The 46,903-nt window shown below is 40.8% G+C and carries 45 protein-coding genes; 12 read left to right on the top strand and 33 right to left on the bottom strand.

Annotated features, from left to right (window positions below):
• Positions 1 to 199: 199 nt before the first annotated feature.
• Positions 200 to 907 (bottom strand): N-acetylmuramoyl-L-alanine amidase, encoded by a 708-nt coding sequence (locus tag CU635_RS14240; protein WP_101578040.1) that lies wholly within the window; start codon positions 905 to 907, stop codon positions 200 to 202.
• A gap of 301 nt (positions 908 to 1,208) precedes the next feature.
• On the opposite strand from CU635_RS14240, the gene CU635_RS14235 reads away from it, so the two are divergent.
• Positions 1,209 to 1,637: a DUF2621 domain-containing protein gene (locus CU635_RS14235; protein ID WP_101578039.1), complete on the top strand. Its 429-nt coding sequence runs from the start codon at positions 1,209 to 1,211 to the stop codon at positions 1,635 to 1,637.
• A 28-nt stretch (positions 1,638 to 1,665) separates the two neighbouring features.
• On the opposite strand, the gene CU635_RS14230 is transcribed toward CU635_RS14235, so the two are convergent.
• The 3 genes from CU635_RS14230 to CU635_RS14220 all read right to left on the bottom strand — a co-directional run bounded on the left by CU635_RS14230 (position 1,666) and on the right by CU635_RS14220 (position 3,665).
• A complete protein-coding gene (locus CU635_RS14230) occupies positions 1,666 to 2,157 on the bottom strand; it encodes a CcdC family protein (RefSeq protein WP_101578038.1) in 492 nt (163 codons plus the stop codon).
• Between the two features lie 230 nt (positions 2,158 to 2,387).
• Positions 2,388 to 2,747, bottom strand: a complete 360-nt coding sequence (locus CU635_RS14225; RefSeq protein ID WP_101578037.1) for a response regulator — start codon at positions 2,745 to 2,747, stop codon at positions 2,388 to 2,390.
• 210 nt (positions 2,748 to 2,957) lie between these two features.
• On the bottom strand, positions 2,958 to 3,665 hold the full coding sequence (locus tag CU635_RS14220; protein ID WP_101578036.1) for a cytochrome c biogenesis CcdA family protein: 708 nt from the start codon (positions 3,663 to 3,665) through the stop codon (positions 2,958 to 2,960).
• Between the two features lie 334 nt (positions 3,666 to 3,999).
• Between CU635_RS14220 and CU635_RS14215 the strand changes: the two genes are divergently transcribed.
• The gene (locus CU635_RS14215; RefSeq protein WP_373270875.1) at positions 4,000 to 4,188 is read left to right on the top strand and encodes a Spo0E family sporulation regulatory protein-aspartic acid phosphatase; all 189 of its coding nucleotides are present in this window, start codon (positions 4,000 to 4,002) and stop codon (positions 4,186 to 4,188) included.
• Between the two features lie 111 nt (positions 4,189 to 4,299).
• Here the strand turns inward: CU635_RS14215 and CU635_RS14210 are convergent, their stop codons facing one another.
• From CU635_RS14210 to CU635_RS14175, 8 genes are all read right to left on the bottom strand, one after another.
• On the bottom strand, positions 4,300 to 6,093 hold the full coding sequence (locus CU635_RS14210) for an ABC transporter ATP-binding protein (protein ID WP_101578034.1): 1,794 nt from the start codon (positions 6,091 to 6,093) through the stop codon (positions 4,300 to 4,302).
• A gap of 3 nt (positions 6,094 to 6,096) precedes the next feature.
• Positions 6,097 to 7,845 (bottom strand): ABC transporter transmembrane domain-containing protein, encoded by a 1,749-nt coding sequence (locus CU635_RS14205; protein WP_101578033.1) that lies wholly within the window; start codon positions 7,843 to 7,845, stop codon positions 6,097 to 6,099.
• Positions 7,846 to 8,034: 189 nt separating this feature from the next.
• Positions 8,035 to 8,247 (bottom strand): YneF family protein, encoded by a 213-nt coding sequence (locus tag CU635_RS14200; protein WP_101578032.1) that lies wholly within the window; start codon positions 8,245 to 8,247, stop codon positions 8,035 to 8,037.
• A gap of 87 nt (positions 8,248 to 8,334) precedes the next feature.
• Positions 8,335 to 8,775: a sporulation inhibitor of replication protein SirA gene (gene sirA / locus CU635_RS14195; protein WP_101578031.1), complete on the bottom strand. Its 441-nt coding sequence runs from the start codon at positions 8,773 to 8,775 to the stop codon at positions 8,335 to 8,337.
• A gap of 331 nt (positions 8,776 to 9,106) precedes the next feature.
• Complete coding sequence (locus tag CU635_RS14190) at positions 9,107 to 9,757, bottom strand: YkoP family protein (RefSeq protein WP_101578030.1); 651 nt, start codon at positions 9,755 to 9,757, stop codon at positions 9,107 to 9,109.
• Between the two features lie 390 nt (positions 9,758 to 10,147).
• Complete coding sequence (gene lgt, locus CU635_RS14185) at positions 10,148 to 10,966, bottom strand: prolipoprotein diacylglyceryl transferase (RefSeq protein WP_101578029.1); 819 nt, start codon at positions 10,964 to 10,966, stop codon at positions 10,148 to 10,150.
• Between the two features lie 225 nt (positions 10,967 to 11,191).
• Positions 11,192 to 12,277, bottom strand: coding sequence for a class II aldolase/adducin family protein (locus CU635_RS14180; protein WP_101578028.1), 1,086 nt, complete (start codon positions 12,275 to 12,277; stop codon positions 11,192 to 11,194).
• A 38-nt stretch (positions 12,278 to 12,315) separates the two neighbouring features.
• Positions 12,316 to 13,539, bottom strand: a complete 1,224-nt coding sequence (locus tag CU635_RS14175) for a zinc-dependent alcohol dehydrogenase (protein ID WP_101578027.1) — start codon at positions 13,537 to 13,539, stop codon at positions 12,316 to 12,318.
• Between the two features lie 168 nt (positions 13,540 to 13,707).
• Between CU635_RS14175 and CU635_RS14170 the strand changes: the two genes are divergently transcribed.
• The 7 genes from CU635_RS14170 (at position 13,708) to CU635_RS14140 (ending at position 20,232) form a co-directional block, all read left to right on the top strand.
• The gene (locus CU635_RS14170) at positions 13,708 to 14,610 is read left to right on the top strand and encodes a YegS/Rv2252/BmrU family lipid kinase (protein WP_101578026.1); all 903 of its coding nucleotides are present in this window, start codon (positions 13,708 to 13,710) and stop codon (positions 14,608 to 14,610) included.
• A gap of 69 nt (positions 14,611 to 14,679) precedes the next feature.
• The gene (locus CU635_RS14165) at positions 14,680 to 15,576 is read left to right on the top strand and encodes a diacylglycerol/lipid kinase family protein (RefSeq protein WP_308303502.1); all 897 of its coding nucleotides are present in this window, start codon (positions 14,680 to 14,682) and stop codon (positions 15,574 to 15,576) included.
• A gap of 386 nt (positions 15,577 to 15,962) precedes the next feature.
• Positions 15,963 to 16,694, top strand: coding sequence for an endonuclease/exonuclease/phosphatase family protein (locus CU635_RS14160; RefSeq protein WP_245917476.1), 732 nt, complete (start codon positions 15,963 to 15,965; stop codon positions 16,692 to 16,694).
• A gap of 126 nt (positions 16,695 to 16,820) precedes the next feature.
• Entirely contained in the window at positions 16,821 to 18,293 is a 1,473-nt protein-coding gene (locus CU635_RS14155) for an alkaline phosphatase family protein (protein WP_101578024.1), read from the top strand.
• A gap of 215 nt (positions 18,294 to 18,508) precedes the next feature.
• Positions 18,509 to 19,147, top strand: coding sequence for a DUF2238 domain-containing protein (locus tag CU635_RS14150; protein ID WP_245917475.1), 639 nt, complete (start codon positions 18,509 to 18,511; stop codon positions 19,145 to 19,147).
• Between the two features lie 147 nt (positions 19,148 to 19,294).
• Positions 19,295 to 19,633: a hypothetical protein gene (locus CU635_RS14145; protein WP_245917474.1), complete on the top strand. Its 339-nt coding sequence runs from the start codon at positions 19,295 to 19,297 to the stop codon at positions 19,631 to 19,633.
• Between the two features lie 314 nt (positions 19,634 to 19,947).
• The gene (locus CU635_RS14140; protein WP_101578023.1) at positions 19,948 to 20,232 is read left to right on the top strand and encodes a hypothetical protein; all 285 of its coding nucleotides are present in this window, start codon (positions 19,948 to 19,950) and stop codon (positions 20,230 to 20,232) included.
• Between the two features lie 94 nt (positions 20,233 to 20,326).
• Here the strand turns inward: CU635_RS14140 and tkt are convergent, their stop codons facing one another.
• The 4 genes from tkt to yneA form a co-directional block, all read right to left on the bottom strand.
• Positions 20,327 to 22,333, bottom strand: a complete 2,007-nt coding sequence (gene tkt / locus CU635_RS14135) for a transketolase (protein WP_101578022.1) — start codon at positions 22,331 to 22,333, stop codon at positions 20,327 to 20,329.
• Positions 22,334 to 22,587: 254 nt separating this feature from the next.
• A complete protein-coding gene (locus CU635_RS14130) occupies positions 22,588 to 22,821 on the bottom strand; it encodes a DUF896 domain-containing protein (protein WP_101578021.1) in 234 nt (77 codons plus the stop codon).
• Between the two features lie 125 nt (positions 22,822 to 22,946).
• Positions 22,947 to 23,594 carry a YneB family resolvase-like protein gene (locus tag CU635_RS14125; protein ID WP_125928929.1) on the bottom strand — a complete coding sequence of 216 codons (648 nt, stop codon included), beginning with the start codon at positions 23,592 to 23,594 and terminating at the stop codon, positions 22,947 to 22,949.
• Positions 23,595 to 23,608: 14 nt separating this feature from the next.
• Complete coding sequence (gene yneA / locus CU635_RS14120; RefSeq protein WP_245917473.1) at positions 23,609 to 23,926, bottom strand: cell division suppressor protein YneA; 318 nt, start codon at positions 23,924 to 23,926, stop codon at positions 23,609 to 23,611.
• A gap of 160 nt (positions 23,927 to 24,086) precedes the next feature.
• On the opposite strand from yneA, the gene lexA reads away from it, so the two are divergent.
• Together lexA and CU635_RS14110 are read left to right on the top strand one after the other, a co-directional pair.
• Complete coding sequence (gene lexA, locus CU635_RS14115) at positions 24,087 to 24,710, top strand: transcriptional repressor LexA (RefSeq protein ID WP_101578019.1); 624 nt, start codon at positions 24,087 to 24,089, stop codon at positions 24,708 to 24,710.
• 284 nt (positions 24,711 to 24,994) lie between these two features.
• Positions 24,995 to 25,321, top strand: coding sequence for a DUF4257 domain-containing protein (locus CU635_RS14110; RefSeq protein ID WP_101578018.1), 327 nt, complete (start codon positions 24,995 to 24,997; stop codon positions 25,319 to 25,321).
• Positions 25,322 to 25,498: 177 nt separating this feature from the next.
• On the opposite strand, the gene CU635_RS14105 is transcribed toward CU635_RS14110, so the two are convergent.
• From CU635_RS14105 to miaA, 10 genes are all read right to left on the bottom strand, one after another.
• Complete coding sequence (locus CU635_RS14105; protein WP_101578017.1) at positions 25,499 to 26,254, bottom strand: hypothetical protein; 756 nt, start codon at positions 26,252 to 26,254, stop codon at positions 25,499 to 25,501.
• A 266-nt stretch (positions 26,255 to 26,520) separates the two neighbouring features.
• Positions 26,521 to 27,099, bottom strand: a complete 579-nt coding sequence (locus CU635_RS14100; RefSeq protein WP_101578016.1) for a hypothetical protein — start codon at positions 27,097 to 27,099, stop codon at positions 26,521 to 26,523.
• 20 nt (positions 27,100 to 27,119) lie between these two features.
• Positions 27,120 to 28,043 carry a Kiwa anti-phage protein KwaB-like domain-containing protein gene (locus CU635_RS14095; RefSeq protein WP_101578015.1) on the bottom strand — a complete coding sequence of 308 codons (924 nt, stop codon included), beginning with the start codon at positions 28,041 to 28,043 and terminating at the stop codon, positions 27,120 to 27,122.
• A gap of 220 nt (positions 28,044 to 28,263) precedes the next feature.
• Complete coding sequence (glnA, locus tag CU635_RS14090; protein ID WP_101578014.1) at positions 28,264 to 29,598, bottom strand: type I glutamate--ammonia ligase; 1,335 nt, start codon at positions 29,596 to 29,598, stop codon at positions 28,264 to 28,266.
• Positions 29,599 to 29,644: 46 nt separating this feature from the next.
• Positions 29,645 to 30,052: a MerR family transcriptional regulator gene (locus CU635_RS14085; RefSeq protein WP_101578013.1), complete on the bottom strand. Its 408-nt coding sequence runs from the start codon at positions 30,050 to 30,052 to the stop codon at positions 29,645 to 29,647.
• Positions 30,053 to 30,207: 155 nt separating this feature from the next.
• Complete coding sequence (locus CU635_RS14080; RefSeq protein WP_101578012.1) at positions 30,208 to 31,476, bottom strand: methionine gamma-lyase family protein; 1,269 nt, start codon at positions 31,474 to 31,476, stop codon at positions 30,208 to 30,210.
• Positions 31,477 to 31,486: 10 nt separating this feature from the next.
• Positions 31,487 to 32,749 (bottom strand): GTPase HflX, encoded by a 1,263-nt coding sequence (gene hflX, locus CU635_RS14075; RefSeq protein ID WP_101578011.1) that lies wholly within the window; start codon positions 32,747 to 32,749, stop codon positions 31,487 to 31,489.
• 157 nt (positions 32,750 to 32,906) lie between these two features.
• Positions 32,907 to 33,854 carry a stage V sporulation protein K gene (spoVK, locus tag CU635_RS14070; RefSeq protein ID WP_101578010.1) on the bottom strand — a complete coding sequence of 316 codons (948 nt, stop codon included), beginning with the start codon at positions 33,852 to 33,854 and terminating at the stop codon, positions 32,907 to 32,909.
• Positions 33,855 to 34,281: 427 nt separating this feature from the next.
• A complete protein-coding gene (hfq, locus tag CU635_RS14065) occupies positions 34,282 to 34,518 on the bottom strand; it encodes an RNA chaperone Hfq (RefSeq protein WP_101578045.1) in 237 nt (78 codons plus the stop codon).
• A 27-nt stretch (positions 34,519 to 34,545) separates the two neighbouring features.
• Positions 34,546 to 35,508: a tRNA (adenosine(37)-N6)-dimethylallyltransferase MiaA gene (gene miaA, locus CU635_RS14060; RefSeq protein WP_101578044.1), complete on the bottom strand. Its 963-nt coding sequence runs from the start codon at positions 35,506 to 35,508 to the stop codon at positions 34,546 to 34,548.
• Positions 35,509 to 35,815: 307 nt separating this feature from the next.
• Between miaA and mreBH the strand changes: the two genes are divergently transcribed.
• Positions 35,816 to 36,823, top strand: coding sequence for a rod-share determining protein MreBH (mreBH, locus tag CU635_RS14055; RefSeq protein WP_101578009.1), 1,008 nt, complete (start codon positions 35,816 to 35,818; stop codon positions 36,821 to 36,823).
• A 75-nt stretch (positions 36,824 to 36,898) separates the two neighbouring features.
• Here the strand turns inward: mreBH and helD are convergent, their stop codons facing one another.
• The 7 genes from helD to CU635_RS14020 form a co-directional block, all read right to left on the bottom strand.
• Positions 36,899 to 39,235, bottom strand: coding sequence for an RNA polymerase recycling motor HelD (helD, locus tag CU635_RS14050; protein WP_180956533.1), 2,337 nt, complete (start codon positions 39,233 to 39,235; stop codon positions 36,899 to 36,901).
• Positions 39,236 to 39,467: 232 nt separating this feature from the next.
• Positions 39,468 to 39,914 (bottom strand): hypothetical protein, encoded by a 447-nt coding sequence (locus tag CU635_RS14045; RefSeq protein ID WP_101578008.1) that lies wholly within the window; start codon positions 39,912 to 39,914, stop codon positions 39,468 to 39,470.
• Between the two features lie 115 nt (positions 39,915 to 40,029).
• The gene (locus tag CU635_RS14040; protein WP_180955586.1) at positions 40,030 to 40,287 is read right to left on the bottom strand and encodes a hemolysin XhlA family protein; all 258 of its coding nucleotides are present in this window, start codon (positions 40,285 to 40,287) and stop codon (positions 40,030 to 40,032) included.
• A gap of 524 nt (positions 40,288 to 40,811) precedes the next feature.
• A complete protein-coding gene (locus CU635_RS14035) occupies positions 40,812 to 41,039 on the bottom strand; it encodes a LexA family protein (protein ID WP_101578006.1) in 228 nt (75 codons plus the stop codon).
• Between the two features lie 364 nt (positions 41,040 to 41,403).
• Positions 41,404 to 43,272 carry a DNA mismatch repair endonuclease MutL gene (mutL, locus tag CU635_RS14030; protein WP_101578005.1) on the bottom strand — a complete coding sequence of 623 codons (1,869 nt, stop codon included), beginning with the start codon at positions 43,270 to 43,272 and terminating at the stop codon, positions 41,404 to 41,406.
• Positions 43,273 to 43,440: 168 nt separating this feature from the next.
• Positions 43,441 to 46,035 carry a DNA mismatch repair protein MutS gene (gene mutS, locus CU635_RS14025; RefSeq protein ID WP_180956532.1) on the bottom strand — a complete coding sequence of 865 codons (2,595 nt, stop codon included), beginning with the start codon at positions 46,033 to 46,035 and terminating at the stop codon, positions 43,441 to 43,443.
• 125 nt (positions 46,036 to 46,160) lie between these two features.
• Entirely contained in the window at positions 46,161 to 46,709 is a 549-nt protein-coding gene (locus tag CU635_RS14020; RefSeq protein ID WP_101578041.1) for an outer spore coat protein CotE, read from the bottom strand.
• Positions 46,710 to 46,903: the final 194 nt, after the last annotated feature.

The raw sequence follows: 46,903 nt of genomic DNA, 5'->3' as shown, positions 1-46,903 counted from the left end.
GCTACGCCATTATCTGGATGAGAAGGGAAATAATTCTCCTACAAACATTTTACTCATACAGAGGCTTGACCGGAAAACGGACAATTTTAATGTCCTCAATCGAAAATGTTTGGCATAACACCATGTATTATGTATTAAAATAAATCAAGAGAACAAATCGTCTAAATGATTGTTCCCCTCCTAAATCTATTATATGTCCTCATCTAACCCGTATCCTCTCCCCCACCCGAATCAGATTAGGATTCCTAATATGATTCAACCTTACCAACTCTCCCACCGATGTCCCAAACTGCACTGCAAGTTCACTCAGTGTATCCCCTGCTCTTACCGTATACATCTCTACAACAGGTGTGGCAATTCCATCCGGTTTCTGAGCCAAGTTGAACGATCGTGCAAGTCCATTCACATGTCCCCGTGCTATTCTCTCAATAAATGAAGCTTGTTTTAGGCTGGTTGCATCTGCCTCATTGTCGATAAAACCGTTCTCTGTCAGCAGCGCCGGCATTGCCGATTCCCGCAGCATATGGAGATTGGCTTGTTTTTTGCCGCGGTCACGGAAACCTGTCGCCGATACTACTTCATTATGGATGATATTATGATAGGTCGTTGTCGGGGCACCTGTTCCGGGATAGATATAATCTTCATATCCTGTTCCACCACCAGCGTTCACATGAATCGAGAGCAAAAAATCCGCGCCCCAGTTATTTGCCAATGCTGTCCGTTCAGAAAGAGACAAATTTTGGTCACCGGTGCGACTCATTTTGATCTCTGTATTTTCGTATTCAGACAGAAGAATATCCTGGACTCTTAAGGCAATTTGCAAATTAATCTGTTTCTCTTCAATGTCGTTTGCACTAGCACCAGAATCCCTTCCTCCATGCCCCGGGTCTATAAAAAATTTAACCATATGTTTCATCTCCTTTACTTTATATATATGGATGACTTTTAAATATGGCTTGTTTATCGTGATAATTAGACGATGACAAAAATTACATAAGAGATTTTGAGAATACTGCGGGCGCAAGCCTAGATAAGCTATGAAGAGCAACATTCCCCCGCACGCTGCTCCAATCATTCTCTCCAAAATTGCGGACGTCAGCTAGACACTGTAAAATTTGCGGCTTGTCTATCTGACTTTAAAAACATTATAATAGGATTGAAAGCGTGAGCGGGCAACTGCTTAAAAATAGATTTGCAGGTGAGGATTTATGCTTGATGGTTGGTTCTTATGGTTTATTTTATTTTGGATTTTTATATTGATCGGTTCTTTTGCCATTGGCGGATTTTTTATGTTCCGCAAATTCCTGAAGAAACTGCCGAAGGAAGATGGCAAATCGGATATGGATTGGGAAGAGCATTATGTGAATAAAACGAGGAAGCTCTGGAACGACAGCGAGAAGGAGCTGCTTGAGGATTTGGTAAGTCCGGTCCCGGAATTATTCAGGGATGTGGCCAGGCACAAAATCGCAGGAAAGATCGGCGAGCTGGCACTTAAGGACAATGCCAAACAAATTAGCGAAGAGCTCGTCATCCGCGGCTATATTTTAGCGACACCGAAACGTGACCATAAATTTTTAAGAAAAAAACTGGCTGAAAAACAAATTGATATTACACCATATGACCATCTGTTCCAATAAAAAAACATCAGTCTCGCTGATGTTTTTTTTATTGAAAGCGGACCGGTCTTGGCGGCCCATGCGTTTCCGTATACAGTTTTCTATAGCTTAAATACATTGCCACACGCCATGGCACGATCATTCCAAATGCGAGAATCCAGAACATCCCGCTTAGTTCCCCATAATCGATCGACGCGCTCAGCACCGTTTTTCCGATAATACGGATAATAAGCAAGCCAATCAAAATAAACACAAATGCTTTTGAACGCTGTAAATAAATTTTATTTTTCCGTACTTCAAAACGGGAGGTTTTTATTAGAAGGATTGAAAAGAGCATCCCGACGCTTAACGCTTCTACTATTTCCAAAGGGGTGACCCGAAAAAAAGGAAATAAAAACATCAAGGCTCCGGTGCTCATAAAAATTGGCGGCAGAATAATTTTTCTCGCTGTGACCGGTTTATTTGCAGCCTTTATCCGGACGAACATGACGAGAATTGCCATACCAATCGCTCCAATCGATGAAGCAATGACCATGTTCATAAATTTTCATCCTCACCTAAATTTCATTGTTGTCTGAATCATTATAACTTAAAAGAAGCTTGTCTAAAAGGCATTTTCGCTTGAGGTTGTTTGTGGATACGCTGATTTCGCGATATATTATGATTTTCGTGGATAAATCGTTCCTCCACAGGTTGTTTAAACTTTTAAAAAAGGCTGGCGCAATGGAAGAATGATTCCGATGCTGCCAGCCTTTTATTGCATTTAAACAATCAACTTAACACTCTGTTAACAGCATCTATCACACGGGCTTCATCAAATGGTTTGACTATAAAGTCTTTGGCGCCTTCCTCGATCGCTTCGACGATGATTTTCTGCTGACCCATCGATGAACACATAATGACTTTTGCCTGGGGAAATTCATTTTTAATAACCCTTACAGCTTCAAGTCCGCTCATTTCAGGCATTGTTATATCCATTGTGACTAAATCAGGTTGGAATTCACGATATAAACTGACCGCTTCCTTACCGGTTCCGCACTCTCCGACGATTTCGTGGTCTGCCTTGGTTAAAATATGGGACAGGGTCACTCTCATGAATTTTGCATCATCTACAATTAATATTTTTGCCAACTCTGCTTCCTCCTTGATACGCACAACGGATGAAAAGTCTATTGAATTGTTCGCTAAAATCATGAAAAATATATTAATCCGTTTCAAATGAACACTGCTTCAAATATATCGAAACCTGATCTAAATTTCAATTGAAAGAATCCGACAAATTTCGTAGTTCTTATGGAGTCAACGAATTTAGAAGGGATAAATGCAGGAGGACACTGTTCATCAAAAACCAGTAAAGCCGCCAAACAAGCCAGAAAAAATCGCAATAATTTTTGTCATCCAGTTAAAATACAGAACGACACCCATAACGATCATGATGTAGCCGCCGATTTTCATGATCTTAACACTGTTTCGCTTAATCCATTGCATTCTGCCGACAAAAAATGATAATACGAAAAACGGAACAGCAAAACCAAGAATATATGCAATCATATAAATCATTGATGAGGAAGGATTCGTTGAAGACAATGAAAAAACGGCGCCTAAAATTGGGCCTGTACAGGGAGTCCATCCGGCAGCAAATGCAACACCGATTAAAGCTGAACCTAAATAACCGGGAGGCCGGTTTTTAAATTCAAATCTTCTTTCCTTCATCAGAAATTCGGGCTTGATGATACCGACAATAATCAAGCCAAACAATACGATAAGAATCGCACCAATTTGGCGGATTAAATCCTGATATTCTTTGAAAATAGTTCCGATTAGTGAGGCACTAAAGCCTAGTGCTATAAAAATACTGGAAAATCCGATGAGAAAGAACAACGTATGAAGCATGCTCCGCTTTTGTAGCTTGGCGGTGTCACTCTTCAAATCCCCAACGGACATTCCGGTTATGTATGAGAGAAAGGCCGGGTACAGTGGCAAACAGCAAGGTGAGATGAAACTTAAAAAACCTGCACCAAGCGCCAGAAAAATATTTACGTCGGTCATAACAACAACTCCGTTTTAAATCGATTCGTATTCATTCTAACAAATCTTTTCTTTAAATGATAATGACAAGATGTGAACAATTTTTGAATAGACCCTATCTTTTTTGCTATGTCTGTAACATTGATAACAAAGACGGCAGTTAACAACGAAAGATTTATGGCAGTAAAATCACTTTTTTTCCACGGTAAAAATTGTTAATTAAATTACTTGAAATATCTTGGTTTTTCTTTTGAATTAATGACCTTAATCCGCTATACTGTTAAAAGACTTAAACATTTATTGCTATTATCTTTCATCATTATACATATCTCTCTCACCAATTCTTCCATTTTTCATGAAAGGAGTATCAGCCGTGTCGAAACAAAATTTGCTTTCCCTAATTGAACAAAAGCGTGCTGAACTCATTCAAATCGCGAGCAAAACAGGATTGAATTCGACAGCAGCAATCCGCCACAGCCAGGAGCTTGACCATCTTCTCAATGAGTATAGCCGTTCCTTTATAAAGAAAATGCAAACCTATTAGGTTTTAGAACCATCTCCTTGATTCCACAGTCATTCACCAAGTTCTCAGCTATTCCCAATAAAAAAAGGGAGCCGGAATTTTTCATCCGCCTGCTCCCTTTTTTATTGGTGTCTAGCTGACCACATCCTCGAGGCGCTCCGCTGAACCATTTTGCAATAGATACATTTTGTGGTAAAGGCCGCGCTTTGCGAGGAGTTCTTGATGGGTCCCCTGTTCAACAATTTCCCCCTGGTGCATGACAAGAATCAATTCAGCATCCTGGATTGTTGAAAGTCTGTGGGCGATCGCAATCGTTGTTCGGCCTTTTCTCATTTTTGAAAGAGCAGTTTGAATCGCTTCTTCTGTTTCTGTATCGATATTGGCCGTCGCCTCGTCGAGAACGAGAATTTTTGGATTGGCAGCAATCGTTCTGGCAAAAGCAAGCAGCTGCCTTTGTCCGCTTGAGAACGTCGCTCCCCTTTCGACCACTTTATGGTCATACTTGTCTTCCAGCTTTTCAATAAATGTATGGGCTTGAACAAATCGGGCCGCTTCGACCACTTCCTCTTCTGGTAGGTCCGCGTTGTGCAAGCGAATATTATCTTTTATCGTTCCATAAAACATAAAAGGATCCTGCAAAACGAGCCCCATCTTATCACGCAGTTCCTCGATTGAAAACGACTTGATTGTTTTTCCATCAATCAGGATTTCGCCTCGTTCAAATTCATAAAACCTCATCAGTAGATTAATGATCGAGCTTTTCCCGCTTCCCGTATGGCCAACAAGTGCAACGGTTTCACCCGGGTTAGCGGTAAAGGAAATATTTTTCAGTACATCCCTCCTGCCATCATATGAAAAACTGACATTTTTAAACTCAATTTTCCCAGCTGATACTTTATGATTTTCAATACCTGCTTGTGCCGGCGCAACTTCCTGTTCATCAAGCAGCTTAAAAACCCTCGACCCGGCAACAATCGCTTGCTGGTATAATGACAGGCGCATCATCATCTGGTTAACAGGCTCAAAGAACCGGTCCAGATAACTGATAAACGCATAGAGGACACCGATTTCTATCGTATTGTTTAACGAAGTAACGCCAAAATAGCTCAATACAAGGATCAAGGCAAAGACATAGACCAAATCAATCGCAGGCCGCAGCAGTAAACCGTCGACCTTGATGTTGCGCATCCCGGACACATAATGTTTCTCATTAATGTCACCAAATTCAGCGCGCAGCCTTTTTTCCTGGCGAAACATTTGAATGATCCCCATTCCCTGCAGTGATTCACTAAGTTTGGCATTTAGCTGGCTCAGCCTTTCGCGCATATCCTGGTAAAAAAGGGAGCAGTATTTCCGGTATGACTTGATGATCATTAAAATGATCGGAAGAATCAATAAACAAAACGCTGCTAATTGGACGTTCAGAATAAACATCGCCACAAAGATTCCAGCGAGCAGAAAAAAGCCCTGAATAAATGTTACTAGTACGGTCACAAACATCTCTTTAATCGCTTCCGTATCATTGGTCACCCGCGAGACAATACTTCCGACTGGCGTTTTATCAAAGTACTTCAAGCCGAGAGCCTGCACTTTTGAAAAAACATCGATCCGGAGCTGCTGGATAATCTTTAATGCGATTTTTTGAAATGTTAACAGTTGAAAATAGGAAACAAGAACATTGGCAACCTGAATGCCAATATAAGCAGAAGCGAGACCAACAAGGGCACTTCTCATCAAATTTCCCGGTGTTAAATAATCATCAATAAAGATTTTTACTAAAATCGGGCCCAATATAGCCCCTACCGTTGTTAAAATAAGCAATCCGAAGGCAAGGCTGATTGTTTTCATATGCGGTTTTGTATAGGAAAGGAGGCGGAACAGCACGTGCCTCTGCTCTTTCCCGCTTAGGGTCGTTATTTTCTCCATTCGTTATCCTCCATGCTCGACAAGTTCTTCCAGCTGCTGGCGCAAATACATTTCCTTATACCAGCCTTCTTGGGGCATTAATTCTTCATGGGTGCCTCTCTGGATGATTTGCCCTTCGTCCAAAACAATAATCAGATTGGCATGTTGAATCGCACTGAGCCGGTGCGCAGTAATGATCGTTGTTTTACCGTGCCTGTTTTGTTTTAGAGAGGATAAAATTGCCTCCTCTGTTTTTGCATCGACGGCTGACAGGGAGTCGTCCAGAATCAACACTTCCGGATCCATGAGCAATGCCCTGGCAATTGAAATCCGCTGTTTTTGCCCGCCTGAAAGAGAAACACCCCGCTCACCGACGACTGTTTCATATCCATCAGAAAATTGGAGAATATCTTCATGGATATGAGCCATTTTCGCCGCATTATAAATCTCTTCACGCGGTACATTCGGATTCGTGAATGCAATGTTTTCTGCAACAGTTGCAGAGAATAGAAAATGGTCCTGCGGGACGTAGCCAATTGCTTCACGTAACTTTTCAATCTTAAAGTAGCTTAACAGCTCGCCGCCAAACTTGATATGTCCATCATAGCCTTCAAACTCTCTCGTTAACAACTTTAAAAGGGTGGTTTTGCCGGCGCCGGTTTTCCCAACAATGCTAAGCGTTTCCCCCCTGTTCAGATTGAATTGAATGTCTGAAAGCATTGGTTTAGATTCACCTGGATACTGGAATGAATCAATCGCATATGTGATATTCCCAGAGGGCAGACGATCAACTGCATGTTCATCATCCACAATATCGACCGTTTCACGTAACAGCGCGGCAATGCGGTCATAGGAAGCCCGGCCCCGCTCGACAATATTAAAAAGCCAACCAAAGGCAAGCATCGGCCAAATGAGCAGCCCGAGATATGTCGTAAAAGAAATCAGCTGTCCGATCGTCAGTTCTCCATTAAGGACATATCTTGCCCCAAAGGCAATCGACATGAAAAAGGAGATTCCCACGATAATGCTGATCGTCGGATCGAATAAAGAATCTATTTTCGCCACAGCAATATTTTTTTGCACCACATCTTCAGACTGTTTCCGGAAATCCTCAATATCTTCTTGTTCCTGCCCAAACGTTTTTATCACTTTAATCCCGGATATACTTTCCTGCGTTTTATCATTTAACGAAGAAAAAGCTTCCTGGGCTTTGTGAAATTCCTTGTGTAAAAGGGTTCCGTACCAGCTGGTCAGCATCGCCATTAAAGGCATTGGAATTAGCGCGATAAGCGTAAGTTTCCAGCTGATCGTCGCCGCCATCGCAATAATCACAAAGCCGCCTGTTGCGAGCGAGTCGACAAGTGTCAGCACACCGGCACCGGCTGTCTGTTGCACAGCTTGCAAGTCATTGGTCGCGTGTGCCATCAAGTCCCCTGTTCTGCGCCGCTGGTAAAAGGATTGCGACATATTTGTAAAATGGTGATAAAGCCGATTCCTTAGCAAGCGTGATAGCTTGACAGCCGAACCAAAAATCATTATTCGCCAATAATAACGCAAGATATACATCATCATCGCGGCAACAATTAAGATACCGATCCACTGGAGAAGAATGCGCCCTGATAATGTTCCGTTCTCGATATGATCAACGACGATTCCAATTACCTTGGGTGGCACCAGCTGAAGAAACGCAACGAATAGTAATAGAATAATTCCGGAAATATATGATTTTTTCTCTTCCTTAAAAAACCACATTAAATCATGAAATACTTTCATGGTGCCTCCCCAGAGCTTGAGCCAAATTATAGGAAACAAAACAAATGTAAAAATAGTTTATCAAATATTCACAAAATAAGGAAGGTAAATGTATTTGGTTGCGGCAACTGCGCAGTTGGTGCTGCTTCGTCTGATTTAATTTGGTTCGAGGCCATAAGAAAAGCACTCTCCCTGAGTGCTTGTCCTTGATTATTTTGTTTGTTTATTCATGGCAGACATCATCTGGTTGATTTTCTTTTGGGATGGCTTCATGCCCATTTGCATCATCATCATTTTTAACATTTGTTCATTGATTGGCGGATTTTTCTTTAAATAGCTCATCATATATTTACGAGCAATGAAAAATCCTAGCGCTACACCAGCCAATAGAGCCAGTATACCAACTAGAATAAGATCCCACATAGCTTAACTTCCTCCTTCGTGTTGTCTACCATACAGTGTACTAGACCACACGTTATTATACAATATTTGCGCTGTGTTTTCCTCGTTTTATACAAAATTTCTTTCTTTAATCGGTTTCAGCCATCCATACCGATTTTGCGAAGTATCAACCGCCAAAAAAGAGTGTTCACATTTACGAAGCACTTCGAAAAAAATCGTTTCCGAATCAAAGCTGCCGTATGACTCCACTGTCACCAGGCGGTCGTAGACGGCTAGCTTGGCAACACTTGCATTTCCTTTTTTCTCAATTAAATAGGAGTTTTGCTCAATACGGAATCCCCGGTTCTTGACGAGCTGCTGATGGATAAGCTGATGAAGCTTGATTGCAGGAATCTTTTTCGTAATATAATCGATTTGCATATGCAGTATCGACCGCAGTTGGCCATGTGATTGCTCATAATCCTTAAAAAGTTCATAGAACATTCGTTCTCTTCCGTAATAATGACAGGCGAATTCATCTTCAATTAAATAAAGGCTATAATTCCGCATTGCTGCCCTCCTCAAGGACAAACTTTTTCTTTCATTATAATGAATAAAAAAGGGGCTGTTTGTCTGAAGATGTTAAAAAATAGCGATTTTTTTGTCGAATTCGGAAATTGTGATTAATTTAACTATATCTTATGGGTTTGTTGTTAGGAAAGGGGGGAAATTATTTTCCATCATTGATTAAATAAGAGTTGAATGCAGCAAGCATAAGGATGTTAGTAGAGAATTTCGGATATTTCGACTAATTAAAAGCCAAATATTAATGTCTTATACCCTTAAATTGAACCCCATCAGCATTTTTTCTTTCCATATCGGGTTCCAATGTTGTCGCTTATCATGGCTTGACCATTTTCGTTTGGCATTGTTGTACACCGGTCATTACTTTTTTCGTCTCGATTAATGGAGATTCTTCCATCAAGTGATTATGGATTCTGTATTTTTTTAATAAACTGTCCTTTGAAATAAATAAATACAACGGATCAGGCCTTTTACTACCCCTGGGAATTTCCGACTTTGAAAGGAGATAAATTGGGTAGAGTGCCAGTTGTTTTATCCATTTATACGGGCGACTCGAAATTGCATGAGGCTCAAATCCTAATCGTTCGCACCCTTTGTTTATCATTGTAATGCCGATGATTCCTTTAATTTCTCGGTTATTTTTATGCTGATGAACATATAGCGCAAGATAAGGCAGCGACTCTTTTACTTTTTTATACAGGATCACCGCCTTTTTAACATCATTCTCAATATGTTGCAGCTCTTTTAATAAACGAACGTTGTATAAATGTATCTTTATTAGAACATCATTTTTCTTTATCTTTGTTCCATCCGCCAAAACGACTTCACGACCTTTATAGCGAGTTAGCCTTACCCGAAATATGGCGGCTTTTTCTTCCGTTCGGTCAAGATAATTTAAGCGAGAAAGGAAAAAGTACACCGGATCAATTATACTCCATGCCAATAGAAAGTAATGTCTCAGCCTCATTGTCATTCTCCTTGCAAATATGTTACATAGTTCTTTAATAACTGTTTTATTTTGACTAAGTCGATGAGTAAATATAGGTGGAAATTGTAGGTTGTGTTGAAATAAAAGGTAAATTAATGTTATTGTTCCAGGGAGAAGGAAGCATTTTGTCAACGATGAATTGAATCACTCTTACCTGATCTGTAGTCTAATTGTAAGAGGATCGTATTTTTAAATTCACAAGAAAAAGGCATTTCTGAGGTTAATGTTCTGTTCATTATAGGTGAAAGCAATCAGGTTTCAACAGAAATGCAAAAGAGCAGGATATCCAAATTCCTGCTTTATGCTTTCAACATATGTCTGAACCCGTATAACAACAACGGGCCACTTCTTTCGTTTGTTTCTTGTCTATTACATGCTTTTGTCTAAATAACGTATATCGGCATATCCTTTTTTACGGCGGTAGTATATTATCATTATGGCCGCAAAGATTAAAACGACAGAAATGACTTGTGCCATCCGTAAATAATCTGTAAGCATTAAACTATCTGTTCTCATTCCCTCGATAAAGAAACGGCCGAATGAATAGTAAATGATGTATGTTAAAAACAATTCACCACGCCTTAAATTTGTCCTGCGGAGGGACATCAACACAATAAATCCAGCAAAATTCCAAAGAGACTCGTATAAAAAAGTCGGATGAAAATAAGTCCCTTTAATATACATTTGGTTAATGATAAAATCGGGCAAATACATACTTTCGAGAAATTCCCGCGAGACGGGTCCTCCATGAGCTTCTTGATTGATAAAATTTCCCCAGCGTCCGATTGCTTGACCGAGAATCAGACTTGGTGCCAAAATATCGGCAAGTTTCCAGAAGGAAATATCCCGTAGCTTCGAAAACACGAATATCGTCAACACTGCACCGATTAGTACACCGTGCATGGCCAACCCACCCTCCCGGATAGCGATTATTTTGCCGGGATTTTCGACATAATAATCCCATTTAAATATCACATAGTAAACGCGGGCAACGATGATCGAAATCGGAACGGCAAAAATGACGAGGTCAGCTAAGGTTTCTTTTGGTAAATCTCGTCGTTCGCTCTCACGCATGGCGAGCCACAGGCCGAGAAGAACACCGGAAATGATAATAACACCGTACCAGTAAAGTTGGATAAAACCGAGATCGATTGCAACCCTATCAATCGATTCAATCGTTACTTCCATATTCTCACCCTTTTTTTTACAATTTTGGTCATTTCAAATCGTTTTTGTAGTTGAAATTAGGGTTAAACGGCATTCATGGCTTGTCTGACATTTAACATCCTGGTTTATACTGAAGCATACACATCTGTTTCACAAAAGACATTCATGCCTGCCCGGTCGAACACAGATGATAAAGTTTCTAATTATAATATCAGCTAGATAATTTGTTTGGCCTCCTTAAACTTTTTATCCCATCGGTACTTGGGGAATGACTTTTCCTTCAATACGTTCAAAAATGTCACTTAAGTCACGCCCTGTAATGGTTAAACCATGATTTCTAAGACCAATGATCGTCCTTGAAGCATCATCGGCATTTCGTACCAGGTCGGCTACAGTTTCTGCCAGTTGTATCGTACCACAAGGATAATTCATGTCAGTGGCTTTTACCCCATCCATCCATGCATGAATATGAACAATAGCCCCCACTTTTGGATGTTCTTTATAAATCATCCAATGTTCAATGGCATCAACTGATGCTCTTTTTGGAGAAATAGAAGGTGGAACACTGATTTCCATCGCATTTTTCTTCGGATTAAATCCTTTAATATATAAAATATCTTGTCCTATTACGCGCATATTCGCTTTATTGACACCACTTGCGCTCATCCAAAATCCCCTGTCATCGTGACGACTGCTAAGATTACCATAGCTTAGACCGCCAATCCCATATAATTTTTTTAACTGACGCATATCACGATATGATAAATATTTTTCAAGTGGAAATGGTGCAGGCAATAAATTCATTTCATCTAATTTTTTTCCTGATATGTACATGGTTTGTGTGACTTCGTTGCCATTCCATAAATTGTAATCCAGATCCTCTGCAAACTCATTGTCAATGACTAATTGAGCTGATGCCACCGGCTCCAATCTTTCATAAATCTTTTGGAAAAAGTCTTCCGCGTTATTTTGGTAACTTAATTTGTAAAATCCTTGTTCAGGAGTAATAAAATAAACATCTATTTTTTCCTTAGTGTTTATGATAAACATTAAATGATTGGCTAATGACCTGATTAGATATGGATAAGCTGCTTCAAATATATTCTCAGGTTCTTCATTTTCCTCAAGTATTGATATGACAAAAGTTGCCTGTGCTTTTCGACGAAATGGACGTGGTTTTTCTTGATCGATTACATTAAACACAATCCTAAGATCATCCACTGTTTCTTTACAATATGTATATCCTTCATTCGAAAAGTTTTCTCTTAATCCTTCCGTAAACCATGTGAGGAAAGGAGTTTTTTTGGTACCTGTTATCGCAAAGTTATTCATATTGTCTTCCTCCAAATTTCTATTAAGATCATCATCGTTTACGGTTCAAAAACTACTTTGATTGCTGCAGTATTTTTCTTATTTGATGCAGTACTAAGAGCATTTTGGTATTCTTCTAATGGAAATCTGTGAGTGACCAATGGTGATAGATCCAATTTTCCGACATTCAGTAGCTGAATGGCTATATCAAACGTTCGTTTTCTTTTCCCTTGAAATACTTCTGTGCTATAAGCGAAGCTTCCTTTGACATTTAACTCATTAAGCCACACTGTGGTCCAATCAATTCCGTCCATGATCCCGGCAAGACCTAACAGCACAATTTTCCCACCATTTTTTGCAAACCGCAGTGCATCATTGATACTCTGTTTTTTCCCAACACATTCAAATACAATATCCGCACCTCCCTGTATTACTTCAGGTCCAAAAAGCGGCTTTAATACTTGTCCTTTAATAGATTTTGTTAGGTCCCCAACGTAAGTTTGCTTTCGCAAGAAGATTATTTTGTTTGCACCGTATTTGGATGCCAACTCGCCTTGAAAATTATGCTTCACCAAAGCAACAATATTACACGGGATTTCCAGTGCTCGAATAGCAGCAATAACGCAGAGCCCAATCACCCCTCCTCCTATAACCAAGACGGTGTCGCTTTTACCAGGTCGATTCCTTAAAATACTATGTAAAGCGCAGCTAAAAGGCTCTATCATCACTCCGTTTAAATCATCTACGGTTGCAGGGAGCTTAAAAGCTTGACTCTTGTGAGCCACAATATATGAACCCCATCCCCCACCTGTGTCATGACAGGTGCCTATTAACAGTCCCGGGGATAAATTTCCTTCAGTTTTATAGACACACAAACTAAAATTTCCTTTAAGGCAAGCGGGACAAGGAGGGGCTATTCCTCGTGACACACACGACAAGATTGGATCTATTACTACTCGATCTCCCCTGTTTAAACCAGTAACTTGTGAACCCGCTGCCACAATTGTTCCTACAATTTCATGCCCAATCGTAAAAGGAAACGAAACAAATGGTGAGGTAGCAGGACTATCCCTTAAAGAAATAAGATTAAGATCACTGCCGCAAATACCGCCATATTTCACCTTTACTTTAACCCAATGTTCATTGGGAAGCCCCGGCTCCGATTGTTCAAGAAATTGTAAACAGGATAGCCGGGAATCCCAATAAACAGACGGAAATAACTTTCCCGTTATTTTACTGAAGATGTAGCGAGGGACTTTATAATCGAATTGCAAAGCTTTCAACACTAATCACCTAGTTTCTTCAAACGTTATAGACAATAATTTTTCCATATCGGTATCTGGCTATTCATGTTTTTGATAAATATGGAAAGAACTTCTGAGTATTTTTGAAGGAAAAAAAGAAAAATAAGTATTGGTCAAAGAAGTTTTCTCTTGGTCGGAGGTTGGACAATGAATACAGTACACAAACAGGCTTTAATGGTTTATAACGCTTTTTCCGGGAAAAAGGCAACTCACAAAGACTTTCCTTTACTAATACAAAGACTTACAGAAATGGGTTATCGAATCACGATTCAGCAGCCAGCAGAGTTCGAAGATGTGGTTAAAGCTATTAAAAATGCATGCCAAAGCAGATGGGATGCGATTTTTATTGCCGGAGGAGACGGCACAGTAAACCAAACAATCCAATTGTTAGCTGAAGAAGAATATAGACCAACTGTAGGAGTTTTCCCATTTGGAACGAGCAATGAGCTTGCAAAATATTTAGGGATGTCATGCCCCATGGAAGCTCTTTCAATTATTGAAAGAGGTAATACTAAACAAGTTGACATCGGAAAATTTGGAAACCGCTACTTTGCCAACATTGCAGCAGCAGGATGGTTGTCGGATATAACCTATCGAACACCTCCAACTTTCAAATCGTATTTTGGTGAATGGGCCTATTGCTATTATTTTCTTAAAACATTTTTTTTGACAAAACAGTCGGATGCAATATCCGTTGATGTTTCCTCCGACCAAGTGATTTCGGATATCTGTTTATTTTTAATTATGAATGGAAACTCCGTCGGTCCATTTGAACATCTAATTAAGAATTCAACTGAAAATGATGGTTATTTTCATCTGATTACGTGTAAAAAAACCAATCGGTTACAGCTGCTTGTTTCATTACTTGCAAAAATGCTTAACATTCCTGACAATTCATCAGTCATAAATCATACTAAAATAAAATCGGGTTGCTTTACGATACCAGAGTGCATCGCCCTCAATCTTGATGGAGAAAAAGCTTATGTGAAAAGCCTGCATTTTAAAGTATTGCCCCAGCACCTTCGTGTTTTTTGCTCAACTGATAAATAAAACTCCCTATTTAAAGAATGTATTTTCACAAGTAAAGTTGGCTATAATTTTGTTAAAAACCATAGATAGGTGAGACTTTTGTTTTGTTTTATTGTTAATAAAGCTTCGGGTAATGGAAAAGCTCTTAAAGTTTGGTATCAAATAGAAAAAATGCTCAAAGAAAAAAACGTCTTTTACTGTGTTCATTTTACTCAAAAGCCAAAACACGCCACAGCATTAGTTCGAGAACTGATTCATAATGAAAAAGTGAGTGTGATGGTGGCAGTTGGTGGGGATGGGACTATCCATGAAGTGGTCAATGGATTAGTCGGCACGAATATACCTTTAGGAATTATCCCAGCTGGTTCAGGAAATGATTTTTCTAGAGGACTGGGCATTCCGCTCAAACATGATAGAGCTTTAGAACGTATATTAAGCGGAAAACCCCAAATTATCGATATTGGAAAAGTAAATTCCACATTATTTTGTACAGTTGCAGGAATAGGATTTGACGGGGAAGTAGCACGATTAGCGAATGAATCTAAATACAAAAAATTCTTTAATGTGATCCGAATGGGTCGCATTTCCTACATTATTAGTGCATTAAATGTGCTGCTTCGCTATAAACCAATGAATATGTCCTTAATCATTGATAATAAACTCCACAACATTCCAAAGGCATGGCTAATTGCCGTAGCCAATTTACCTTTTTACGCAGGAGGACTTGTGATCTGTCCAGAGGCAGAAAGTAATGATGGGTTTTTTGATGTATGTATTGTTCAAGAGATGTCCAAGTGGGAACTCCTTTGTATATTTCCATTAGTTTTTAAAGGAAAACATACCTCTTCCCCATCGATAAAGATCATTAAAGGAAAGCAGTTAGAGATTTATTCCTCCTCGGCATTGTTGGTACACGGGGATGGCGAAGTAATTGGACAAACTCCTGCCCGAATTACAATAAAACCATGCGCATTATACGTCTTGTAGAGAATACGTATAAAGAGGCTAAACCCGTGTTTCATCAAAGGCTGAAATTAGGGCTTTCTTCGCTAAAAGTTATTTATTTTTTTTCATTTTTTCCAAGGCTTCGTCATAGTCAAATTCAACTAGCGCCACGAACATTCGGTTTATTGTTTGAATAAACCCCTTAATAATCTCAATCATGATCTGTTTGAACACCCCTTTCTTTGATTTGAAGTTTATCTGTCCATATTATTGAAAATATGGAATCATTTAAAGTTGATCAAAAAAAGTATTTGCTATACAGGCTTCTTAAAATTTCTGTTTGATTCTTAACGGGTTTTAGAACGTATTATCTTCGTCTTGAGATTTTTTGATTTTATAAAACTAATGTAAATTCGAGGTGAGATATTTTGGAGCTTAAAATCATGACATATAACATTCACCATGGAAAAGGTATGGATAAGCAAATAGATCTTCACCGAACAGCCAAAGTAATTGAAAAAAGTGATGCAGATATCATTAGCCTGAACGAAGTTGATAAACACTATTCTGAGAGAAATGATTATCTAGACCAGAGTATGTGGCTTGCACAACAATTAAATATGTATCATGCTTTCAGCCCCTCTCTCACTTTGACGTCTAAACAAACAACCACAAAGAGACAGTATGGAAATGCTCTTTTGTCCCGCTTTCCGATCGTATCAGAAAAGAGTTACTTATTTAATTTCATTCCCGGGTTAATTGAAGGAAGATCATTGCTCACCGCCACTGTTGAGCACAACAAAAAGTTATTTGATATTAATGTCACGCATTTAAGTCTTAATCCCATTCTTCACAGAAAACAAATAAATTTTATTGTCAATCAGTTACATAAAAATTCTCATCCTATGATTATCATGGGTGATTGGAATATGAAGCCCGGGTCAAGAGGTTGGAGAAAAATGACTACTGAGTTCCACGATGTATGGGATCATGCGGGTAATGGAACTGGATTTACTTATCCATCTCTTCGACCAAAATTAAGATTGGACTACCTTTTCGTTAGCCCTTCTTTTCAGGTTGTTGATGCAGAAGTGATATCAAATCTACCGCATGCATCTGACCATTTGCCATTAAAAGCAACGCTTTTATTCAGTCAATAGAATGAAGAGAATATTGCCGCAATAAACGAATTCTATGGACGACTATGAAAAAATGCTCAAATAATTTTATGTGCGACAATCCATAATAAAACAAGAAATTAATGTTTTTTAGTGAGGAGATAAATGATGACATCACCCCTTTCTCAGAAAAAAAGAGTGATCCTGCTTTTGATTGACACATTAATGGGTTCGACTGTACAAGCTGCCGTAAAGAGTGGACAAGCTCCTGCTTTACAATTTTTTATTGAAAACGGCCGTTACTTTCCCGATGTTGTCAGTCCATTTCCAACTATGTCAGTCAATGTCGACAGCACATTATTAACTGGAGTGTACTGCAATAAACATAAAGTCCCAGGCTTGGTTTGGTATGATCAAAACGAAAAAAGAATTATTAATTACGGAAGTCATGTAAGGGAGCTTTTAAAACTGGGACTGACGCAATCCATGGAAGATATCCTTTATAATTTGAATAATAAGCATTTAAGCAAGCAGCATAAAACGATCCATGAAATTTTAAAAGATAAAGGAATCAAGACGGCTTCAATCAACACGCTTATATATAGGGGAAGTCAACCTAACATATTGAAAGTACCCTTTTTATTATCTTTGTTAACAGGCATGAAAAAAGAGCAAATAACTTATTCTCCAGAGTTGTTTTCGTATGGAGCTTTACACCGGTTTAATCATTTAAAAAAGAACTCTTTCTTTTGGCAAAAATATGGCTTTAATGATAACTTTTCAGCAAACCAATTGAAATATCTTATAAACGAGCATAAACTTCCGCCCTTCACGATTGCTTATTTTCCCAATTTAGATCAAAGCATACATAAGAACGGAAGAAAAGATATAAACGGTATCCATAAGATTGACCAGAATTTGCAAGAAATTTTAAATCAATATGAAACATGGAATGATGCTCTGACCGAGAACATTTGGATTATTCTTGGAGATAATGGTCAAGCATGGATCGATAAAAATCGTCATGAAGCTTTAATTGATTTAAGAAAGCTTTTAAGTTCATACAAAATAGTAAAGTTAAAAAAAGGAATTACGCCACAAGACCAAATTGTTCTTGGTGTTAACGAGAGGATGTCCTATATTTATTCTCTTAACACTGAAAAGGTACCTTTAAGTGATATAGCAAATATCCTGCAAAAAGATAACCGAATTGATGTCATTGCATTTAAAAAAGGAAACACGATAACTGTTACATCCGGAATTCATAATGGACACCTTCATTTTGAACCTGAAGGAGACTTTGTGGATCAATATGGACAATCCTGGTCTTTTGAAGGGAATAAAGAAATATTGGATCTCACCATTTCGAACAAAAAAATTGAATTTGGGGATTACCCCGATGCTTTTGCAAGGTTATATGCATCATTATTCTCACATGAAGGTGAATACATGATTGCAAGTGCGAAACCTGGCTATGAATTCATAGGTGAAGGTTCTCCTACTCATGTGGGTGGTGCAAGTCACGGAGGCTTACACAAACAAGATTCTGTTATTTCAATGATCATTGCAGGTACCGAGTCAACACCAAAGTACTTACGCACATTAGATATAAAGGATTGGCTTTTGTCGTTAATTCAATAAAGTGAACTTCGAGCAATCGGGTAATTCTAACAATCCACTGAACCTGTTATGTATTACCTTTATGTTAGTTAAACTTCAAACACTCTCAAGGACTTTTTCGTTTTTCTTCAAGGCTATTATCAAGTATATTTATTCTCTTTCTTAATAAGTTCATCATGCTCTTGTATTGAATAGGATTAATTATCAAATACTGTTAATAGCCATTTGATAAAGGAGTGAAAGAAGTGAATAAAGGTAAGGGTACTTCGATTCATTTATTTCTATTATTGTTGGTTACGGCAATTTTTATATGGTCAATGATTAAACCAACAGGCGGTTATTTGACGTGGGCAATGGAGGTGGGACCTGCCGTTGTGGGTCTAATTATCGCGATTGCGACATATAATAAATTTCGTCTCACTACCCTCTCATATATCATTATCGCAATTTTGGCAATCATCATGTTTGTCGGCGGTCATTATACTTACTCAAGAGTTCCCCTATTTAATTGGTTAAAAGACGTTTATGATTTAAAACGAAATCACTACGACCGGTTTGGACATTTAATAAAGGGTTTGATTGTGATAGTCATAAGAGAAATATTATTACGAAAAACACCGTTAACAACAGGCGCCTGGTTATTTACCATTGTGACAAGTATTTCCCTTGCACTCGCTGCCTTATATGAAATCATTGAATGGTTAGTTTCTGTGATAACAAAGGGAGGAAAAGCATCTAAAGACTTTCTGGGTAATCAGGGCGACATCTGGGATTCACAATGGGATATGTCGTTTGCCTTGATTGGTTCCATTCTTGCATTACTCCTCTTCTCAAAATTACATAACCGCCTCATGAAAAAAGAATTAAATGATTAAAACGAAACAATCAGGTGCAAAAACGACAGAAAAAAGCTTTGTAATGTACTTTTCCGCTGTGTTTTGTTGAACCAAAGATATGTCAATTCCTCCAGTAACACTTTTAAACTAGGTGAATAAATTTAGGAATGAAAAGGAGGAATGCTTATGGATCACAACAACGGTTTTCGATTAGAATACCAACAACCAAACTTTGGGCACCTGGCAGACCAAGATTATAGAGATATCAAAAGCCTATGCAAGAAATACATGAGCTATCATGTTATTGGACATAGAAGTGACGGTTCCAGTATGGACGGAATTCTCGATAGTATGGACGATGGCGGCATAACCATGTTAGTGCCAGAAGATGTTGAAGATGATGATAGACAATTTGGAGGATATGGCAGACGAAGGTACAGAAGATATCGGCGCCGCCGATATCCGTATTCATTCTTTGTTTTCCCATTTTTTGTACCGTTCCCTTATTACTACCCATACTGGTGACAAATTGTCTGAAACCCTCCTAAAGATTATGTCTTGTAATCCTATTAACATTCAAAAGCTGACACCGAATCTTTTCGTGTCAGCTTTTGAATGTTCAAGAAGATTAATTTGCAACTGAAACCAGTTGTACCTTCAAAAGAATAGAAAATTTTGCAGCAGCTTTTGAAACTTCTATTCATTTATTTTTACATTGAGCTATAAGTTTGCTGGAAGGAAAAAGGTCAAAAAAGCAAAGCTTGGAGAAATTTTTGGTGGAAGTCTAGTATAATTAAAATGAGCAATTGCCTTTTTATAGAAAAAGGGGTGGAAATTTTATGGAGTTTATGATTATTTTCAGTCTTCATTTTTTTATCATGGGTTCTTTGGTCCTCTTGATTAGCGGGGCGATTACGTTTATATGTCAAAGGGTGCATTTTATTTTTGTAGTTTTATTGAGCATGCTGGCAGGCTTTTTTTATACTTTATATTTTGAGGTTATTAATGAATTAGCTCTGTTCGTGATTTTCTTTAACGCCGTTCTTTCGATTATCGCGATGGGATTAGTCAAATTAGGTCTTTACATGAGGAAAAAAGCTGAAGAGTTAAATTTGAGGGAATAACTTATATCAAAAAGGACATAAAAAGAGCATCGACAAAAATCGACGCTCTTTTTATATTTGGTGCATTCTCGCCGATGGAGGATGCACTTATAAATTAGTTTTGCAGCAACGCTTTTACACGTGCGACAACATTTTCAACCGTAAAACCATACTCTTCGATAATTCTTTCTCCAGGCGCGGATGCCCCAAATTGGTCAATCGCCAATACATCGCCTTCATCGCCTGTGTAACGGTGGAATCCTAAAGAAGCAGCCATTTCGATGCCAAGGCGTTTCCTGACCTCTTTCGGGAGCACGCTTTGTTTGTATTCTTTGCTTTGTGATTCAAAACGATCCCATGACGGCATGCTTACAACGGAAACGTCAATGCCTTCTGCAGCCAGTGCTTCTTGGGCTTTCACGGCCAGGGCTACTTCAGATCCTGAAGCCAACAAGAGTGCGTCGGGCACATCTTTTCCAGCAGGAGAGACGACATAGGCACCTTTTGAAACTCCCTCATATCCATGCTCAACAGAACCTTTTAACGTCGGCAGGTTTTGGCGCGTCAAGACAAGCGCGGTCGGCTTGTCTGTTGATTCGACAGCAAGCTTCCAGGCAGCAGCAGTTTCATTGGCGTCTGCCGGGCGGATCACAGATAAATTCGGCATTGCCCGAAGTGCAGGCAGCTGCTCAACTGGCTCATGCGTCGGACCGTCTTCGCCTACTGCAATGCTATCATGAGTGAATACATAGGTTACAGGCAATCCCATTAACGCTGCAAGGCGAATCGCCGGACGCAGGTAGTCAGAGAAAACAAAGAACGTTCCGCCAAAAACTTTAAGCCCGCCATGAAGCGCCATTCCGTTCAGTGCTGCTGCCATGGCAAATTCACGTACACCAAACCAAATGTTGCGGCCTTCATATGAGTCAGGCGTGTAATCGCCTGTCCCTTTAATCATCGTCTTGTTCGAACCGGCAAGGTCAGCTGAACCACCAAGGAAGAAAGGAAGATTTTTCGCAATGGCATTCAATGCTTCTCCCGAGGATGCGCGGCTTGCTATGCTTGATCCCTCTTCATAAACTGGCAGGTCTTTATCCCAGCCCTCCGGAAGCTCTCCTTTTATTGCTAGTTCAAGCTGTTTTCCAAGTTCAGGATACGCTTGTTTATATTGGGAGAACAACTCGTTCCATTCCTTCTCTTTTTTGCTGCCGTTATCAGCAATATGTTGCTTAAAGTGGGCATAAACCTCTTCCGGTACATGAAAATCCTCTTCAAACGTCCATTTATAGGCTTCCTTCGTAAGCTTTAACTCATCCGGTCCAAGCGGTGCACCATGCACGTCCGATTTCCCGGATTTGTTAGGCGATCCGAACCCGATAATCGTTTTAACTTCGATTAAAGTTGGATGCTCTGTGTCTTGCCTTGCTTCTTCAAGAGCTTTTGCAATGGCATCAAGATCATTTCCATCTTCGACACGCAAATACTGCCATCCGTAAGATTTGAATCTGTTTTCAACACTTTCAGAGAACGCGCGATTAAGGTCTCCATCAAGCGAAATATCATTTGAATCATAAAGAACTATCATACGGCCAAGTTTTAAATGCCCGGCAAGCGATGCCGCCTCTGCCGAAACACCTTCCATCAAATCCCCATCACCGCATAAGCTATATGTATAGTGATCAATTAATTCATAGTTTCCTCTATTATAAACGGCAGCCAAATGACGTTCAGCCATGGCCAAACCAACTGCCATCGCAATGCCTTGTCCAAGCGGGCCTGTTGTCGCCTCTACCCCAGCTGTATGGCCATATTCAGGATGTCCCGGCGTTTTGCTGCCCCATTGGCGAAATTGTTTCAGATCGTCAATCGATAGGTCATAACCGGCCAGGTGTAGCAAACTGTACAAGAGCATCGAACCATGTCCAGCTGACAGAACAAAACGGTCGCGATTAAACCAATCCGGATTCGCTGGATTTTGGTTCATAAACCTTGTCCATAATGTGTAAGCCATCGGTGCTGCGCCCATTGGCAAGCCCGGGTGACCGGAATTTGCTTTCTCAATAGCATCAATTGAAAGTGTGCGAATAGAGTTTATTGATAACTCATCAATTTTATCAAACATGTGATACATCCCTTCCTTGTATGTTGATTCCCAACCTTAATATTATAGTGATTGAAATTTTTAAACAACCAATTGTTCATCGGTTTCTCAAAAAAAACAACTATTTCTTATTTTTTGACACAATTAATCTGAATATGCACTATGCTTACTTTCGATTATATCATTTCCACATTGCTCAGCTTCTGCAGGGTAATACACACAACCTAAAAAAATAAAAACAAGGAATGCATTGTTTTGCATCCCTGATCTATATCTTAGTGAAGGCGATTTTTGTTCTGGAGCTCTTTTAGTTTGGCAGGTGTTACGTCGTTGCCCTTCGGATCCATAATCGTGACACCTTTTAATGTGTTGAGCATTCCGGAACGAAAGGACTGTAAATATTCTTTGCGCAAAGTTGTTTGCTCTCTTGCCTCAGCTTCTGTTAATCCTGATTGCTTCGCTTTGTTGGCCAGTGCATTGATTCGGGCAAGTTTATCTTTTGACAGCATGGAAAAACTCCTTTACAAAAGTTCTTTAAAGAGGAAATACCATTTACTCCAGCGGCTAGCAGCTTTTAATTGTAGACTAATGGTCATAATACTAAAAACAAGAACTTTTGACAAGGCAAAAGCCCCTACGACTCTGTCGATTGACTATATTCCTGGTATCGTCTGTGGGTGGTAGCCTTCGACACTTCATAACCGAATCCCCTTAGTGTAGCTGCAATCTCAGCGAAAGTCAGCCCGTTTTTCCGCAGACGAACGATTTCCTCAATAGGTACCTCAATTCGGTCTCTGCCTGAGTTCACGCCAAGGTTTTTCAAATTCTTTTCAGGACGGTACCCTTTGCTGACAGCACGGACCATCCCTCTTTTTATTTTTATATTATGGATTTTCCGTTGATACTCCTCAACCATGCCAACTATTTTTAATACCATTGAGTCCGACTCTGACAATTGCAGTTCACCGTTGTCAGCTATGCTGTAAATTTTCACGCCTTCTTTGAAGATGCAGTGCAGGAGTGCTATTTTCGCGTTGCCTCTCCCAAGCCTCGTTTCATCCTGGATAAGAACTGCGTCAATATCGCTGTGCTTGATGATGGTGAGTAGTTGAAGGATTCCTTCCCGGTCGAGTTCATAACCACTTGCTCGTTCTTTAATAGAAGCAATAATATGATATTTGTATTTTTCAGCAAGATTGATTAACTCTTCTTCTTGCCTCAACAAGGAAGTTTCCTGGGATTCTTTGGTTGTGCTGACCCGGCTGTAAAGAATAGCATTCATTTTTTTAATGCTCCTTATTCACCGGCATAAATTTTAATATCATCCGCCGGTGATTCACCTACGGGAATCACAATTTCATCTCCAGGATAAATTAGATCCCCGCTGATTCCGTTAAGCGTTTCTACTAAACTGACAAATTGTTGTGGCGACAATGAGTGTTCATTTGAGAATTCGTTCGATAGCGTCCATAAAGTGTCGCCTTCCGCCACTTTAATTTTCATATAGTTTTCGCCTTCGTCGGGTCCGTTAATTAATAAAGCTGTAGCAAAACTAAACAAAATAAGCAGGATAGCAAAATAGTAGTTGGACCATAGTTTTCTCATCGTTTCCATTTCAAAACACTCCATTTCAGAATATATGTTCGTATTTGTTAAACTGATTATAAATCGAACGTTTGTTTCATGTCAACAAAAAAACTCGAACTTATGTTTGTATACTGTCCACATACATGCTATACTTAATTCAACAATAACCATAACGAGGTGCATAGTTATGCCAAAACTATCGAAACGCCAACAAGATATACTTTCTTTTATTAAAGAAGAAGTGAAAAAAAAGGGATATCCCCCTTCCGTACGGGAAATCGGCGAGGCAGTAGGACTTGCTTCCAGCTCAACCGTCCATGGTCATCTTGCACGGCTTGAAAGCAAAGGACTCATTCGCCGCGACCCTACAAAGCCGCGTGCAATTGAGATACTTGAGTTAGATGAAGCAGCACACATTCCGCAGATTAATGTGAGAAGTGTCCCGATTGTCGGTAAAGTAACAGCCGGTCTGCCGATTACAGCCGTTGAAAATGTTGAGGAATACTTCCCACTTCCCGAACGGCTTGCTCCGGCGGATGATCACGTATTTATGCTTGAAATCATGGGTGATAGTATGATAGAAGCAGGGATTCTTGATGGCGACTATGTGATTGTGAAGCAGCAGCAAACCGCAAATAATGGGGACATTGTCGTAGCAATGACGGAAGAAGATGAAGCGACGGTAAAACGTTTTTTTAAAGAGAAGGACTTTTTTCGCCTCCAGCCTGAAAATTCCACCATGGAACCGATCATCCTCCGCCATGTCTCGATACTTGGAAGGGTAATCGGTGTATACCGCCATATCCATTAATTTATTTGTTAAAGAAAGCAAGCCGAATGGCTTGCTTTAGCTTTTTGGTGACACTATTCTTGCCAACTAAATATATCTTAGTGCAAAAGGTTACAAAAAAGGCAGAAATGAATCTTTGTATCCAGTCTCTTGCCATTTATAGTAATCATGGACCACAAAAATTAATCAGAAAATTCGATATATTTACATATATTATCAAGAAAGGAAAACAATTATAATAAATATACAGCAAGAATTAACCTAGGGTCTTTCCAAATATTCGACCGTGGGAGTGTGAAGGAAGTATGTATGAAAACATTGTCTTCGCAACGTTATTTGGTGGGCTTGCCGGGGTTATTGGACATGTTAAAAGCAAGGGCAAAATGATCATGCCACGGAAAACAAAGAAATTTATTTATTTAGGGTTTTTTGAGGACTTTCTAACGGGGGCAATGTCGGCAGCTCTTCTCGTTTTATCTTCGGGGATCAATTCAGTGTTGAACGTTCTCTTTATTTCGATTGTCGCCGGGTTAGGTGGAGAAGCGCTGATCAGAAAATTAGAATTAATACAATGGCAGGAGCAGCAAGACTCTTTGCCCGAAAAAAAACCGGACAACTGCAAAAAAGAATAATAGCCTGAACTATAATCTGTTGAGGTTTTCAACGGATTTTTTTTTGAAACCAATAATGAAAAAAAGTAGATCTTATCATCAAGATTGCAACTCAAATTTGAGCCTTTACCTAAATTAAAGATGACTCCGCATGTTCAGAATCACCTTTCTTCAATCTATCAAACTAAGAATTGATTTTTAGTAACCAGTTTGCTCTATACCCCCACCAGCATTCACTAAATAACTTCCGTGTTCTGATAAATCTTTAAATGATCCGTCCGGGAAGACGCCATATTCATGAAAAACGCCGTACTTATCTTTATAGTAACCGGAAATATAGCTTACCGAATCAGCATCGTCTGAAAAATGAAAGACGATGATGAACTTAACACGATCAGTCATAAGTGCCTCTACATCAACAGCATCGCCATCCAGTGTGTATTCATATCCTTCAACCGCGCCAATGCTGAAATTCCAGAGCTTGTTTCCATTCATGGCCCCTTCTAATTCTACATAATCAACGCCAAACAAACCAATGATCCCACCCTTGCTAAGATGATAATGTGAGGAATCGATCAACTTCCTAATTTCGGTCTCAACGTATACGGTGTCCTTAACAGTTTCTGTTGAGGTATTCACAACTGCGGGCGCTTTTTCTTCATTAACATTTATATTGTTAATCGCATCAGGCTTTGCCACGCTACTTTTATTATCATCAGTTAACTCTGAGGAATTCACTTCACCAGGTTGATTATTGACGCCATCCTGAAAAAAACGTGCAGAATAGTCTTTTTGTTGACTTTTTATTAATGAATGAGTTGAATTGGTATCTGCCATTACTCTCGTCTCGTAAGAATCTGTCCGCGTGGAACCATTTTCAGCAGAATAATGGTAAGAACCAGCTAAAAAAATCGAGGCAAAGCTAAAACTCATTACCACTAACCTTTTTTTCAAATTGATCACTCCCCTTTTCTCTCTTTACATATATAGACGAGTTTATGGTTAAAAATGCCTCATATTTTACAAAAATATTTCATTGGTAACTCAAGAATTTTTAACTATAATTTTCGGTTCATGGGTGTATGAATCGTTTTTCGCTAATATTTTATTACATTTTTATTACAGGTATTTCAACTTATCCGATTAATCAAAATTTCGTGTGGACATTTTGCAAACCCATGCGACTGCCCGTGGCACAAAAAGCACCCCAAAGGTGGCTGCTAACCTTCGACTACTGCAGAATCTTTCTTTCTTATTAGATATATTTTATAGCTGAGTACCCTCGTTCTAATTCTTTCCCCTTCCAAACTTTTAAGCTCATAAATATCTAAATTAGAAATTAATACCTCATTCTTTTCTGTCAGAAAAATATTATATCTAAAAAACAAAAAAAGTGGATTTAGGTAAACTAAGCTGTTTTTCACATAGATAAATCCCAATAAAGAAAACAGCCCAGCGTTAACTAGCAAGCTATTTGCTTTTGTTATATCTATAGACAATATTGGAACCAGGTAGGTTACGACATAACTAAGTAAGTTATCTTCTGTTTTGCTGATCCCTTCAAACTGATGCTTTTCATTGAGATTAATCTTCATAATAATAAAAAGTGAAGAAACAGATATAGCTATCAAAACTAAGATCGAATAGCTGAAAAGAGAGGGTAAAACATGTTCGAATAGGATTATACTTTTTATTCTTGTCCAAGATATATAATAATTGTAGTTATCAATAATTAGTAAAACATAAAGAGGAAAAAACGATGATACGTATAAACCAATTCTAAACAGTACTGAAACCATCGACAATCACCCTTACCTTGTTATACTCCTTCATCAACACCTTCTCTGTTGTTAATCAAACTCCGATAAAACGAGTCCCTCATAAGTCTGGTTATATCAAGTAATTGAGATTTGTCTTCATATACTAGCATTGTATTTTCTTCTACTAGTTCAATGTTTAAGTCAAATATATCAATAACATGAATTACGTTTTCGAAATTCTCGAAAACCTGATGAATTCTATCCTCCTCTGTTAGTAATTTTGTTAATGCCCTTGTAATTCTCCCATCGGATAGACAATCTTCTCTGAATTGATCAAAATTTCTAATTCGATATGCTCGTCCAACTAGATCAAGGGTTTGAGTAGCTCTTTCATGATATTGGTCTTGAATTGAAAAGATTCTCTCCAGAGATATATGATTAAGTATTAACATATCTTCCCCGAAGATAACAATATCAATATTTGGGTCAAGCCCTAACAATGTATCGTCTAACTTTTCAAAATCGCCTGCAGCAAATCTGCCTATAAACCCGTTACCCTTAGCTAATTTGTTGAACTTGGTAACTCGTCTAAAAAAAAGGACATCCCCTCTATTGTCAATATGTATTTTAAGACAGTAAAACGTTAATTTACTTACTTCTTCGGGATCAATTGTTGTTCGCGTTACTAAATCCTCATTCATACTTTCGAGTATGCCATTAAAGCTAGCTACTTGATTAGGGGAGTATGTTTCTATAAACCCTTCAATTGTTCCAACAGGGCTAAAAGGACGCTGTTCAACTTCGCTAACTTTTGCTAAAGCAGATGTAACTAAATTCTTTAATTCAATTTGTAGCCGGCTTCCTATAGTTGGAGAAAATGATAAATATCTGCCGTTAGGTCTTTTCCTTGTAAAATATAATCTTATATCCAAGTCGTCGTCATTTAGTCCGCTCAATAATTCTAAAACATCAGCTACGTTCATGTTTTTCCCCCTTTCGTCTAAATATTTCGATAAAAGGAGGAAATTCCCTGCAAAAATTATTAAAATGAGCAATTGTATATATAGTGATCCCGGTTTTTTGTGTACTCATCGCCATTCTCCTCATAATAAAGAGCATTTTATCGAGCAGCTATCGACAAGCCGAGTATCTATAATTAAAAAAACCCTCAACACCAAATTAGTGTCAAGGGTTTCGTCAATCTTAATACATCGACATATACTGTTCGCGTTCCCAAGGATGAACCTGAGTGCGAAACATATCCCACTCAATCTCTTTTGCTTCGATAAAGTGTTCGAGAATATGCTCACCCAATGCAGAGGTCATGACTTCGTTTGCTTTTAACGCATCAAGAGCCTGTGCCAATGTTGCCGGCAGGTCATCAATTCCTTCAGCCATACGCTCTTCTTTGTTCATCACATAAATATTGCGGTCAACTGGAGCTGGAGGATTCAGTTCGTTTCTGATTCCGTCGAGGCCTGCTTTTAAAAGCACTGCCATTGCCAAGTATGGATTTGCAGCCGGGTCTACGCTGCGCACCTCAACACGTGTGCTGACTCCGCGTGAAGCCGGGATACGGATCAATGGTGAACGGTTGCGTGCTGACCAAGCTACATAACATGGAGCCTCATAACCAGGCACTAAACGCTTATATGAGTTTACAGTCGGGTTTGTAACCGCCGTAAAGCTCTTTGCGTTTTTAATGATTCCGGCTATGAAATGACGCGCTGTGTCGCTTAGCTCAAGATTACCGCTTGGATCATAAAACGCGTTTTCGCCGTTTTTGAATAATGATACGTTACAGTGCATTCCTGATCCGTTAACACCAAACAAAGGTTTCGGCATGAACGTCGCATGCAGGCCGTGTTTGCGGGCAATTGTCTTTACAACGAGCTTAAACGTTTGGATATAATCACATGCTTTGATTGCATCAGCATATTTAAAATCGATTTCGTGCTGGCCTGGAGCCACTTCATGGTGGGATGCTTCAATTTCGAAGCCCATTTCTTCAAGTTCAAGTACGATGTCACGGCGGCAGTTTTCGCCTAGATCTGTAGGTGCCAAATCAAAGTATCCGCCATTATCGTTAAGCTCTAACGTCGGCTCCCCGTGCTGGTCAAGCTTGAAGAGGAAAAATTCCGGTTCTGGCCCTAGATTAAAATTAGAGAAGCCCAGGTCTTCCATTTCTTTAAGGATTCTGCGCAAGTTGTTACGCGGATCTCCCTCGAATGGGGTGCCGTCAGCATTATAAATATCACAGATTAAACGGGCAACTTTACCTTTTTCAGCAGTCCAAGGGAATATGACCCAAGTATCCAAATCAGGGAATAAATACATATCAGATTCTTCAATCCGGACAAATCCTTCGATCGAAGAACCATCAAACATCATTTTATTATCCAATGCCTTATCAAGTTGGCTGATTGGAATTTCAACGTTTTTGATCGTCCCTAAAATATCTGTAAACTGGAGACGAATAAATTTAACATTTTCTTCTTTTGACATGCGTACGATGTCTTCTTTTGAATACTTAGCCATTAAAATGGTTCCTCCCTTAGTTAATGCTCTATATTTTTATTTATTATTAATGGAAAAAGCGTGACATATCCCCCTGGCGAAGCGATGAGCGGTTAAATCTGCCCGCCTGCATCAACTCACTTCTCAACAGCTTTCTAAGCTCGTCATCAGAAAGATCACGCCGCACTTTTTCCGCTTGCTGCTCCATTTCCGCCGTTAAAGTTTGCTGTTCCTTCACGGAAAACAGCTGCTTGATTCCGGCCATGTTCACACCTTGGTCAATTAAATCTTTGATTTCCAAGAGAACATCAATATCATTTAAAGAAAAGAGGCGTCTTTTCCCATCGGTTCTTGCCGGAGAAATTAATCCATGCTCTTCATAATATCGAATTTGCCTCGCGGTTAAATCGGTAAGCTGCATGACAGTTCCTATTTGAAAAAGCGGCATCGAACGACGAATTTCTCTTCCACTCAAGACGGTTCCTCCTTTTCCGTATTCCACTATACCGTCATTATATTTCATGTAAGTTTTTCTGTCAATCAAATGTTAGATTTTCTAACATATAAAATTTTTACCCATAAATAAACAGGACAACTAGCGATCTAGCTGCCCTGTTATATATTTACCTATTATAATTGAATTAAACCTTTTCTGTTTAAATGGTCTATTGCGATACAAATGGCCATCTTCACATGGGAATAAGTTAATCCGCCCTGCACATAAGCGACATACGGCGGCCGCGTCGGGCCGTCTGCGGTAAGCTCAATGCTCGCTCCCTGGATAAAAGTGCCAGCCGCCATGATTACGTCATCCTCATATCCCGGCATATAACTGGGGTATGGAGTTACATGAGAATTGATCGGTGAAGCAAATTGAATCGCCTGGCAAAAAGCGACCATTTTTACACGATCATCAAATTGAACGGCCTGGATTAAATCAGTTCGCTCCGCGTCCCATTTCGGCGAAGAATTCATGCCGAGCGATTCCAGTAAGGCTGCTGTAAAAACAGCTCCTTTCAATGCCTGGCCTGTTACATGCGGCGCTAAAAAGAAGCCCTGGTACATTTCCTGCAAGCTATAAAGGGAAGCGCCCGCTTCCGCACCGATTCCGGGCGAAGTCATCCGGTACGAGCAGGCATCCACCCATTCTTGTTTGCCAACAATATAGCCGCCGGTTTTGGCTAAACCGCCTCCCGGGTTTTTAATCAGTGACCCGGCGATCAAATCGGCACCGACATGGCACGGCTCCAGCTCTTCAACAAACTCCCCATAGCAGTTGTCGACAAATACGACTACATCGTTTTTTATTTCTTTGACAAAGCGGATCATTTCTTCGATTGCACGGATTGTAAACGAAGGCCTTGTCGCATATCCTTTGGAACGCTGGATTCCGATCATTTTTGTATTCGGCTTGATCGCCTTGCCAACGGCTTGAAAGTCAATTTTTCCGTCTTCAGCAAGTGGAACGCTGTTATAGCTAATGCCGAATTCTTTTAAAGAACCGTTTCCGGTTCCCCTGATTCCGACAATTTCCTCAAGAGTGTCGTAAGGCTTGCCCGTTATATAGAGAAGCTCATCACCAGGGCGCAGGACTCCAAATAGCGCAATTGAGATCGCATGCGTTCCGGAAATGATTTGCGGCCGGACGAGGCCTGCTTCGCCGCCGAACACATCCGCATATACTTTTTCGAGCGTCTCCCGCCCTGCATCATCATACCCATAACCGATCGTTGGGATAAAGTGAGAATCACTGACACGATGTTTTTGAAAACTTTGCAGCACTGTAAACTGATTCGTATCGATCCGCTCATCGATTCTTTTATGAACGTCCGCAATTTTTTTCTCTATTTCCTTGACGAGCGGATAAAGCTTTTCCCCTGATTGTAAATGCTGAAACATGCTGCCTCTCCTAACTAATCTGAAATTCTTTTAATTGCCCTGCTATATGGTGGTCTTCAAGTGCGAACCCTTTGCATACGTAATGCTGTTTATCTTCACTAAAAGACAGCTCCCTGAGGATCGTTTCGTTTTTTAACTGCGAAAGCAGCTTCCCTTCGGTCGATGGAATATGAACATGATACGGCTCCATCAGGTCGAGGATGATTTCCTCTGCTTTCAGCTTTAACTGGTCGCGGTCCTCTTTTTCAAACGCACTGATAAAAATAGTTTGCGTTTTCGCAGTCGGCACAAAATCCGGGTGCTGCAGATCCCTCTTGTTATAGACGGTCAACTGTGGGATATCTTTAATTTTGAGTTCTTCCAGCAGTTGGTTGACCGTCTTTTCATGCTGAAAATAATCGGGATTTGACATATCGACAACATGAAGGAGCAAATCGGCTTCCTTTACTTCTTCAAGCGTCGATCGGAACGCTGCGACAAGTGTTGTCGGTAAATCCTGAATAAAGCCGACCGTGTCAGTAAGCAGCGTCATAAAACCGCTCGGTAAAATCAATTTTCTCGTCATCGGGTCGAGCGTCGCAAACAGCTGATCCTCTTCAAAAGAGTCAGCTTCTGCAAGGCGGTTAAACAGGGTTGACTTCCCGGCATTGGTATAGCCAACGAGGGCAATTTGAAACGTCTTATTCTTTTTCCTTCGTTCCCGGTAACGGTCGCGATGCTGAACGATGGTGTCCAGCTGTGATTTTATATCATCAATGCGGCGTCTGATGTGGCGTCGGTCCGATTCAAGCTTTGTTTCACCAGGCCCTCTCGTTCCAATCCCGGCCCCTAATCTGGACATCTCGATTCCTTTACCGGCAAGGCGCGGCAGCAAATATTGAAGCTGGGCAAGTTCGACCTGGAGCTTCCCTTCTTTCGATCGGGCCCTTTGTGCAAAAATATCCAGAATCAATTGCGTCCGGTCAATGACCCTCGCATCAAGCTGGGCAGACAGATTCCTGAGCTGGCTTGGCGACAGTTCATCATTGCAAATGATAATATCTGCTTCAAACTCTTTTTCCAAAGCCTTTAGTTCCTCGATCTTCCCTTTTCCTATATATGTAGAAGGATGGATTCTTTCCCGCTTCTGAACGACGGAAACAAGCACCCTGCCTTTCGCTGTTTCCGTTAATGCGGCTAACTCATCCATTGAATATTGAAAACGGAGATCGTCGTTGTCACCGGTTTGGCAGCCGAGAAGAATAACCTTTTCGAACTCTGTACGCTGTTCCATGTATATTCCCCCTCTCATGTTCTTTCTTTTAAATATCATACCAAAAAAAATTTTTTAATCCTAATTTCATCTTGATTACAACCAAACAAACGGCCGGAAACTCGATCTCCGGCCGTTTTCTTTATGATTCAATTCCTAAACGCTTGGTTGTTCATCGTTAATCTTCTTCAAAAACAAGATCGTTGCTGCGGATTGTCATTAAGTCATGGCGGTCATAGCTGCTTTGCATCAGCAATCTCATCGCCTGGCATCTGATCGACTTTTCGATAATATTCCGCACGTAACGGCCATTTGAAAAACTGGCCGGATTCAGAACGGATTTCACCCAGATTAAATGTTCGCGCAGCTTCCGATCCGCTTCATGGCTTAAAGTGTATTCTCTGTCCTTCAACATTCTGCTGCCGATTTCCATCAGCTGCTCAATCGTATAATCCGGAAAGTCAACAACAAGCGGAAACCGCGAGTACAGGCCGGGATTCAATGTTAAAAAGTAATCCATTTCACGGGAATAGCCTGCCAGTATTAAAATAAATTCATGCTGTTTATCTTCCATGTGCTTGACAAGCGTATCAATCGCTTCCTTGCCAAAATCCTTTTCCCCGCCCCGGCCGAGCGAATAGGCTTCATCAATAAACAAGATGCCACCGATCGATTTCTTGATTAAATCCCGGGTTTTCTGGGCGGTGTGCCCGATATACTCCCCGACGAGATCGGCACGTTCCGCTTCGATTAAATGTCCTTTCGACAAAACATTCATTTTTAAAAACAGCTTGCCAATCAGTCTTGCAACCGTTGTTTTCCCAGTGCCGGGATTGCCCTTAAACATCATATGGAGAGCCTGCCGTTCCGCTTTCATCCCAAGCGCCTCCCGCTTCTTGTTCACATAAATCCAGGCGTATATTTCCTTTATCATTCTTTTCATTTCATCCATGCCAACCAGTCCGGCAAGCTCATCTTCAATTTCTATTAAAGCAGTATGCTCGGAAGGGATCGCTTGATGAACTTGTTGGGTGTCAGGCAGTTCTTTTGCAAGAGCTTTTCGCTTTTGATTATTCAGAACTATACTTATTTGGCCATTATTTTTCAGGCGCATAGGTTGGTCCACAGCTATCACCTCACCATCTCAAAACAGTATACGCTAAAAAAAAACAGTTGTGACAAAAGCCCAGTTATCCCGATAAAACGTCGATGTCTCGCTTGATATGCTTCCTTGGTCTTTAGGCAGATACAGACCAAGTACCTAAAAACCGACATAAATATTTACGAATCTACAATGACCGCGCCTGTGCTGTCGTTTCCTGCGCTTTCCCGAGAAATAATTTCTGACTTTTCTTAAATTTCCAAAGAAACTGACTCAGGCCGTTTCGACAAGAGACTCGTGGCTTTGGCGTATCATCTTATATGTATTCAGCTTGATTACAATTCATTAATGCAATTTTATTGGATGGCGGATTACATGGGGTTTTCCTTATTAAAATAAAAATCAGCCCGCATAAACACGGGCTGCGCTGGTATAGTATTCAGATTTAAACTTACTGCTGCGGTGCTTCCATATCAATTTGAACATTGCGCTGTGGCGCGAATGTGGAAATAGCATGTTTATAAACGAGCTGCTGCTTACCTTCCGATTCAAACAGAACCGTAAAGTTATCAAAGCCTTTAATCTGCCCCCTTATTTGAAAACCATTTAATAAAAACACCGTTACGTGCACGCCATCTTTGCGAAGCTGGTTCAAGAACTGGTCCTGAATATTGATCGACTGTTTCATCATTGGGATCCTCCTCTTTTATCTCTATTAGTATGTATTCGATTTTATTTCAAGCTTTCCTTCAATAAAAGCTGAAATTTCCGCGATTTTTTTTGCGAGTTGGGAATTATCCAATACATCCGTCATATCAAACCATTCCACATTGAGTTTATTTCGAAACCAAGTTAGCTGCCTTTTCGCATATCGCCTGGAATTTTGCTTTAAATTCTCAACCGCTTCTTCGATCGTCACCTTACCATCAAAGAAGTCATAAAGCTCTTTATATCCGATTGCCTGTATTGACTGACAGTCGCGCAGTCCCCGTGAATAGAGGAGTTCGACCTCGTCTATCAACCCCGCTTTCACCATCTCATTAACACGCTGATTAATCCTGTCATATAAACGGACCCTTTCCATTGTTAAACCAATCAACGCGGTTTCATACAAAACTTCAGGAAGTTGGCTGTTTTGAAGGTCGGACATTGTTTTTCCGGTACAATGATAGATTTCGAGCGCCCTGATGACACGCCGCGTATTATTCGGATGAATCCTTTCCGCACTGTCCGGGTCTACTTGATGTAATTTATCGAAAAGTGCCTCATTCCCTTCGCGTTTAACAAATTCTTCAAGCTGTTTTCGGAATGGTTCATCAGAAGGTGCATCGGAAAATTTATAATCAAAAATGGCGGATTGAATATAAAGTCCTGTCCCTCCAACAATCATTGGAAGCTTGTTACGGGAAGAGATTTCAGCGATTTTGGCGCGGACAAGCACTTGAAACTCCGCTGCCGAAAAGGGCTCGTCAGGGTTTTTAATATCGATTAAATGATGGGGAATCCCATCCATTTCTTTTTTCGTTATTTTCGCTGTCCCAATATCCATCCCCTTATAAATCTGCATCGAATCACCGCTGATAATTTCACCATTATATTTCTTTGCAAGTTCAATGCTCAGCTTTGTTTTTCCAACTGCTGTCGGCCCGATTAGAACAATAAGCTTCTCTTTTTTCATGAATCTTTTCACACTGCCTTTTTCGGATGCTTTTAAAGAGGATAACCAAAAAACGGGCCTATCCTTTTTGTCTATCGTACCACAATTATTTTCCGCAGTTGAACATCTAAGCATTATGACCATAAATGTCGCTTTCTATTCAGGGATTTTTCGGTTCTTAATTTACCAAACATGATAAAATTTTCATCTTTCATTACAGTTCGTTAACGTTTTGTTAACAATGGCGTGCCTGGGCCCAATTTCATGGTACCTTTATGTGTAGATTTATCCTATGAAAAGCTAATAAACAGAAACTGGGTGATGATTGATGCTGTCAACTTCAGAAATTGGAATTGATTTAGGAACTGCAAATATTTTGGTGTACAGCAAAAATAAAGGGATCGCTTTAAACGAACCCTCTGTTGTCGCCATTGATACAGAAACAAAAAATATTTTAGCAGTTGGAAAAGAAGCGAAAGAAATGATCGGAAAAACACCGGGTAAGATTGTCGCAATCCGGCCGTTAAAAGATGGTGTAATTGCCGATTTTGATGTGACGACTGAAATGCTTAAAAACGTTATGAGAAAAGCATCCAAGAAGATCGGTCTCACGATTCGTAAGCCAAATGTGGTTGTCTGCACACCTTCAGGCTCGACCAGCGTTGAAAGACGTGCTATTCACGATGCGGTCAGGAATGCCGGTGCAAAAAAGGTCCATTTAATCGAAGAACCGGTTGCTGCAGCAATTGGTGCGGGACTGCCTGTTGATGAGCCTGTTGCCAATGTCATCGTCGACATCGGAGGCGGAACAACAGAAGTTGCGATTATTTCATTCGGCGGTGTCGTTGCCTGCCATTCAATCCGGATTGCCGGTGATCGGCTCGATGATGATATTGTTCAATATGTACGCAAGGTATATAATGTTCTGATTGGAGAAAGGACAGCGGAAAAAATCAAAATGGAAATCGGCTACGCCATGATTGACCATGATGAGCTCACTATGGATATTCGCGGCCGCGATCTTGTGACCGGGCTGCCGAAAACAATCGCCCTATCATCCTATGAAATTCGTGATGCCCTTAAGGAATCACTCTCACATATTTTAGAAGCGATTCGCGCGACCCTCGAGGATTGCCCTGCTGAATTGAGCGGTGATATTGTCGACAGAGGCGTGATCCTCACCGGAGGCGGTGCGCTGATGAAAGGAATGCAAGATTGGCTGAGCAAAGAAATCGTCGTTCCCGTCCACCTTGCGCCCAGTCCGCTTGAATCTGTAGCGATCGGAACCGGAAAAGCGCTGCAATTCATTCATAAGCTTCAAAAAGCGGTTAGATAATCAAAATAACAGGAAAAAACGCCTCATATTCATTGGAGGCGTTTTTATTTATTTCAGATCAACTGTGACTTTTCTTTACTGTTGATCTTTACTAACAAGTGTGTACCTCTGTTCGTTAACCTTTTCGAGCAATGGACTAATTTTCTCTAATGAAAAGATGTGAAGCTCGTGCATCGCACGGGTGCAGGCAGTATATAGCAGCTTCCGCTCGCGTTCTCTTTTATAGCTTGAGCTATCATACATTATGACCGCATCAAATTCAATACCCTTTGCCAAGTATGCCGGAATAACCAGTACTCCCTGATCATACCCGGACGTACCTTTTTCAATTAACCGTTTCTCAATCCCGTCCAAGCTTTGATAGGCTTGACGGCTTTCATCAACCGTTTTACAAATAACGGCAATCGTCTTATGCCCTAGTTGTAAAAGAGTTTGTATCGTGTTAGTCATCGAATGGAAAAGCTCATCAAAACTGCGAACGACAGTCAAGACCGGTTTGCGGCCATGCCTGTTAAAAGGTTCAATGTTCACAGCGTCAATGATTTCGCTTGTAAATTCGACAATCTCTTTAGTCGACCTGTAGGTTCGATTGAGAACAATCGTTTCTTGCGCATCATCACCATCGATATCAGCAGCAAGAATCGATATGGAGTCTGTCGCATTGGCATAAATCGCCTGGTTTAAATCTCCCAATAACGTCATTTTGCTATAAGGAAACTGATCCTTCAAAAAAGCGAATTGGAATGGAGAATAATCCTGGGCTTCGTCAATAAAGATATGGCGGATTGCGGTGTTGGACTTTTTACCTTCGATCTTATCTTGTAAATAGAGAAACGCGGTTGTGTCTTCGTAAGATATTTCGCGGGCCGCCTCCAATTTTTTGATTGTCATGGAACAAATGGCCGGCCATTGCTCCGGAACTTTGATGCCCCCGGGAACATCATGGCGAAACAGCCTATTGTATACGGCAAGGATATCAATAAATTTTAAGCGTTTCACTTGCGCAAACAAAGGTCTAAACCTCTTCTTGACGATCGATTGAGCGAGAAGCTGCCGCTCTCTTTCAAAATCATCAAAGCTGTCTTCCGAAAAACGTTGTTTCTTTTGCAGGTGTTTAAATGCTTCCAGATAATCTTCTTTTTCCAAGTATTGCAATTCTTCTTCTACCCATTCTTGTTCCACTTCCAGTTGCATCGCTTTCCTGAGCTCTCTTAGAAGCTTGGCTTTTAACAGTTCTACGCGGTTTGGAATCGACATACCGCAATCGAAAGAATAGAAATATTGATAAATTTGTTCCTTGCTGATTAATGTTTGTTTGCGGAAATTCAAGTCTTTAAAAACAAGTCCTTCATTTGCCAGAGACCCGATATATTCATCAATCATCTCCTTAAAATCAAGACTAGATTTAAAACGGATACTCTTGACCCGGTCATCATAATCAGGATCATCACAGTCGGCCAGCAAGTACTCCATTTGTGTATAAACATCTTCACCTTGAAGATCATGGTTCATCCGGCTGTTCACATATTCCTGATAGGTGGTTTGTTCCATGTTTTCTTCACCCAGTTCTGGGAGCACGGAAGAAACATAGCTATTAAATAAAGGATTGGGAGAAAACAGCAGTATATTTTCCGGATTTAGCGTTCCTCGATGGCGATACAGCAAATAGGCGACCCTTTGCAGTGCTGCTGAGGTCTTCCCGCTTCCGGCAACACCTTTTACAATTAATAGTTTGCTTTTTTCATTCCTGATGATTTGATTTTGTTCCTTTTGAATCGTTGCGACAATAGTTTTCATTTGTGTATCAGCATGATTGCCGAGCACCTCGATGAGAAGCTGGTCGCCGATCGTGAGCCCGGTATCAAACATGCCGGTCAGCTCTGCGGCGCGAATAATAAACTGGCGCTTTAACGTTATCTCGCCTGCAATTAATCCAGACGGCGTCTCGTACTCGGCTGGACCGGGAATGAAATCATAATAGAGGCTTGAAATGGGTGCGCGCCAATCATAAATGAGAAATTGGTCTTTGTCTTCATCGCGAAAAGAAGCAATCCCGAGATAGATCGCATCGGCTGCAGGTTCACCATCTTCACTAAAGTCGATACGCCCAAAATAAGGTGAATTCCGCAATCTTTCAAGCGTTTTTTCAGCAACGCTAAATTGTCGCTCACTTCTTTCGCGTTCTGCCAAAAGCTCAGCCTGTTGCTTTATACTCGTATATGTTTCAGCAATGTCATCGGCTTCATCAAAGTTGACAGTGACATCATTCCAAAACGTCTTGCGAATTTCGGAAGCATCTGCTTTAACACGGTTTGACCCTTTAGTTAATTTTTCAATTTGCCTGTTGATTTTATTAACTACATGGTTGACTCTTGCTTGTTCCTGCTGCCACTCCATATTGCGATTATTCACTCAGGTCACTTCCCGGTAAAGTTTTTTAGTCTAACCATTGACAATCATTTTTTATTATGATAATGTTATTATAGACTATTTTTATACATATTTTTTATATGCGCAAAAAAAGTTAGACCAATATTCAGATTAGCAGACACACCTGTATTTTTCAAGGGTGTTTTTTTATTTTTTACAAAATATAACCCTTCATCCAGAGAGTCGGAGAAGGGAACTTCAATGTGCATTTCTATCATGATGGGTTCTTTCTCAATCTGTTGAAATACAAAAATACCGGCAGTGGAATCACTATAAAGCCGAGACTTTTAATGATTTGATTCTTGGCATTCTCCCTGATTCGATGGCGTTCGTCAATGACTACTTGCTTATAATCCTCACGAAGTTCTTGCTCTGATAGATTAGTTTTTTGCTCCGCTCCCTTTTCATATTCCCTCATTTGTGTGTATTCCTGAAAACTCTGATAATAGTTTGGTGGAGCAATCAAGTCCGCAGCAGCCATAAAAATGGATATACCGCCGCCCAGAACCATCATTAAGGTCGCAAACGAGACGAGATTCGTATATAAATGCCTGATCACAGTCTCCTCCCCCTTCTCCTTATTTTTCACAGTATAAACGATCACAAATAAGATGATCACGAACACCGAAAGCAAAATGCCAAGCATACTGACGACGACCAATGATCCACCCCCATGCTTTCCTGTTAATTTAAATATATGCTTATATGTGGAAAGACACCAGCTTATTTTTCCGATTTTTCTCTAGATTAGACTTAGTGTCACGAAATGTAGCATTTTACTCTATAAGAAGAGAGAAAATAACAGTGATTGCACCGCCGATGACTGCTGTTAAAACGGAAGTGACAATTGCATTCGTGAATGTCCGTCTCAGCCACTTTGTATCTTCCTTTATCTCTTCCAGGTCACTTTGAATAGATTGGATGATCTGGTCTTGAATCAGCTGTTTTTCTTGCAATCTGCGAATGTCACCTCTGATTTCATCAATATCATTTTCTATCGTGTCCTGCCAGGTTACGATATCTTCTTTTTTCACTCCCGATTGCCCCTCCCTTCTTATTCAGGATCATGTAAAATTAATAAAACCCCCATGCATTCATGGAGGAATCACTGTTGTTGTCTGGATCTACTGTGTCACTAAAACTTTAAAATAGCCTGCAACTCCTCCTGATATATTATATTGATAGTTAGAATAATTGCTTGTACGGTTAACTATCGCCAAGTCTTTTATTACAAAAAAACTAAAAAAGCGTCTCCCCGCTATACAGAAAGACGATTATTTATAGACTATCATCGCTACAATACGCGCACCTTGAATATGTACTCCATCTAAACAGGTGCCGTAATGTCACGGAATCAAAGCTTTTCATGTGGTGTTGGAATAATAACGTTAAGGCTCTGTTAAACAATAATATCGATTTTTCTGTAAAAATAAAGGACCCCAATCGAGGTCCTTATTTGGACTACTTAATCACAACAGTTGAACAATTGATTGGGCAGAAGGTGGCAAGTGGACACAAAGCAACTTAGTCAATTTTTTCATATAATAATCGCCCGTAATCAGGCGGTTTTCTCATTTTGTAGTGATTGTATCGTTCTTGGACGTCCTTCCTCCCAAGCGATATACCCGGCTTTTCTTAAACGGACTAAATGGCCTGTCACCGTTGCCGGTGATGCAAGGTCAACCATCTCACCGATTTCCCGTATCGCTGGTGGATATCCATGGGCTTTCATATATAGATTGATCGCTCCTACTATACGCCTCTGTCTGTTCGATAACTTATGCATAAAATTGTTCCTCCCTTTGATTTGACCGCTGCAACCGCGAGTATTGAATTAAACTGAATTGTTCATAGCTATCGTTTAGAAAAAGCACAAAGCCTTGTTGTACTTATCATTTATACTGTTTCGAAGAATGTAGGGCTTGCGCTTCACTGATTATCTTCCTTTTTCCTAATCATATACGAACATGCGTTTTATTTCAAGTATTTTTAGAACATTAGTTCGTTTTTAATTTATGATAAGTAAAAAGCACCCAATTAATGGATGCGTGCAACTCTTACTGAATATGATGATTTAACATATTAGGTTGTAGTGAATGGTTAGGAGGGCAAATGGTGGGCAAGACCATTTCCTACCCTCCGCAATCTTGCTACATCACCCGCTTGAACATCTTCTCCATTTCATAGGTGGAGTAATGAATAATGATCGGGCGGCCATGCGGGCATGTAAACGGATCTGTCGTTTGCCTCAGTTTGTCAAGGAGGGCTTGCATGTCTTCATGGCGTAAATAATGGTTTGCTTTAATCGAAGCTTTGCAGCTCATCATGATCGCTGCTTCTTCCCTGAGCTTTTTAATGTCGACCTTTTTCATCGCAAGCAGCTGTTCAATCATCCCTTCAATCATCCTTGGTTCATCTCCCTTTGGAAGCCACTGCGGATGGGAACGGACAATAAAACTATTATTGCCGAACGGTTCAAGAAAAACGCCGACCTTTTCCAATTCATCTTGATATTCTTCGATTTTGATATATTCATCCGCGGAATACTCAAAGGTGAGCGGAACTAGCAATTCTTGCAGCTCGCTCGCGACGTCGCCGACTCTTTCTTTATAAAACTCGTATTTGATTCGCTCCTGGGCGGCATGCTGGTCAATGATATAGAGCCCTTTGTCATTTTGGGCAATAATATACGTCCCATGCATTTGCCCGATTGGATATAAAGGCGGAACCCGTTCCGGCAGCTGCTGATCCGTTTTTTCAAAAAAGAAATCATCATCGTCTGTCGGCCGTTCAAATACTTCCTGATTCATTGCTTGGGGTTCAGCGGAAACCGCTGGATTGGTCGCTTCGACAGGCTGAAACGTATTTGCAGGTTCCTTTATTGTACTTTCGTTGCGGCTGCCTTCCATTGATCGGCGACTGTTGAACGACTGGTCACGATTTTCACGAGCTGGCAAATGGTCAAGTTCAAACGCTGTTTGCTCGGAAACAGGCCGGGCTTTTTTTTCGTGAACGAAACCAGTCGGAATCAGTGTTTTCGACTTAAATGTTTGTTTGATGCTATTTGAAATAAGTTCATTTAGTTCATGCTCTTTGCTTAGACGGACTTCCATTTTCGATGGGTGAACATTGACATCAACAAGCAACGGATCCATTTCGATATGAAGAAGTGCGATCGGAAATCTGCCGATTGGCAGGAGTGTATGATACCCTTCCTGAATCGCCTTAACGAGCTGGTAATTTTTAATAAACCGGCCGTTAATCATCGTCGAAATATAGTTGCGCGATGCCCTTGTCACTTCCGGAACTGAAATAAACCCGCTGATTGTAAAATCAAGGCTTTCAGCAGAAATCGTTGTCATGCTTTTGACAATATTCAAGCCGTATATCGCAGCGAGTACCTGGCGGACATCACCATTGCCATTTGTATGCAACAGCTTTCTGCCGTTATGGACAAACCGGATCGATACATGCGGGTTGGCAAGGGCGATCCGGTTCAACACATCCGTAATATTGCCAAGCTCGGTATGGATCGTTTTCATATATTTTAAGCGGGCTGGTGTATTAAAAAATAGATCGGTAATTGAAATGTCGGTACCCTTTCGGCTCGCTGCTTTTTCAATGACCTCGATTTTCCCGCCTTCAATGACAATCCGTGTTCCGGCATCAGTACCGGTTGACGTTTTCATCTCCAGCCTTGCGACAGAAGCAATGCTCGGGAGGGCTTCGCCGCGAAAACCAAGCGTTCTGATGCGAAACAGGTCGGTTTCATCTTTGATTTTGCTCGTTGCATGACGCTGGAAAGCAATCGGAACATCCTCCGCGTCGATTCCATCACCATTATCGATGATCCGGATTTTGGCGAGTCCCGCTTCTTCAGCTTCGACCTCGACCAGCGTGCTTCCCGCATCAATGGCATTTTCAACAAGTTCTTTCACGACCGAGGCCGGCCGCTCGACTACCTCGCCTGCGGCAATTTTATTTGAAAGTGCGTCATCCAGCTGAATGATTCGCCCCATTCTTTCCACCTCCCGAGTTGTTTTGTTAAGCAACGCAATTCTTTAATTTGAAAAAAGAACAGTCTATTTAAAAAATAAGATAGTATCTTTCGTTTCCTTGGGCATACTCCTGTTTATTCAGACAACTTCATTCGTTTTTCGGTTTAGCTCATTACATTGTGAATTTTCTCAAGCCTTTAATTTTTTTTGCAGCTCATATAATGTATTTAAAGCCTGGAGCGGCGTTAATTCAAGAATGTTCAAGTCTTTCAGATCGTCAATCAGCTGCTTTTCTTTACGTTTTAACGGGACTTTTTGCTCCCCATGTTCAGCGAAAAACGAGAGCTGTTCCGACGCTTCCGCTGCTGTTGCAGTTGGTTTCCCGGTTTGCTGGCCTTCACGGTTGTCTTTTCGTTCCAGTTCGACGAGTATATCGTTGGCGCGCCTGATCAGTTCGGAAGGTAGCTCGGCCAATTCAGCAACATGAATACCATAGCTTTTATCCGCAGCACCTTCTTTTATTTTATGAAGAAAAACGACTTTCCCGTTTTGCTCAACTGCACTGACATGGACATTTTTCAGGCGCGCAAGCTCAGCTTCCAGCACAGTCAGTTCATGGTAGTGGGTCGAGAACAGCGTTTTTGACCCGATCCGGTCGTGAATGTATTCGATCATCGCCTGGGCGAGTGCCATGCCATCGTAAGTGGATGTTCCGCGGCCAATTTCATCAAAAAGAATCAGGCTGTCCGAGCTCGCATGGACAATCGCATTCCGCGCTTCGAGCATTTCCACCATAAAGGTGCTCTGTCCCGAGATCAAATCATCAGCCGCCCCGATCCGCGTAAATACCTGATCAAAGATTGGCATAATCGCACTGGACGCAGGTACGTAGCAGCCGATTTGCGCCAAAATTGCTGTTAGGGCGATTTGCCGCATATAGGTGCTTTTTCCGGACATGTTTGGCCCGGTAATCAGCAGCATCTCCCGTTCCGCATTCATATCGCAATCATTCGGAACATACTCCTGGGCATTCATCACCTTTTCAACGACCGGATGCCTGCCATCTTTAATGATCATTTTCCGGTCGCTTGAAAATTCCGGTTTTACATAGTGGCGTTCTTCGCTTACAGTGGCAAAGCATTGCAGCGCATCGAGCTCGCTTACTGTTTTGGCAAGCGCCTGGAGCCGCGGAATATATTCCTTGACTTGCTCGCGAATCTCGGCGAACAGCTGGTATTCGAGCTCAACGCTTTTCTCCTCCGCTTGCAAAATTAACGTTTCTTTCTCTTTCAATTCAGGAGTGATGTATCTTTCTGCGTTGGCCAGTGTTTGTTTTCGTTCGTACTGCCCTTCCTGAAGCAGGTGGAGGTTGGCTCTTGTCACTTCAATATAATAGCCAAAAATTCGATTATAGCCGATCTTTAGTGATTTTATGCCGGTTTTCTCGCGTTCCTGGCGCTCAAGCTGGGCAATCCACGTTTTACCGTTTCGGCTCGCATCGCGGTAACGATCCAGCTCCTCGTGATAGCCGTCCTGGATGATGTTCCCGTCTTTAAGCGAAAGCGGAGGATTATCAACGATTGCGCGTTCAAGCAACCCGGTAATAGCTTCGCAAGGATCAAGGCTTCCTGCAAGTTTCGCTGCTTCTTCGCCCGGAAGCTTGCCGACCAAATCCTTCAATTCGGGTACTTGTAACAGCGACCGCTTTAACTGCATTAAATCACGTGCATTGACATTGCCAAATGCGACCCTGCCGGCAAGGCGCTCCAGATCATATACTTCCTTCAGCCTTTCACGGAGCTCAATTCTTTCAAAATAAGATTCTATGAAAATCCCGACAAGCGATTGGCGTCTCAAGATCGCTTCCTTTTCAATAAGAGGCCGGTCCACCCATTGCTTTAAAAGCCTTCCACCCATTGCTGTCATCGTTTCATCAAGCAGCCATAAAAGCGAGCCCTTCTTGCCTTTTGATCGGATTGTCTCGGTTAATTCAAGATTTCGTTTAGAAAAATAATCGATTTTCATATACTGGTGAATTTGATATGGCGCGACCGGCTGTAAATGGTCGAGGCTGCGCTTTTGTGTCCGGTATAAATAGTTCAACAGCCTGGACACTGTCACGCCTAGCATTTCATGACTTACATTTTTTAACAGATTGTGATAAGCTTCTTTACTTGCTGTATCATCTTCAAAGGAAAGAGTCAGGCTGGCACGCTCGCGCATTTTTCGCTGCAGTTCCTCATCAAAGTCGCTTGCAATGACGACTTCCCGTGCCCCGGATAGAGATAGCTCATTTAAAACCTCTTCAAAACTGCCTGACAGCAGGGTAGCCCGGCTTTCACCGGTTGTAATATCACTGCAAATAAATCCGTATGTATTGTTTTTAAAAATGCTGATCGCAGCGATATAGTTATTTTCCTTATCATTCAGTCCTTTGCCTTCCATCATCGTTCCAGGCGTAATCAGCTGGACAACTTCCCGTTTGACAACGCCTTTCGCCTGTTTTGGATCCTCTGTTTGTTCACAGATGGCAACCTTGTAGCCTTTTTCAATCAGCTGTTCAATATAAGCAGGCGCAGAATGGTATGGAACCCCGCACATTGGAATCCGGTCGTCGCCGCCGCCATCCCGGCTTGTTAATGTAATCTCAAGCTCCTGCGATGCCTTGATTGCATCGTCAAAAAACATTTCGTAAAAGTCACCCAAGCGAAAAAATAAAAAGGCATCCTGGTAATCTGCCTTTACTTGCAAGTATTGCAGTATCATCGGCGTATAAGCAGCCATAATATCCCCCAACATTCTTCTATTTCTTTCGACAATCTATTATATCACAAATAGAGGATTGACTTAAGGTGCTGCTTCACGAGGAAAAAAGAAAAACTAGGAAGCAAATTCTTCCTAGTTGCCAGTTATTCCTCTTCACTTCCTACTAAGAAGTCAGGATTCAATTCTTCAAATTCTTCATCGTCAACATCCATGCCCCAATCATCATCGTCACCTTCAACTTCATCAGGGTAAATGGCTACACATACCTTTGTTTCTCCGATTACTTCAACGAGAAACTCTCTTTCAACATGAACGATGATTTTGTTTCCGTTAGGAGAAATAACGGCTTCGACACAGTTCGGCTGCTGTAATACCCGGACAACTACATCCTCCTGTTCATCAAGACCTTCAAGGTCACGGTACTTAGTTTTAATGACATCTGGATACGTAAGCCGTTCAGTAACTACTTCTGTTTTTGTATTATCATCAAAGGAGTACCAAACGTTAATGTCATAGGAGCCGCTGACTTCCACTGTTTTACCGGCCTTGTTTGCCTCATACTTATGGTTGATAATCCAACAGCCGAGGATACTGGACGGATGGTGCGCGGGGTTGATCGTATGATTGGACTGGGTAAACTTGCGCCCTTTCGCTACGACCGCTTTTGTTATAATCTCTCTGTATTCTCCCATTGCGAGCAAACCCTCCTCATTCATTTTCACTTCATCCTATGCGGGATATTAGACTAGTGTGCTTATCTTTTTAGCGGGTCTAGGATCCCACCGGGTCCGATATAGTCCATTCTATGCGGATGGCCAGTTGCTGAGTATTGCGGACAGAATGAGCCGGCTGTGCGGAGTTTTGGGCCACTGTTTGCGGACAACAG

It is taken from the genome of Bacillus canaveralius (assembly GCF_002860125.1).
Classification (GTDB): Bacteria; Bacillota; Bacilli; order Bacillales; family Cytobacillaceae; genus Bacillus_BJ; species Bacillus_BJ canaveralius.
Note: the sequence above shows the minus strand (reverse complement) of the source record. Positions and strands in the feature narration are given on the sequence as shown.

Bases quoted from the DNA above. Each gene is read 5' to 3' on its own strand.
- CU635_RS14240 (WP_101578040.1), bottom strand. From the start codon at position 907: ATGGTTAAATTTTTTATAGACCCGGGGCATGGAGGAAGGGATTCTGGT.
- CU635_RS14235 (WP_101578039.1), top strand. From the start codon at position 1,209: ATGCTTGATGGTTGGTTCTTATGGTTTATTTTATTTTGGATTTTTATA.
- CU635_RS14230 (WP_101578038.1), bottom strand. From the start codon at position 2,157: ATGAACATGGTCATTGCTTCATCGATTGGAGCGATTGGTATGGCAATT.
- CU635_RS14220 (WP_101578036.1), bottom strand. From the start codon at position 3,665: ATGACCGACGTAAATATTTTTCTGGCGCTTGGTGCAGGTTTTTTAAGT.
- CU635_RS14215 (WP_373270875.1), top strand. From the start codon at position 4,000: ATGAAAGGAGTATCAGCCGTGTCGAAACAAAATTTGCTTTCCCTAATT.
- CU635_RS14210 (WP_101578034.1), bottom strand. From the start codon at position 6,093: ATGGAGAAAATAACGACCCTAAGCGGGAAAGAGCAGAGGCACGTGCTG.
- CU635_RS14205 (WP_101578033.1), bottom strand. From the start codon at position 7,845: ATGAAAGTATTTCATGATTTAATGTGGTTTTTTAAGGAAGAGAAAAAA.
- CU635_RS14200 (WP_101578032.1), bottom strand. From the start codon at position 8,247: ATGTGGGATCTTATTCTAGTTGGTATACTGGCTCTATTGGCTGGTGTA.
- sirA (WP_101578031.1), bottom strand. From the start codon at position 8,775: ATGCGGAATTATAGCCTTTATTTAATTGAAGATGAATTCGCCTGTCAT.
- CU635_RS14190 (WP_101578030.1), bottom strand. From the start codon at position 9,757: ATGAGGCTGAGACATTACTTTCTATTGGCATGGAGTATAATTGATCCG.
- lgt (WP_101578029.1), bottom strand. From the start codon at position 10,966: ATGGAAGTAACGATTGAATCGATTGATAGGGTTGCAATCGATCTCGGT.
- CU635_RS14180 (WP_101578028.1), bottom strand. From the start codon at position 12,277: ATGAATAACTTTGCGATAACAGGTACCAAAAAAACTCCTTTCCTCACA.
- CU635_RS14170 (WP_101578026.1), top strand. From the start codon at position 13,708: ATGAATACAGTACACAAACAGGCTTTAATGGTTTATAACGCTTTTTCC.
- CU635_RS14155 (WP_101578024.1), top strand. From the start codon at position 16,821: ATGACATCACCCCTTTCTCAGAAAAAAAGAGTGATCCTGCTTTTGATT.
- CU635_RS14145 (WP_245917474.1), top strand. From the start codon at position 19,295: ATGGATCACAACAACGGTTTTCGATTAGAATACCAACAACCAAACTTT.
- CU635_RS14140 (WP_101578023.1), top strand. From the start codon at position 19,948: ATGGAGTTTATGATTATTTTCAGTCTTCATTTTTTTATCATGGGTTCT.
- tkt (WP_101578022.1), bottom strand. From the start codon at position 22,333: ATGTTTGATAAAATTGATGAGTTATCAATAAACTCTATTCGCACACTT.
- CU635_RS14130 (WP_101578021.1), bottom strand. From the start codon at position 22,821: ATGCTGTCAAAAGATAAACTTGCCCGAATCAATGCACTGGCCAACAAA.
- CU635_RS14125 (WP_125928929.1), bottom strand. From the start codon at position 23,594: ATGAATGCTATTCTTTACAGCCGGGTCAGCACAACCAAAGAATCCCAG.
- yneA (WP_245917473.1), bottom strand. From the start codon at position 23,926: ATGGAAACGATGAGAAAACTATGGTCCAACTACTATTTTGCTATCCTG.
- lexA (WP_101578019.1), top strand. From the start codon at position 24,087: ATGCCAAAACTATCGAAACGCCAACAAGATATACTTTCTTTTATTAAA.
- CU635_RS14110 (WP_101578018.1), top strand. From the start codon at position 24,995: ATGTATGAAAACATTGTCTTCGCAACGTTATTTGGTGGGCTTGCCGGG.
- CU635_RS14100 (WP_101578016.1), bottom strand. From the start codon at position 27,099: ATGGTTTCAGTACTGTTTAGAATTGGTTTATACGTATCATCGTTTTTT.
- CU635_RS14095 (WP_101578015.1), bottom strand. From the start codon at position 28,043: ATGAACGTAGCTGATGTTTTAGAATTATTGAGCGGACTAAATGACGAC.
- glnA (WP_101578014.1), bottom strand. From the start codon at position 29,598: ATGGCTAAGTATTCAAAAGAAGACATCGTACGCATGTCAAAAGAAGAA.
- CU635_RS14080 (WP_101578012.1), bottom strand. From the start codon at position 31,476: ATGTTTCAGCATTTACAATCAGGGGAAAAGCTTTATCCGCTCGTCAAG.
- hflX (WP_101578011.1), bottom strand. From the start codon at position 32,749: ATGGAACAGCGTACAGAGTTCGAAAAGGTTATTCTTCTCGGCTGCCAA.
- hfq (WP_101578045.1), bottom strand. From the start codon at position 34,518: ATGAAACAGTCGATCAATATTCAGGACCAGTTCTTGAACCAGCTTCGC.
- miaA (WP_101578044.1), bottom strand. From the start codon at position 35,508: ATGAAAAAAGAGAAGCTTATTGTTCTAATCGGGCCGACAGCAGTTGGA.
- mreBH (WP_101578009.1), top strand. From the start codon at position 35,816: ATGCTGTCAACTTCAGAAATTGGAATTGATTTAGGAACTGCAAATATT.
- CU635_RS14035 (WP_101578006.1), bottom strand. From the start codon at position 41,039: ATGCATAAGTTATCGAACAGACAGAGGCGTATAGTAGGAGCGATCAAT.
- mutL (WP_101578005.1), bottom strand. From the start codon at position 43,272: ATGGGGCGAATCATTCAGCTGGATGACGCACTTTCAAATAAAATTGCC.
- mutS (WP_180956532.1), bottom strand. From the start codon at position 46,035: ATGGCTGCTTATACGCCGATGATACTGCAATACTTGCAAGTAAAGGCA.
- CU635_RS14020 (WP_101578041.1), bottom strand. From the start codon at position 46,709: ATGGGAGAATACAGAGAGATTATAACAAAAGCGGTCGTAGCGAAAGGG.